This window comes from Pseudomonas spartinae (genome assembly GCF_965197125.1).
GTDB lineage: Bacteria > Pseudomonadota > Gammaproteobacteria > Pseudomonadales > Pseudomonadaceae > Aquipseudomonas > Aquipseudomonas composti_A.
Map to the genome: position 1 here is coordinate 1 of NZ_CBDAMB010000005.1, position 55,525 is coordinate 55,525.

Sequence of the window (55,525 nt, forward strand, 5' to 3'; positions counted from 1 at the left end):
AGGAACTGAGACTCGCTCATGCTGGATGTTGTCCACTGCACGTAGGAGGAAACGTTCTCCAGCACGATGGGACGTTCCAAAACATCCTGCACCAAGCGCACCCGGGCCGCGACATGCAGCAGGCTCTCCTGGGTAAACGGCAGCGGTAGCAGATCGTGAAGTTGATGGGCGTTGCCTCGACTCCAGCACAGGTGATCAGACACCCACTGAGGCTGCACCCGATCCGCCAGCTGCTTGAGCTGTCGTAGGTAGTCTATGTCCAAGGCATGTGAGCCGCCAATCGAAAGAGATACTCCGTGCATCACCAGGGGGTAGTGCTCGCCGATCGCATCAAGGAAGTAGAGAGCCTTGCCGCCCTCCACCAGGTAATTCTCGGAAATGATCTCGAACCAGTCGACCGCAGGCCGTTCCTCCAGGATCTGCCGGTAATACTCGTTACGAAGGCCAAGACCGAAACCCAGAGTTTTGCGCTTACTCATTCGAGACTCCAGCAGGGGAGTGGCATGCACTCCCCTGAACCGCCTTATTCGCTGGTTTTGCCACCGGCTTCGTCACATTTGGCCTGGGTCATCAACTTGAACCCCTGGCCTTTGCATTCGCCTTGGCCTTTGCAGTCGTTTTTCGCGGTCATGCAGTCGTTCTGCCCTTTGCAACCATTGACCCCGAAGCATTTCACTTCTGCTGCTTTGGTGTCCTGGGCCGCCTGGACGGGCAGGGTGGAGAACAGGCTGGCGGCTACCAGAGCCAGGGCGGCACCGGTAGCTACGTTGGATTTGTTCGACATAGTGGCTATTTCTCTTGATTGTTTGATGGTCGCGATCCGTCGGTGCGAATGAGCGAGTTAGCTCAGGCATTGCTGCCGAGCAGGCCCATGGAATCCGCAAGGCTTCTCGGGCAAGAAGACAGTACCGAGCCTTCAGGAGGGCCTACAAGAAAGAAATAGCAACCTGACAGAACTGTAATGTTCAGATCAGGTTGCTGACAGGGCTTCGTGGTTAACGTAACAGCGAGCTTAAGGCTCGCCCCCACTAGTTACGGGGGCTTCTAAACTTACGAGGATTCACGAAATGAAATCGATCAAAACCCTGTTTGTAGTTGCTGCCCTGAGTGCTTCCACTCTGACGATGGCCGAAGGCGGTGCCGATCGCACGTTTGCACGCATGGAGCAGGCCCGTCAGGTCTCGCTGGAAGCGTATCAGCTGGCCAAGCAGCAGAAGGATGGAGCTCCCGTCGCCGGCAGCCAAGCCAAACAGGCGGAACACGCCAACTGCTGAGCCCCTTCAACCTTACAGAAATGTAATCACCCGGATGGTTGAGATATGGCAGTTTTATACTGCTTGGTGTCGGGGGGACTTGCGCAGCACGCAAGGCTTGAAGATCAAATCTCCCAATACTGGAGCAGTCAATGAACCCGAGACCGGATGCACATCACCGGCTCATCTGACGGATTGGACATAACGGCATGCAAAGCAAAACCACAAGACGTACTTTCGTCAAAGGCCTCGCCGCCGCCGGTATTCTCGGCGGCATGGGCATGTGGCGCACGCCGGTCTGGGCGGTAACCAGCCCAGGTCAGCCGAACGTGCTGAGCGGTAACGATTTCGACCTGTTTATCGGAGAGACTCCGGTAAACATCACCGGCGCAGCGCGTACCGCCATGACGATCAATGGCTCGCTGCCAGGCCCAATCCTGCGCTGGCGGGAGGGCGAGACCGTGACGTTGCGCGTACGCAACCGCCTCAAGGAGGACACGTCCATTCACTGGCACGGCATTATCCTGCCGGCGAACATGGATGGCGTTCCGGGCCTGAGCTTCCATGGCATCGCCCCCGACGGCATGTATGAGTACAAGTTCAAGGTCAACCAGAACGGCACCTACTGGTATCACAGCCACTCGGGGCTCCAGGAGCAAGTCGGCGTATACGGCGCGCTGGTCATCGACGCCAAGGAACCCGAGCCCTTCAGTTACGACCGTGATTATGTCGTGCTGCTGAGCGACTGGACCGATGAAAATCCAGCGCGGGTACTGGCCAAGCTCAAAAAGCAGTCGGACTACTACAACTACCACAAGCGCACCGTTGGTGATTTCATCAATGACGTGAGCGAGATGGGGTGGTCCGCTGCGGTAGCCGATCGCAAGATGTGGGCCGAGATGAAGATGAGCCCGACGGATCTCGCTGACGTCAGTGGCTACACCTACACCTACCTGATGAATGGCCAGGCACCTGATGGCAACTGGACCGGCATATTCAAACCGGGCGAAAAGATCCGCCTGCGCTTCATCAACGCCTCGGCGATGACCTATTTCGATGTGCGCATCCCAGGCCTGAAGATGACTGTGGTTGCGGCCGATGGTCTGCACGTCAAACCGGTCAGCGTCGACGAGTTCCGTATCGCCGTGGCCGAGACCTACGACGTGATCATCGAACCAGACAGCGAACAGGCCTATACCGTGTTTGCCCAATCCATGGACCGCACTGGCTATGCGCGCGGCACCCTTGCGGTACAGGAAGGGTTGAGTGCACCGGTACCAAGCCCTGACCCGCGCCCACTGATTGCCATGGGTGACATGGGCATGGACCACGGCAGCATGGGCGGCATGGATCATGGGAGCATGGCCGGGATGGATCACGGCAGTATGTCGGGCATGGATCATGGGAGCATGCAGGGTGGCATGGCCGGCATGGATCACAGCCAGATGGCGGGAATGGATCATTCGGGCATGGCAGGCATGGCAGGTGCCATGCAGGCACACCCAGCCTCAGAGACCAACAACCCGCTGGTCGATATGCAAACCATGACACCAACGCATAAGTTGGACGACCCAGGTATTGGTTTGCGAGACAACGGCCGACGCGTCCTCACGTACTCTGACCTGCGCAGCACCTTCCCTGATCCGGACGGGCGTGAGCCAAGTCGCACCATCGAGCTGCACCTCACCGGGCATATGGAGAAATTCTCCTGGTCCTTCGATGGAATCAAGTTCTCTGACGCCGAGCCTCTGCGCCTCAAGTACGGCGAGCGTGTTCGCATCACGCTGGTCAACGACACCATGATGACTCACCCGATCCATCTTCATGGCATGTGGAGTGATCTGGAGGATGCGAACGGCAATTTCCTGGTGCGTAAACACACCATCGACATGCCGCCAGGTTCCAAGCGCAGCTATCGAGTGACTGCCGATGCGTTGGGTCGTTGGGCCTATCACTGCCACCTGTTGCTCCACATGGAAATGGGCATGTTCCGTGAAGTTCGTGTGGATGAGTAAAGGAGATTTCTGATGAGCACTTTTATGAAGCGAAATGCCCTGGCTGGCAGCGCAGTCATGTTCAGCCTATTGGCTGCCCTGCACGCACCGGTTTCGTTGGCAGGTGAGGGGCACAGTGAGCACGAACAACATGCTGCCGAGTCGGCTGCGCCCAAGACCGCCAGTGGCAAGCATGCAGATCAGTCGAAGGATAAGGCGGCTGGCCAGCAGATGGATCATGGCGCCATGGATCACGGAGACATGAAGCATGACAGCATGAATCACGAAAACATGATGGATAAGCATGGCGGCACCGAAGCCGAAGCAGGTTCGAACCATGACCACTAAGTTTTCACGTCCATCTCTCTTGGCGCTGGCTGTGTCGCTGAGTGCGTTCAGCGGCGGCGTTACCTTGGCTGCGGAAGAAATGGATCATTCGGCAATGGGGCACGGCGCCATGTCGATGGACCATAGCCAGATGGGCCACGGTTCCGCCAAAGCGCCGATGGAGGGCATGGATCACAGCAAGATGGACCATGGTGCCATGCAGGGTGCTTCGGGCAGCATGGATCATAGCCAGATGGGCCACGGCCAGAGCCAAGAGAAGGCCCAGGCTATGGATCACAGCAAGATGGGGCATGGCGCCATGCAAGGACAGATGGAGGGCATGGATCATTCAAAGATGAACCATGGCTCCGCTGAAGCCCCGAGAACCACCAGCCGTACGCCGATTCCCGTTCTGACGGATGCTGATCGCCAAGCGGCTTTCCCGCCATTACCTGGCCACAAGGTTCACGACAGCGCCATCAACAGTTTTTTCCTGCTCGATCAGCTCGAATACCAGGACGCAGATGAGGGCAGCACCCTGGCCTGGGATGCGTCGGGCTGGGTAGGCGGTGATATCAACCGGGTCTGGTTCCGCTCCGAAGGCGAGCGTACCAACGGCGTGACCGAGGATGCTGAATTACAGCTGCTGTACGGCCGCTCGATCGGCCCTTGGTGGGATGTCGTCGCGGGCGTTCGCCAGGACTTCAAACCGGAGTCGCCGCAGACTTGGGCCGCCTTCGGCGTTCAGGGCATGGCGCTTTACGCCTTCGAGGCCGAAGCCACCGCCTTCGTAGGTGAGAATGGCCAGACCGCTGCCCGACTGGAGGGCGAGTACGACATTCTGCTGACCAACCGACTGATACTCCAGCCAACTGCCGAAATGAACTTCTACGGCAAGAACGATCCTGAGCGTGGTGTCGGATCGGGGTTGGCCAATACTGAGCTCGGCTTGCGTCTGCGTTACGAGATTGTCAGGCAGTTTGCCCCCTATGTCGGGGTCTCCTGGAGCCGCTCCTATGGCAACACGGCAGACATGGTCCGCGACGAGGGCGGTGATGTAGACGAGGCGCGTTTTGTAGCCGGTATCCGGATGTGGTTTTGAGAACCTGACATGAAAAGAACAATTAAAACTTTGGTGGCGGCCGGCGTGGTCGGTAGCACAGCTGTCCTGGCCGGCGCCTATTTTGGCGTGGTCAATGTGGGGGCCGACGATCCCCATTTTCCTGCGGTGTATGCGTTTCTCACAATGGCCCGTGACCGCTCTATCGAGGTCCGTTCGCGGGACATCGAGGTTCCTAACCTGGATGATAAAGCTCTTATTCGCGCCGGTGCGGGCAACTACAACTCCATGTGCATCGGCTGCCACTTGGCGCCAGGTGTGGCGGAGACCGAGTTGAGCCAATCGCTTTATCCTGCTCCTCCCAACCTCGCCAAGATCGGTGTCGATGGCAATCCCGCTGCGACTTTCTGGGTAATCAAGCACGGTATCAAGGCAACGGGTATGCCTGCTTGGGGCAAGAGCATGGGCGATCAGTACATCTGGGGCATGGTCGCCTTCCTCAACCAGCTGCCGACGATGGATGCCAAGCAATACCAAACACTCGTCGCATCCAGTGGCGGCCATCAGCATGGTGGTGGGGAAACGCAGATGCACAACCATGAAGGGCAGCATGGCGACAACAAGCCTGGGCATCATGGTAATAGCGGCGGTGGCGAAGATCATCATGGCTCAAGTGATGCCGGAGAGCCTGGTCATCACGATGCCGCAGCTACGGGTAACGAAGGTGAAGCTGATCACCACTCGAATATGAATGGCGATGACCACCACGCTGGGGATGAGGCGTCCTCAAACGGAGGCGATCATCACTCCGAGCAGGCTCCGAATGCCTCACCCAAGACCCACACCCACTCCGATGGCAAAGAGCACGTTCATGAAAGCTAAATATCTGGCCCTGCTGGCCGCTCTATCCGCCACATCTGCGGTTCAAGCAGCTGATGCCCTGACGATCGATGTCCATCGTGATGCCAATTGTGGGTGTTGCAAGAAGTGGATCTCGCACCTCGAAGCGAATGGCTTCAAAGTCGTCGACCATGTCGAAAGCAACATGACAGCAGTGAAGCAACGACTGGGCGTCGCGCCACGGTTGGCGTCTTGCCACACGGCGGTGATTGACGGCAAGTTCGTCGAAGGTCATGTACCGGCTGCTCAGGTCCTCGAACTCAGCAAGCGCAATGATCTGGTTGGTATCGCGGTTCCCGGGATGCCGGCGGGCTCTCCGGGAATGGAGGTTGATGGCGTACAGCATGCCTACCAGGTCATTGGCTTGACCAAGACGGGTGCCGATCAGGTCGTTGCAGAATATCCCGCCGAGTAGCAGCCCATTCCACCGCGGCCGCTTGGGAACGAGTGGCCGATCTTCTTCACACTTCCCCTAAGTAAAAAAGGCGCCCGACGGGCGCCAAGGGCTGTCTCCAAACCAAAGGAGCACTAGAGGGGACAGCAGAGTCAAAATGCGAGCGGCATTCACACCGCTCGCGCACTGGCGTTAAAGCACTTCCAGTGGGTACTCGACGATGAAGCGGAACTCATCCAAATCCGACTCGAAGTCAGTGGCGCGAGTCGTGGCTTGTCGAATGCGGAAGGACATGTCCTTCAACGACCCAGACTGCACAACGTACTTGGCCTCGATGTCCCGCTCCCAGCGCTTCTGGTTGGTCAACGGATCGCCGTTGTCATCACGGCGCATATAGACTTCGTTGGCGTTGCTGTAGTCGGCATCCCAGCCCTGGGCATATCGAGTCATGAAGCTCAATCCAGGCACACCGAAAGGCTCCATATCCAGGTCATAGCGCACTTGCCATGACTTCTCCTTCGGCGAGTTGAAGTCGCTGTACTGGATGGAGTTGTCGAGGTAGATGGAGTCCGATTGGCGCAAGTAGTCGAAGTCATCATCGCCATTGTTGCGCTGGAGACCCACCAGCACTGTGTGAGCGCCGAATTGGATGCCGACCTTGCCGCTCCAGATGTTGTTATCGAAGCTCCCGAGGAGCTGCTTCCCTTCATCGACCGCCTTGTAGTAGTTCAGCCCGCCGATCAAGGCGACATCGTCCGCAAGCGGGTAGCTCAGCGTGGTGCCCGCGTAATATTGATTCCAGGCATCCTTGAGGCGGCTGGTGTAGAGACTAAAGCCGACGTTGTCATTAAGCGTGTAATCACCACCGAAATAGGCGATCCATGGCGAGTCCACTTCGCCCGCGTAGAAGGTAGCGAAGCCGTCGCGCATGCTGCTGGTATTGGGTTGGCTCATCGAGTGGAGGCGACCGCCCTGAAGCGACAGTCCTTCCACGCTGCTGTTGACCACGGTGACACCTCGGAAACTCTCCGGTAAAAGCCGTGCATCACCGTATTGGACGACCGGGCTGACGGGAAAGACGTCGCCTACCTTGATCTCGGTATCCATGAACCGAGTTTTCACCGCGCCCCCCAGTTTGGAGTAGTTGTCCTCAGCCTGCCCGAGGCTGTTGTAAGGCATCACGTCGACTGAGCCGCCTGCTCCAGAACGGCCGTCGCCGGTGTCAAGCTTGAGCCCTAGCATGGCAAAGGCATCGACACCAAAGCCTATGGTGCCCTCGGTGAAACCAGACTCGAATCTGCCTATCACGCCATGCGCCCACTCTTCCGAATAGCCATTACCCGAGCTGCTGGACTGGCCTTTACGGAAATCGCGGTTGAAGTAGAGATTTCGATTGAGAATGGTCAGGCTGCTGCCTTCGATAAATCCCTCGCCTTTCTCGCCGGCGGCCATTGCAGCTTGCCCGGTACTGATGCTCAGAGCGAGTAGAGAAAGTCCTAACAGGGTTCTGTTATTCATAAATGCTCCTGATGTTATTGGCAGTTGTCATTGTGTGGTCTCATATATGTGCCAAGCGCGCCGGGCATAACCAGGCGCGCCTTGGCCATATTTCCACATGCCAAATAACGTCAGGGTGACTTGAAAATTACTTTTCAGTCAGCGCGATGTCATTTATTAGTTTTGGTTCCGGCAACCTGTTCCGACTGCACGGTATTCAAGAATATTCAGATCGCCGTTGGAGTCCTCGTAGGTCATCTGGGCTGGCATCACATTGCAGCTAGAGTCCGTTGAGGTAATGGCCACGACCCTGGCGATATCGAGCTTCATGCCGTAGCGGTAATGAATAACTTCAGGCGGATTCTTTCCGTTAGCGGCAGCATACTCTTGCATGGCCTGCTCATTGGCCTGAATCATCCGACCATAAACACGATCAGCGCCGCCTTCTGCCAGAGCGGCAGAGGAAACAACCATAACGGCAAGGGCTGCAATAACTTTGAGGCTTTTCATATTTAATCACTCCTTCAAGGTGGTGATTAAAATATATCCGCTCAACCTGTCATAAAAATGAAGTCAAAGTTACATCGCCGTAATGCTTCCTGCCGCGTTACCCGGGCGAGTCAGCTTGGCGCGTGACTTGCCCGGGTTTGTAAAGCTATAGCTCCTGCGGTGCGCGAACCTTCTGTGTACGCTGCCTTCGCATCAGCCAGTACGCGGCCGGCAAAACCAACATGGACATCAGCGGCGCGGTAATCATGCCGCCGACCATGGGCGCGGCGATGCGCTTCATCACTTCGGAACCGGCACCGCCGCCCCAGAGGATCGGCAGCAGGCCGGCGATGATCACGGCCACCGTCATCACCTTAGGCCTCACGCGCAGCACCGCGCCCTCACGAATGGCCTCAAGCAGGGCCGGATCACCGCTGCGTCCGGAGTCCAGCCGAGCATTCCAGGCGTTCTTCAGATACAACAGCATGATCACCCCGAACTCGGCCGAGACGCCGGCCAGGGCAATGAAACCGACCCCAGTGGCCACCGACAGGTTGAAGCCGAACCAATAGAGCAGCCAGATGCCCCCCGACAGGGCGAAGGGCAGGGTGGCCATGATCAGAAGGGCCTCGCTGAAGCGGCTGAAGGTCAGGTAGAGCAGCACGAAGATAATCAACAAGGTCGCCGGCACCACCCAGGACAACCGCGCATTGGCGCGCTCCAGGTACTCGAACTGACCGGAGTAAGAAACGGTCATGCCAGCGTCGAGTTTTACCCGCTCAGCTACGCGTTGCTGCAGCTCATGCACGGTCGATGCCAGGTCGCGCCCACGGACATCGACATAGACCCAGCCGGACAGGCGCCCGTTCTCGCTGCGCAGCATCGGTGGCCCTTCGGTCAGGCTAACCTGGGCGACGGTGCCCAAGGTGATCTGCTGGCCGGCAGGGGTGAGGATCGGCATACGCCTTAGCGCCTGGGGACTGTCCCGCCACTCCTTGGGATAGCGCAGGTTGATCGGGAAGCGGGCCAGTCCTTCAACCGTCTCACCAATATTGCTGCCGCCGATGGCGCCCGATACCACCGCCTGCACATCGGCGATGCTCAGGCCATAGCGCGCCGCGGCCAGTCGATCGATCTGGATGTCCACGTAACGGCCGCCAGTAAGGCGTTCTGCCAAGGCCGAACTCACCCCAGGCACCTCTTTGGCCACGGCCTCGATATCGCGCGTTATGCGCTCGATGTCGACCAAGGAGGTTCCGGACACTTTCACCCCAATGGGGCTCTTGATCCCCGTCGCCAGCATGTCGATGCGGTTGCGGATGGGCGGCACCCAGATATTGGACAGCCCCGGAACTTTTACCGCGCGATCCAGTTCCTCGATCAGCTTTTCGGGTGTCATCCCCGCGCGCCATTGATCGCGTGGTTTGAACTGCACCGTGGTCTCGAACATTTCCAGCGGTGCTGGATCGGTGGCGGTCTCTGCTCGCCCGGCCTTGCCGAATACCCGTGCCACTTCGGGCACCGTGAGGATCATCCGGTTGGTTTGCTGCAGCAGCTGGGTGGCCTTGCTGGCCGGCAAGCCGGGCAGGGCCGAAGGCATGTACAACAGATCGCCTTCGTCCATGGGCGGCAGGAACTCTCCTCCGAGTCTGCTGAGGGGCCACAGACTGGACACAAAGACCAGCACGGCCAGCGCCAAGGTCACCTTGGGCCAGGCCAGCACCCACTCCAGCACCGGCCGGTATGCGCCGATCAGCCAGCGGTTCAAGGGGTTTTGCTGTTCGCTGGGGATATGCCCACGAATCCAGTAGCCCATCAGCACCGGTACCAGGGTGACCGAGAGGCCGGCGGCGGCGGCCATGGCATAGGTCTTGGTGAAGGCCAGAGGGCCGAACAGGCGCCCTTCCTGGGCCTCCAGGGTAAATACCGGGAGGAACGATAGGGTGATGATCAGCAGGCTGAAGAAGAGTGCCGGTCCGACTTCGGCCGCGGCTTCGCCGATCACTCGCCAGTGCGCCTCACCCTGAAGCGGCTCATTTGGGTGTCGCGCCTTCCAGGCCTCGATGTGCTTGTGCGCGTTCTCGATCATCACCACAGCGGCATCGACCATGGCGCCGATGGCGATGGCGATCCCGCCCAGCGACATGATGTTGGCATTGACGCCTTGGTAGCGCATGACGATGAATGCCATCAGGATGCCCAGGGGCAGGGTGATGATCGCGACCAGCGACGAGCGCAGGTGCCAGAGGAATATCAGGCAGACCAAGGCCACCACTACGAACTCCTCCAGCAGCTTGTAGCTGAGGTTATCGATGGCGCGGTCGATCAGTTGCGAACGGTCATAGGTAGTGACCACCTCGACGCCGGCGGGCAGGCTGGCTTTCAGGCTGTCCAGCTTGGTCTTCACGGCAGCGATGGTGTCCCGGGCATTCTTGCCGGAGCGCAGGATGACCACGCCACCGACCACTTCACCCTGGCCGTCCAATTCGGCGATACCGCGACGCATCTCTGGCCCCAGTTGAATGGTGGCCACCTGGCCTAGCAGCACCGGAATTCCGCTTGCCGAAGCCCGCAGCGGCACATTGCGAAAATCATCCAGGCTCTCCAAATAGCCCGAGGCCCGCACCATGTACTCGCGCTCCGCCAGCTCCAAGATGGCGCCGCCGGTTTCCTGATTGGCGCTCTTCAGCGCCGCTTCGACCTCCTGCTGAGTTACCCCATAAGCCACCAGCTTCTGCGGATCGAGCAGCACTTGGTATTGCTTGACCATGCCGCCGAGGGTGGCCACTTCGGCTACGTTGGGCAGGCTCTTGAGTTCGTACTTGAGGAACCAGTCCTGCAGTGCCCGCAGCTGGGCAAGATCATGCTGGCCGCTGCGGTCGACCAAGGCGTACTGGTAGATCCAGCCCACGCCGGTGGCATCCGGCCCAAGGGTGGTGGTAACACCCTCGGGCAGGCGTTCCTGCGCCTGGTTGAGGTACTCCAGCACCCGCGAGCGCGCCCAGTAGAGGTCGGTGTCGTCCTCGAACAGCACGTAGACGAAGGAGTCGCCGAAGAACGAGTAGCCGCGCACCGTCTTCGCCCCCGGTACCGAGAGCATGGTTGTGGCCAGTGGGTAGGTCACCTGGTTCTCGACGATCTGCGGTGCCTGTCCGGGAAAGCTGGTTCTGATGATGACCTGGGTGTCAGATAGGTCCGGCAGTGCATCCAACGGCGTGTTGCGCAGCGACCAGAGGCCCAGGGCGGTGATGAACAGGGTGGCCAGCAGTACCAGGAAGCGGTTGCCGATCGACCAATGGATCAGGCGCGCGATCATGGCTGGTCTCCTTCCTTGCGGAGCTGCTCGATCAGCAGGCCGGAGTTTGTCTGACGTGCGGCGATGCGTACGTGATCTCCTGGCTTAAGTCCCACAGCTACTTCGGAGCTGACCAGAGGAAAAGCCATGGTCATACCTGGCATATTCAGGCTCTCGAAGGGGCCATGCTCCAGGGTGACTTGTTTCCCGTCCAGTGCGCGAATAACGCCGTGAGACACATGCAGCCCCTCCGTGCTGTCCTGTTCTGCATTGCCGGCCAGGATGCCCTGCAGGCTGGCTTCCGAATCGATGAGGAACTGGCCGGAGGTAACGACCGCCTGACCTTCCTCAAGACCGGAAAACACCTCCAGACGCCCATCGGCCTCGCGGCCCAAGGTGATTTCCTGGGGACGGTAGCGTCCGTCGCCTTCGGCCAGCATCACCAATGCACGCTTCCCGGTGCGAATCACGGCTTCACTCGGCACAAGAAGCGTGGATTGTTCGACGGCACTGTTCAGGCGTACGGCGGCGAACATGCCGGGGCGCAACTTACCGGCAGGGTTGGGTAGCTCGCTGCGTACCGTGAGCGTGCGCGTTTGCGGATCGGCACTCGGCAGCAAGGCTATGACGCGGCCCAGCAGCGGTCGATCAGGAAAGGCCGTCAGGTTGGCGCGGATCTCGTCCCCGACCTGGATACTTCCGGCCATGGCCTCGGGTATCGCCGCATCGAGCCAGACACTGGACAGCCCGTTGATCAACGCCAGATCCTGCCCGGCTTCAACGGTCATCCCGGCGCGTACCTGCAAGGCTTGGAGCTCGCCGCTGATAGGTGTGGTGAGGGTTTGCACTGCCCGCGGTTTGCCGCTGCGGCGAACCTGCTCTATCAACGCTTGTGGCATGCCGAGCAGGCGGAGGCGCTCTTGGGCCGCAGTGATCAAGCGGGCGTCACCGGTACGCAGTACCGCGAGGAACTCCAACTGCGCGGCGGACCACTCGGGAATCAGCAGGTCGACCAAGGGTGTTCCAGCTGGCAGTACATCGCCAGGGGCACGCCCGTAAACCCGCTCGACGAATCCGCCAGCGCGGGCCTGGAGGTTCGCTACCTCTCGCTGGTTATAGGCCAGGGAGCCGACCACCTCGATATCCGAGGGCAGTACACCGCGGATCACCGTCGAGGTCCGCATTCCGAGGTTCTGCACGGCTTGAGCGGGGACGCTCAGGACAGACGGATCTTGCTCGGATCCTGCGTATTTAGGGACAAGCTCCATATCCATGAAAGGTGACTTGCCCGGTTTATCGAAGCGCTGCTCAGGCTGCATCGGGTCGTACCAATAGAGCACCTTGCGCTCGTCCGTCGGTGCGGAGCTAGGCAGTAGCTCGTGTTTGGCTTGCCGCTGGGCCAGCCAGTAGCCACCGCCCGCCGCGCCAATGCCCACGGTCAGCACGGCGACCGCAAAACCAAATGTCGATATCTTCATTTCAGGCCCTCCACATAGGCGTAGTACAGGCTTGCGGAGAGCTGGCTCAACTTGCGCTGTTGTTCAATCTGCCGCAGTTGCGCATCAATCAGGTCGCGCTGGGCAGTAATAACGGATGTGAGCTGGCTGTTACCGGCTTGGTAGGCGGCCAGTTCGAGATCGGCACGTTTGCTTGCAAGCGGGATCAAGGTTTTTTCGGTGCGTGACAAGGTCCTGCGCAGTTGCTCAAGCTCGGCAATACCGCCTTCCAGCTCAGCCTGATGGGCGCGCAGTAATGCTTCCTGCTCGGCTTCCATCTGCGACACGCTTTGTTGTCTGGCGTTGATCTTGGGCCCCTGACGTGTGCCTACGAACAACGGCAGGTCGAAGGTAAATTGCACCATCACCATATCGCCGAACTGGTTGTCGCGATTGTTGTAGGCAAACTCAACACCCCAGTCGGGGGTCTTCTCGGCGATGGCCTCGTTCAGCTCGGCGCTAGCCTCGCCGACTCGGGCGGAGGCAGCGCGCAACTCAGGGTGTGAGGCAATGCGTTGCTGCAGGTGCGGTGCCACCAGGTTCAGATTGGGAACACCTCCTTGCAAAGGCTGGTCAGCCTCGTTGCCTATCCAGCGGCGCAGCTTGGCACGAGCTACTGCCACATCGCGATTCAGTTCATCTCGCCGATCTTGTAACGCCAAAGCTTCCTGGTCGGCCTGCAACAGCTCGCCAGGCTGAGCACTACCGCCGGCAATTAGCGATTGCACGGTCGAGCGGAGCATCTCGATCTGACGGTCCAGTTGATCGAAGAGGCCAACACTGCGTTCGGCGTAGTACACGTCCAGCCAGCTCACTGCCGTCTGGCGCTTGATTTCCAACTGCATGGCACGCTGCTCGGCCTCGGCCCGCGTCATGGAGGCTTCGGCCAGTTGGCGACGGGCCAGACGCTTGTCGCCGTTTGGTACCTCCTGCATGAGTCCAATGCGGCGCATGGTCATGGAGTCACGATTAAGTGTGTAACGGTCAGGGCCTTCGATCGGCAGGTTGTCGATGCCTAGAATCAGCTTGGGATCGGGCAAGGCGTCTGCGGGCCCTACAGCCTGCTGTGCCGATGCCACCTGCGCCTGGCGCGCGAGGTTCTCAGGGGCACTCTGTTCGGCCAGAGCTTGGGCTCGTTCAAAGGTTAGGGGCTGTGCCTGCGCGGCAAGCCAGGGAGCTGCCCAGAATGCGGCAGCCAACACGCCGAGATAGCCACGGCGTGGAAAAAGGAAAGCGGACATGCTTTCGCCTCCAATGCGATTGATCGAGGTCGCAGCTACGAAACGTGGTCGCGACGATGCGCCTGACTGTAAGGCGCGGGATGATCACGGCATTAGACGAAACGAGGAGGGCGCCAGAGTCCTGCGGGCTCTCGCTTAATCACCGACTGGGTCAGCAATATTTCGGGGCGTGAGGGGAGAGGGGATATGCTCTTGATCACGGTGGTCTGGAGAAGTCCTCCGGTCTTGCATTCCTGGCCGGATTTGCAGGGGGACTTATTGGCCACCCCATCAGACGTGTCCATTTGCTCGCAGCACGGAGCATCGACCATTGCATGGCCCTGATGATCGGCGCTCTGCATCGGGCAAGGTTGTGCCGGCATGCTGAAAGCCACACCGCCGAAGGTCGGCAGCACGAGGCTAGCAATCATTAGCAGGATCAATCCAATCCGACGCACAGCAATTCACCAGGCGGGGCAATAGGCCGACGATAGCAGATTGCCCCGAGGCATGAACGCTCCTTTTGGCAATAGTGTTGATTTGGATCAAATAGAGTGTCATGCAGGGTATCAATCGGGCTCAACTGGTAGCTCCGTTTAACCGGATTTCTCAAGCTCGTAGGGTTCGCACCACCCGCTAGGCGCGCTAGCACGAGACCGGCCTCGCTAGCCGTTCAGTCGAGCCCCAAGTAGGAATTGGGGGCCTGGTCAAACATACTGTTGCTTAGGCGAGATGCAGGGGCTGCCTGCTTCGAGCAGGCCCAATCAGGCACCAAAAGCGAATTCTATAATCGCTCTATAATCACTTTATAATCGACTATAAACCAGATTCTAGAGCGCCCGGCGCTGCCTAAAAAGCCGATCAGTTGCTGTATGCATGTGTCACTTAGATACTGCATACAAGGAGCCCGAAGGAGGGGTGTTTGATCGGGGAGAATGCGCTACCTAGCAAGCGCAACCCTGTACGATACGGACGTCGACTCAGGCTTCTCTACTTCAAGCCGTTACTATTCATAGAAGAGACCAGGAGCAAAGGTAAGCGTTCAGCCAAGTCACCTTCCGAACTCCCGCATTAAGGCCGATGGTGTCCGCGTATTTTTAAGCGGACGCGATAGCCCTTATCGCTGGGATTTCCATGCGCCAACGAAGCTCTTTGTAGTGGTCTACTGATCCCGGACACCCATTTAGGGCGAGAATGCTCGCCATAGAGAGGTGTCTGATGACCAAGCAACGTCGTTCCTTTACGCCCGAGTTCAAACGAGAGGCCGCTGGCCTGGTGCTCGATCAGGGCTACAGCCATATCGAAGCAGCCCGCTCGCTGGGGCTGGTTGAATCGGCGCTTCGTCGCTGGGTGAAACAGCTCCAAGAGGAGCGCCAGGGCGTTACCCCGAAGAGCAAAGCGTTGACTCCCGAACAGCAGAAAATCCAAGAGCTGGAAGCCAGGATCGACCGACTGGAACGGGAGAAAGCGATCCTAAAAAAGGCTACCGCTCTCTTGATGTCGGACGAGTTCAATCGTACGCGCTGATAGACCAGTTGAGTGAGCGGGAGTCGGTGGAAGTGGTCTGTTCAGCCTTCGATGTGGTGCGGTCTTGCTACTACGCCCATCGTCTACGGCGCTGCCGTGTTGATGCACGCCGGGTTGCCCTGCGCAGTCAGGTCAATCAGCTGTTCAACCAGAGTCGAGGATCGGCTGGTAGCCGAAGCATTCTGGGCATGCTGCGTGAGGATGGCGTAAGCATTGGCCGCTTTCGCGTGCGTCGGTTAATGCGTGAGTTGGGCCTGGTCAGCAAACAACCAGGCTCGCACGCGTACAAGCAGGCTACGGTTGCACGCCCAGACATCCCGAACCGCCTGAACCGCGCGTTCACCACCGAACGACCTAACCAGGTCTGGTGCGGCGACATCACTTACATCTGGGCGCAAGGTCGTTGGCATTACCTGGCGGCGGTGCTGGATCTGCATACAAGGCGAGTGATCGGCTGGGCACTTTCTACCAAGCCAGATGCAGAGCTGGTGATCAAAGCGCTGGATATGGCCTACGAGCAACGAGGCAAACCGCAGCAGGTGCTGTTTCATTCCGATCAGGGCAGCCAGTACGCCAGCAGCAACGCTGCCGGCAGCAGTGCGCCGAAAACGCCGTACATCAGGCTCTCTTGCATCAACACCGCGACAGTCACGCCGGCCAAAGCCAGGATCAAACCGTCGCGACCACGGTGATGTGCTCCCCAGGTGATAAGCAGGCCCAACAGCAGCGAAGGCATAACGTTGAGCGTGCTGCTGTCGTTAGAAAGCAGGCGATAGGGCAACTCCGAGATCACTGCAAACGCAGTCATCCAGCCCATGTAGCGAACGTTGTTATCGGAATACAGCTCACCTGTTTGCGAGCGCGCGACATTGGCGGCGATCCCCAGGCAGAACATTGGAAAGGCTAAGCGCCCAACGATGAACAACCATCCGTTGTCAGGCCAGATGTAGCGCAGGTGATCCAGCAGCATGGTCAGCATCGCCAGCCACTTGATCAGATCTAGGTTGGTGTCGCGCTTCTGCAGGCTCACCCAAACCACCCACGCGTCATGGCAGCTAGTGCCAGATAGCGAGTGGTCTTAGCCAGCAGCACGATCAACAGAAAGCTCCAGAATGGTTCGCGCATAACACCGGCTACCACGGTAAGCGGATCACCAATGATCGGCACCCAGCTAAGCAGCAGTGACCAGCGACCGAAGCGGTGATAAGCCTGCTGGGCCTTTTTCAGTTTGCCTTCGCTGACGGGAAACCAGCGCTTGTGCCGGTAATGCTCGATGGAACGGCCCAGCAGCCAGTTCAGTGCCGAACCCAGCACATTGCCCGTGGTGGCCACTGCCAGCAGTGCCCAGGCCGCGTAGCGGTCGGTCAGCAGCAACCCGACCAGCACCGCCTCCGACTGCATGGGCAGCAGCGTGGCGGCACCGAAGGCGGCGAAGAACAGGCCGAAATAACCGGATAACTCCCACATCGGCTAGGCGTTCAGGCCGATCCAGCCGTGGAAGCCAACGTAAATCCCCACCCCAATGATCAGCAGGCTGGACAGGTAAGGGGCGCGACGCGCGACAGCACCGAGCCAGGGCCAGCGATTGGAGGCTTGCCGAGCGCCAATAGCGGCGGCGGCACCAACGGTGACCAGGGTGATGGCCAGACCAATGCTGAAACACAGCACCAGGACGGCACCCAGGGCGACTTCTTTCACTTGTAGGCAGAGCAACAGCACGGTGATCGCGGCCGGGCAGGGAATCAGCCCGCCTGTTAGGCCGAACAGGACGATCTGGCCGGTGGTGACATTGCGGTTGCTGAAGCGCTTGCGGATGTCGTTGGCATGCGCCCGCTCGTGGGCATCCTGATAGCCGTCCAGCGACAGCTCCAGCTCTTCCAGCTCGGAGTGCTCATGACCGTGGTCGTGCTCGCGGAACTCCAGGTCATAGTCGTGGGAATGTCCGGCATGGCCCAGACTCAGGCGCGCGGTGAATTCGTGGGGCTCGGGAATCACGTCGACTGACTCTAGGTAATCACCGCGGTCAACGAAGCAAAACTGCTGGGCCAGTCCATCGGGGCGAGTCGTCAGCAGGCTCACTTCGGCAGCCGGCCAGACATGGCCACTCAAGGTCTTCAGCCGCCAGCGCGGTGGAGTACTTTCCTCGAAGATCGACAGCTCGATACGCCCATGTCCGGTGTCGATGCGCTGCGTTTCATCGTGGTGGTGCTCGTGTTGATGCTCATCACCTTCCTCGAAGCGCCACATCTGCTCGCCACGCCAGGTGCGCCAGAGCATCCACAGGGCGATAGTGATAATGATGGCGGCGGACGCGAGCTGGAAATACGGCTCGGTAGTTTCGGCATCCAAATTCTGCCCTAGGTACATGCCGCCCATGGCCACCAGCCAGACTACAGCGGTGTGCGAAAGCGTTGCGGCAAGGCCTAGCAGAATGGCCTGCTTCACCGTGCCACGAATGGCCACGATAAACGCCGCCATCATGGTTTTCGAATGCCCAGGCTCAAGGCCATGCAAGGCACCCAGTAATATGGCACTAGGGAAGTACAGCCAGGCCTGCGAGGCCCCCTGTTGCAGCAGTTCGGCGAAACTCGACATGGGAGGGGCCTAGAGGTACTTGGTGATTTGCTTGAAGTCTTCGAGTGATGCGCGCTCGCCTATCGCAAGTGCTTCGACCGTATGTTCCAGGCAGTGGTCGATATGGTCTTGGATAAGCACACGCTTGGCCTGGCAGACGGCTTTTTCCACGGCATGCAGCTGCTGGGCGATGTCGACGCAGGCCCGGCTTTCTTCGATCATGGTGACGATGCTGCGCAGGTGGCCCTCCGCTCTTTTCAACCTTTTGATGATGTCGCCATGACTTTGGTGCTGGTGGCCGTGTTCGTGATCGCTCATGCCTTGAGTCTCGTGCGTCGATGAATTACGCTCGCATGCTATCCCCCAGGGGGGGATATGGTCAAACCGACCAACCCTCCAGAAAAGCCACCCGCTTAGGCATCGAAAGAACCACAACATGCTCAGCAATCCCATCAGCACCAAGGTGATTTTTGCGCTTGCTCTCGCCATCTTGATGGCCTGGGCCGGGCATACCTCTGCGCTGTTTATGGGGTCGAGCCAGCCTGCCTTGGGTGGCAATGACGGTGCTCATTCGCATGCGCATGGTGACGAGACGCTGGCCTGTGCGGCGTACGGGGATCACTGCCACTCGCCGCTGACCGCCGACCATCTGCATGAAACACCACACCTGACCGCACGGCTGAGCATCAGCACGCTGCCAGAACGTGCGCAGCCGATACCAGCCCCTCATTACTCCATTCCTCCAAGCCCGATCTTCCTGATCGAGCGGCCACCGCGCGCCACATTCGTGATCTGACACAGGCCGCTGTGCGGCCCAAGACCACTGCAATTTAGGACTCAACTATGCATTCGCTATCTATGGGCGCAATGAACGCAGCTGCTGTGCGTCCGAATCGTTCGCTACTACTGTTGCTGTTGTTCACGGCATTGCTGTTTCTCGGCATGCCTGACGCACTGGCCCACGCTGTTGCCGAGGGCGACAAGGGCTTTATCCAGGAAAGCTCCGGGGTGATGTTACTGCCGTTCATCTACATGGGCGCTAAGCACATGATGACCGGGTACGACCACCTGCTGTTCCTCTTCGGGGTGATCTTCTTTCTCTACCGCCTGAAGGACGTGGGGCTCTACGTCACCCTGTTCGCCGTGGGTCATTCGGTCACCCTGCTGCTGGGTGTGCTGACTGAAATCAGCATCAGCTCTTACGTGATCGACGCCATCATCGGCTTCTCGGTGGTGTACAAGGCGCTCGATAATCTCGGGGCATTCCAGCGCTGGTTCGGTTATCAGCCCAATACCAAGGCAGCTACGCTGATTTTTGGCTTACTGCACGGCTTTGGTCTGGCCACCAAGATTCAGGAATACGAGATCTCGGCAGATGGCCTGATCGCCAACCTGATTGCCTTCAACGTCGGCGTCGAAATCGGCCAGCTCCTGGCCTTGAGCGCCATCCTGATTGTCATGGGCTACTGGCGGCGCACCGCCAGCTTCTGGCGTCATGCCTACACCGCCAACGTCGCCATGATGAGCGCCGGTTTCCTCTTGATGGGTTACCAGCTCACCGGCCTGATCGTCTCTCAGTAAGGAATTCTCAGCATGTTCAATACCCAGCTTCCGACCCAAAGCGAATTGCCTACCAGCCACCAACTGCTGCGCTCCACTGTGATCGCCGTGGGTGTTGCCGCAGCCTTACTGGTCACCGTGGTGATGCCTTCGGAGTACGCCATCGACCCAACGGGCGTTGGTCGCGTACTCGGCCTGACCCAGATGGGCGAAATGAAGATAACCCTGGCCGAAGAAGCGGCAGCGGATGCAGCGGTTCAGCCAGCTGCGGCTCCAGTCGCTCAAGCTCCCGCGCCTGTTCAGCCGGTAGTGCAAGAGCCTGTTGCAGCAGCACCTGTGGCCGAACCCGTAGCTGAGCCTGAGCCAGCCCTGAAGTCAGATGAAGTGACCGTCACGCTGAAGCCGGGCGAGGCCAGTGAAATCAAACTGGAGATGCTGGACAAGGCCACGGTCAGCTACGAGTGGACGACCAATGGTGTTCCGGTCAACCACGACACCCATGGCGAACCCTACAACGGCCCAAAGGGCTACTACCACAGCTATAGCAAGGGTAAGCAGATCAAGGGCGACAAGGGTGAATTCACCGCCATCTTCGACGGTACACACGGCTGGTTCTGGCGCAACCGCAGCAACCGCGACGTGACCATCACGCTGAAGACCAAGGGCGATTACCTGAGCGTTAAACGCGTGATTTAAGACAGATAAGCCCCTTCGTCATATGGCGGAGGGGCTCACCTGAACATTCAGAGCTATAGCTCCTGTGGTTAGTAACTCTTTCGTTTACCCCGTCGACGCATCAACCAATAGAAACATACTGCACGCCGCGGTCGCTGTGATGGATGAGGCCACCTTGATCGACCGGGCGGCGGGCATACAAGGCCTGCTCCAGCGCATCGAGAACGAAGTCGGTACGGGCCGAACTGGAGACCCGCCAGCCAACGATCCGTCGGGCGAACACGTCGATGACGAAGGCCACATAGACGAAGCCCTGCCAGGTACTGACGTAGGTGAAGTCCGATACCCAGAGCGCGTTTGGCCGCTCGGCGCGGAACTGGCGATTGACCTTGTCCAGCGGGCACGGAGTCGCCTTGTCGCTGACGGTGGTCTTGACCGGTTTGCCGCGTACGACGCCTTTGAGCCCCAGCCGACGCATCAGTCGCTCCACCGTACAGCGCGCCGCTACCACGCCTTCACGCCTGAGTTGGCGCCAGACCTTGCGCGCACCGTAGACGTGGAAGTTTTCGTCCCAGACCCGCTGGATATGCGTGCTCAACACATCGTCACGTCGTGCTCGTCGAGAGCGCCGCTCGGGGTACGGGGACGAGGTCGTAGAGTGTGCCTTCGAATGCAAAGGAGGATTTTTCAGTAGCCTGGTTTACACCTACGTCTTGGGGACGATCGAGATCGATGGCGACGAAATTCGCATCAGCCCCAGTGGCGTTACCTCCAAAACTGGATCGGAAGCCACGCCTTGGCTAACCCGCAAAGGGGACAAGGTCGAGTTGACGATGGACGGCCCGCACGTATTTAAAGGCCGTCCGCTTGAGCGCAAAGGGAACAAGCATTACGTGTGATGGCGATAGCCCGGTGCCCAGGCGTTCGCCGTGCACCGGGCTCGTGCCACTTGACCCTCCAAGGGGACTGGTCGGTAGGGAGATCGCCGGGATCGTTGACGACAATGCCCCCATGCGCGGGCAACTGATCGTAAGGCAGCGATTCCGCTATTTCACACCTTCAACCTTCAACACCGTGCTCATCCATTTCGGTAGTTTGCAGGTCATCAATGTGGCTAGGTCTTCCGGTCTGAGCCTTTTCTTGATCGCTGTAATGCATTCCGGAGTTGAGCCGCCTTTACCGAGATAAAACAGTGCACTGATAGCCACCCCTACCTCGGTCCCGGCATGCTGCATGACCATTGGTGCCGCATGTACCAGCCGGATCTCAGCTTTCCCTATAAATACTGATCGGCTGGCCCCACTGGTGTAATAGATCGGAATGAGCGGCATCTGGGTACTGAGGCCAAATTTCCTGACTGCATTGGCCCCATGGATCTGCAGAGACAAACGCTTCTGCCTGGTAATCAGGCTAAGCAATGTCCACGGATTGGGGCGAGCCCTGGCAATGTAACGTCCGGGTTTCGGGCGCATATAAATCCCGCGATACACCCGTTCGAGCTCGCCGCGGTTGACCAGTCGAGCTATTGCTTTGGATACGGCGTTTTTCGTTCCAAACCCTGTGAAACGGCTGATGCTGAACGGCTGCCCTTTAGGTAGGCGCTTGACCCGTTGCGCAACCTGGACAGATACCGACTGGGCTTTATCAGTGCTGAGCATCGTGGCGTTCCCGCCTATAGCGTGAAGTCTAGCGACGAACTGAAAAGCGGCTGATGGAACGCAATTACCCTTCGCCGATATTCATCATCTTGAGGGCCGTTTACCAGGCATTCTTCGAGGCGCCCCAGCGAGAAAACTTGGTCAGCGGACGGGTAGTGCCTGAGCAGGCTTTTCGCATAGCTGCGAATGTCATCAGGTAGTTCGGTGTTACGAGAGAGGTCGCGGAGAAAAGCTTCGGTCTTGACAACACCCCGGGTTCTTTCATGTGGAAGGGTCAAAGTGGCTACCTCCTTATTCAGTTATTCCAACCTACGAGACCAGAACGGGCAAGTCGCGCGCTTACCCCTCATTTGCCCGCGATTCGACGTGGTGCGGCTGATGGATTTTCAATCCTACAATCAGCTCTTTCCCCAGTAGTTGTCTTTGCTGACCAGACCAAAATCTTCGGAAGCCAATGGCTGATCATCACCGAACATACCATTGACCATGCGCTCCCGACGCAACCCACTCAGCACCCTGAAAAAGCAGGGCTCACAGAGATGCACCCGGTAGTGCTCCCCATCATGCTGGGAGCCATATCCCCATTGGGCTTCAAGCTTGCCGTATTGGGGACCATAGCCGGGAATACGCGTGCCAGAGCGGCACACGTCGCAGATCACACCCTCAACGACATCGACCAATGCCTGCGACTTAATCTCCATGCACACCTCACGATTACGTTCCACACGACGCCGGCCGGTTATGGATTCATGAACACCAACATCATTGGATCAGCCTCGACTGGCTGAGCATCAAAAACAAGCCAGTAGCTGCTGCCGATAATGCTGGGAAAAGCTGACTTGGTAAGCGGGCTCAATTGCAAAGCCACCCAGCGAAATGATGTTCGTAGCCTGCGACCCAATGCCCGGCTCCGCGTTACCTAACCCAGCACCGTCGATATCTTCGACATGCCCCAAAGTACCCATTGGTTCAGGTCTAGAGCCTGGAGTTAAACCAAGTATCTGCACATCCTTCAAAACAGCCAAGTCATCCGGCAGGTCATCCGCAATTCGCTCCGCAAAGCCCTGAAGCGTCGGCTCCGCCAGCATAAATAGCCATGCCTGGTCGTCGGACTTACCTGTGCGCCGCAGCACTCGCCCCAGCACTTGCCGGTAATGCAGTTCGGTGCGGATACGGCTGAGATAGCAGCACACTTGCAGGCGGGGAATGTCGGTGCCTTCGCTGATCATTCCGACGGCCACAATCCAGCGGCAGGCGCTGCTCCGGAATGCATTGATCACCTGCTGCGCATCCGGGGTTTTGTTGGTCACGATGCGGCACTCTTCACCCATTGCTTCTAGAGCCAGTGCAACTTGCTGGGCGTGTTCGATGTCGGTGGCCACCACCAAACCAGCGGCATCAGGTTTGATCTGGCGTAGCTCGTTCAGCTTGCTGCAACCAAGATCAAGGATTGGATTGATCACCTCGTCATGACGTAGAAGTTCCTCATAGGTGACAGGTGACTCCCCTAAAAGCTTGGCGATGCTAGGAAACAGCCTCACGGAGCTATCCGCACCAAGCTCTTCCGTAAGTTTTACCTTCTGATTGTCGAGCAACACAATGCGAGGTGATCGGCACACGCCGTCGGAAATGGCATCTTTCAAGCCATAACGGTAATCACAGATCAAATGCCCGTCGGGCGAAGAGTAGCGAGCCAATGCGATGGCCTTGTCGTCCGAACGCCAGGGCGTGCCAGACAGGGCCAAAGTGAAGGCAGCCCGATCCTGTATCCGATACAGTATCTGCTGCCCCCAGGCATTGCTGAGCAGCGGATCGTGGCCGGCGCAATGGTGGATCTCATCGAAGACCACAAGCACCCGGTAATCATCAAGCAGCTTCCAGAATCCCTCATCACGGTATTCCATGGCCTGATAGGTATAAGCCGCGCCCACGGCACCTATCTGGCCGTCGAGACGCCTGCCTAGCACAGCCGCAAAGGTCGAACGAAAACCCTCCACGACCTGGCAGGACGGCGCAAAGCACAGCACCAAATCGATTCTGCCCTGCTCAAGCAGTCGGCTGGCCAGTTCTGCAGCCATGCGTGTCTTTCCGGCTCCCGGCGTTGCCTGGCAGAAGAAGTGCAGCGTGACGGTGAAGTGCTCTAACGCCCTTGTGATGCAACTGTTCTGCCAGCTCCGTAGCGAGCTGCTCATCGTGTTGCAGCGAGCGTTTTGAGGGTCTTTTCGATGGCGCGCAGATGCCCCAAGAGGCGAGAACTGCGATCCCTTGCTTCCAGGTAATCACCTTCAACCTTGTCCCGTAAATGCGGCATCTCGTCCAGAAGCAGCTTGAATCGCTCCGCTTCGCCCATTGAAGAAAGAAAGTCCAAGCGGATTTCCTTGTGGAGCGCCTCCAACTGCAAGTCCGTATTGGCTGACGACTTAAGCGGCAAAGCTTCCACGTCGAGTACTGCCGTGTCTGGTTCGGGCACTCCGGCAGCCATAAGGCTGTTCTCAAAACCGTTGTCGATCAGTTCCAGTTGGAGATGTACTGGAATCGGCTGCAGGTGGTAGACCTGTCCTCGAACACGACGATCCTTATCCAGCACAACCCAGCCTGCGCGCACTAATCGGCGGATCTGCTCATACACATAGCGGCGCACATCGGCGATACGGAAATGTGTGCCACTCAAGCGAGCGGCATAAGCATCGCGAAGTTCACGGGTCGTAAACGTTGTACGCCCTGGCTCCTGAAGCAGCTCATACAGACGCCTGTCGAAGATAAACGAGGCCGATTTCATTGAGGCACCAGAAGAATTAGCGCAAAAATGCGGATTATAATCCGTGGCCTCTGCGTCCGCAAACGCACGATAGTGCCGCCTCAAGCTGAGTTGAGACGGTCATGGATAAGTTGGCGAAAGCGTTAGGGGAACGCATCCGAATGCAGAGGAAGGCCTGCCGGATTTCCCAAGACGCATTGGCGCTGGCGTGCAATCTCGATCGCAGCTATGTAGGTCGCATCGAGCGTGGCGAGGTCAACATCACCGTCGAGAAGCTCTACCGCATCGCAGGCGAACTCGCCTGCGACCCTTCAAGCCTTCTGCCAAAACTGTCTGAAATCTAACCAGAGCAAGTAATACCAGCGCTCAAGAAGGTCAGACAGCAGCGCCGCTGTTACCTTGCCCCAAACTTCCAGCCGCCGTCAGCATCTTCAACATCAACCACGCAAACGCCCGGCTCTTGGTCTCGTCATCCAGCACTTCCAGCGACATCTCTTCGTTGTCGGTCATGGTGTCCAGCACGCGTTTGGGAAACAGGCCGTGCATCACCTATTCGAGCGAGTGGCTGTCGACCACAGAAACCGCTCTTGAATCCATGTGTCGCCCAAACCAAAAGGGCCGCTTAGGCGATTCAGCGGCGGCGGCTGCCTGGTTGATGTCGTATTTCCGCCCAAATAAAGAGGGCGACACCGAGGAAGATCCATACGTCCGCTAGGTTGAACGATGGCCAGTGCCACTGGGCATAGTGAAAATCGAGAAAATCCTCTACGTAGCCTAACCGCAAGCGATCTGCGACATTGCCCAACGCGCCGCCGAGGATCGCACTGAGGGCGAGCCGATAACTCAGTACGCGTGGTGAACGCCAAAGCCAGTACACCAGTAATATCGAGATAACCAGGGCCAGTCCGATGAAAAGCGGCTGCTGCCAACCGCCGACATCCGCGAGAAAGCTGAAGGCCGCCCCCGTATTGTGGCGGTGGACCCAATTGAAGAAGGGTGCGGCAGGCACGCTTTCACCATGCGCTAGCATGGTGCTGGCAAGGTACTTGCTCGCCTGATCGACAAACAGTAACAGGAGCGAGAGCCACAGCCAGCGCATCGCCTTTCCCGGCTCGTGGGCTTTCTCTGCGAGCCGACTGCCATAAGTAGACATATCCCCTTCCTCCTGACCCAATCTAGAATTTGCTCGCTGCTAAATAACAAGCGTCATGTACCCAACCGATGATGCCGACGAATTCGACGGAGCAGGAGCAGGCCGAGTCCGAGTGCGGTCAGGCCAAGGACAGGCCAATCCCGCCAGCGCACATAAGGGGGCGCGCCAGTTCGCGGTGTCACTTCGGCGCTGAGGGTGGCCACTTCGAACTGCGGAGCACGCTTGAGCACTTTGCCCTCATGATTGATGGCTGCTGTGATACCGGTGTTCGTGGCTCGAAGAAGGTCACGTCCGGTTTCGATGGCACGCATGCGTGCCATCTGGAAATGCTGGAGGGGGCCGAGCGAGCTGCCGAACCAGGCATCGTTGCTGACATTCACCAGTAACTGCGCTTCGGGCAGAAGCTCAGTGACTTCGGCACCAAAGACCGCCTCGTAGCAGATGAGTGCCCCTACGGGCACCCCTGCTGCATTCAGGACGTGCGCTTCCCGTCCCGGTGTGAAGTCGGACATGGGCGCCCCGAGCACGTCGAGGGCCGACCCCAAAAGATCCCGAAACGGAACATATTCACCGAAGGGCACCAGGTGGCGTTTGTAGTAGAAGCCTGAGGGATCGGAGAGGCTTACCACGGCGTTGTAGGTACGGCCCTCCGCCTCGCGTACCGGGACGCCAATCATTAACGATGTGCCTGCCTGATCGGCTAACGCCTCAAGCTCAGCAAGATATGCTTTGGCCTGGTCATGCCACATCGGGATTGCCGCTTCTGGCCAGATCACGATATCGGCTCCGAGATGCTGCGCGGTAAGCGCCTGATAGCGCTCAAGTGTGATGTCCCGGTATCTCGGGTCCCATTTCTTGTCTTGCGCGATGTTTCCTTGCAAGAGGACGACATCGATCGGGTCAGCGGCTGGCTGCGTCCATTCACGATCCAGCAGTTGCAAGCCGGCGAGGGTAGCGACTAACACGGCACCGACTACCGCAGCACGGCGCAGGCTTGGCCCCTGGACAACCCAGGCAAGCCCGCCAGCGAGAAGTGCCACCAGTAAACTCACGCCAAGCACGCCAAAGACGGGAGCGATAGTGGCAAGTGTGGTGTCGGTCTGGCTGTAGCCAATGAAGAGCCAGGGAAAGCCGGTCAAGAACCAGGTGCGCATCCATTCACTCAACACCCATGCCGCAGGTAGCCCTAGCCAGAGTGCCATTGCATCCATCTCAGGGCGCAGGCAGCGCACGAGGTACGCGACGCCCCATGGAAAGAGGGCGAGCAGCGAGACAAAGGCCGCCGTGACTAACACCGCCACCACGGGGCCATTGCCGTACTGGCTAATGCTGATAAAGACCCAGGAGACACCCACGCCGAAGTAGCCAAGGCCAAAGAGGTAGGCCGACCACAGCGCCTGACGCCTTGAAGACTGCGCGGTCAGGACAAAAAATGTTGCCAGAGCGATCACCGCAAGCCATGCCCAGCCCACAGGGGCAAAGGCAAGCGGCATGGCGCCTCCAGCAAGTAGAGCCATCCCCCCTGTCAGAAGCGGCTTATAGCGCACGCCCGTGTATAGGCTAGAGGGTAGCGCGCACTTATCACCCAATGCTCTCTCGCCTCCGAATCCAGGATCAACCCTGTGGCTCATGCTTTCTTGCTCCGCTTAATCAAGCTGCGTCAATTCATTCGGCCGGCTGGCCAGGGTGGCAAAGTGAATGTTTCTGGACTCGACTAGGTGCGCCGTAAGCTGGGAGCTGCTTCGTATTCGGCCAGCACGACAGTGGCTGTGTTGGGGAGCAGTACGTTAGCTTTGCGATACCACCCCTTCCAAGCCCGCTGATACCAGAACGAACAGGACGAAGCCGCCTATGAAAGCCAGCGGTGAGATGTGCGTATCGTCACCGCTCTCGTGAGCCTCGGAGACCATATCTTCGATGGCAGCGACCGTGAGAAGGCCTGCCGTGAACGTCAGTGCCGCTAGCTTAAATGCCTCCGGCTGGTTCCTGAGTACGAAGTAAGCAAAGACGGCTGCCGAGAGCACAGGAATCGCGAAGGAAGCAGAGAGCAGTATCCGCTTGCTACGAGGGATTCCTTTATCTTTCATGGTGGCGATCGTCGCAAAGCCCTCAGGAACATCGGCGAGAACCTGACCCGCCGCCAGGATTATCGCGACCGACGGTGAGACCGCCGACCCCGCCCCGATCAGGAGGCCATCGCTGAACAGGTCGATGGATACGGCGATATAGATCATCCAGACACTCGTCTGACCGCCTTCTCCCTGCTGGCCTTGTCGCTTCTGGAGACTCTCAACGAGCTTCTCGATACCTACGTAAGCAATGCCGCCCAGCGCGAAAGCGAGGGCGATTACCCAGGCTGAGAGGTTCTCTAGCACGCGCGGCATGATTTCAACCGCCACCACCGCAATGACGAGGCCGGCAGCGCCGTGAAGGGCGTAATTGAGACGGCGCCCGGTAGTTCGGGAGGCCTCCGCAGCGAGCCCACCACTAAAATTGCCTAAGGCGGGCAACAGCGCCAGGCCGAGTACCAGCCAGATACTATCCATCATCTTCCTTCCTTGGTTGATTCCTAGATACGCTACCTTGCTGGCTCCGAGCCTTCGCGCTATATGCTGTCGTTCAGGCCTAGCGCGCTTGTACAGCCACTTCGATCAAGTGTCCCAGGCATCGATAGCTGCGTACCGTGCAGCCTCACCCCTTGAGCGCCAGGATGCGCCGAGCGCCGTTGAGGACGATCAGGCCCACGATGGTACCGATAATCAGGTCGGGGTAGCTGGACCCCGTCCAGGCGACCAAGGCACCGGCGGCGATGACGCCCATGTTGATCACCACATCATTGGCCGAGAATATCCAGCTTGCCTTCATATGCGCGCCGCCTTCGCGGTGCTTGGATATCAACAGCAGGCAACCGGTATTGGCGATCAACGCGACGAAGGCGATCGCCATCATCATCAGCGATTCAGGCTCACTACCGAAAACAAAGCGTCGCACCACCTCGACGAGTACGCCGATAGCCAAAATCAGTTGCAGTACCCCTGCCAGATGCGCGGCACGTACCTGCATTTTCGCACTGCGCCCTACGGCATAGAGAGCCAGGCCATAGACGGCTGCATCGGCAAACATATCCAGGGAATCAGCGATCAGGCCGGTAGACTGGGCGATCAGGCCAGCAGTCATTTCCACCACGAACATGATCGCATTGATACCGAGCAACACGCGCAGAGTGCCTGACTCCTGCGTAGCAGAGACTGCCGAGCTCTCAGCGGCCTTGATCGTCTCTGGGTCGGCAATGACGGTTTCCTGAAGAGAGGCGCCTAGCCCCAAGGTCGCCAGTTTCGCGGTAATGGGCTCAGCCTCGCCGTCATGCACGACCTCCAATCGGCGGTTCGACAAGTCGAAGGACAGCGTTCGAATCTCATCAAAGCCGTTCAGCGCCAAGCGGATCATCCGTTCTTCTGAGGGACAATCCATCTTCGGCACAGCATACACGCTGACCCATTCCCCTGACGCTTCGGAGGAGACCGGCATATCGGTATCCGCTGCAGGCGTTGCATCGCAGCTACATGGGCCACCACAGGCTTTACTCACGATACGGCTCCAGTTAACCAACATAGATTGCTAGTATTAAAAACTATATAGCTACTATAAGGTCAATGGGACAGATGATCCGTTGAGGAGTAAGCCTGATGCGCATTGGTCAGTTAGCCCAGATAGCGGGTATCGACACGCAGACGATCCGCTTCTATGAGCAGCAGGGCCTGTTGCCGCCGCCAGAACGGCAGGAGAATGGTTACCGTGTCTATACCGAGAAGCATGGCGAGTGGCTTGCCTTTATCCGCCGCTGCCGAATTCTGGACCTGTCACTGACAGAGATTCGCGAGCTACAGAGCTATCAGGACGACCCTCGCCAGCCCTGTACCGCCGTCAACGCCATGCTCGATGACCACATCTCTCATGTGCGGTCGCAGATAACTGCTCTGCAAGCGCTTGAGCAACAACTCGTTTCACTGAGGGCGAGTTGCAACGAGGGTCGGGAGATCAATGCCTGCGGCATCCTGACGGGGATCAGCGAGGAGAGCAAACAACAGCTGTATAGGGCTAGCTCAGGCCGTAAGGACTGAGCAGAGACATGCCGGACCTTGCAGTGACATTGTGAATGCATGGTGTGTTGATCGCGAAGCCTCACTGCGTATCTCGGCATGCGAACCTGGGCGTTGCTGCAAACTTGCAGGGGCCGTGAAGAAGAGTCGTCATCAACCAGGTAATCCGCTGAGCTGATGGTTGGTTCCGTCATCATGATATGAGCCAATCAACCAAAAAATCCGGATACCCTAATAGACATAGTTATTCTTACTTTTAGAGATCAGTTTTTACTGTATTCGCAGGCGCCAAGCAATGCAGATCTCAGGGAGACTTGGCGTTGATCAATACCATTATTCCGGCCAGCTTCTCTTCGGATGATCTACCGTCGTCTGTCTTCAAAAGGTTTTCTATTGCCGTGAGGGTCGCAGAAGCGTTAGATTCTGCTTTAAGAATCTCCTGGATTTCTGGATCTTGTGTAAGGTGAATGTAGGTCGAAAGGGTGTCCTTAGAAGCATGGTGTGAATCCTTACGCACAATTGCCATTGCCACATCCAAGATGTTCACCTTGGACTTTTTCGAAAGTTTGCTTATATTTTTCGCAACCAGGATTGTGAAATAGCGGTGGCGGAAATTGTGGTAGGAAACCTCTTGAAGTAAATCCTTGTGCTTGGATGAATTTGCAACAACTCGATAATACGAGTTGAAGGTCGTGCGTGACATTGGGAGGCCGCTGTCTTCGCTAACAAATATTCTGTCATGAAGCAGGCTGTGTGGATGCAGGCTATGGGTAAGCGATACGAATTTGTATAATTCTTGTAGCTCAGGTCGAGGAATCAAAATTTGCCGCAAGCATCCCTTGTACTTGCCTTTGAGAACTGGAATGTTTCTGACGAGATCGTTGTTCTTGAAGGCGTGAATGATTGAACTCGCGGGGATATTTATCGCTTCTTCGATCCGGCATCCTGTAAATTCCAGAAGGGTGGAAAGCGCGTACCATCTATCAATTATGTACTGATTAGATGTGTATTCATGAATGGCATCGTGCCACGCGCTTAGCTCGTTGTTACGAATAAAGCTTATTGGTTTTATTGGTGTGTCTTTTAGGTTTTCTATACATGGGTGTGTTAGGAATCGTACTTTTCGCCTCTGGAAATTGTAATAATCTTCTGTGGCGTTAATCTGAAACTCATGAGCGCCAGGGTCGGTTGTGAGGAGCTTTGCAAATTTGTTTTCCTGTTGGGTGTGTTCCAGTAGGAGTAGTATGTATCTAACAATTCTTTTTAAAGTGGTGGAGTTGGGATTTTCAAATTTTTGTTTGTGCCTGACAAAGTCGTACAATGTTTCGTCGGTGGCGTCGAAGATGGTTAGCTTGTTAGATTCAAGATAGCCTTGAAAGACATTTAATGTTTCTGCTCGACTAAATACGGTCTTGGGTGACGGGCGCGCTCCGTAGCTGTTGGGCCCACCACTATACTGTGTTAGGTAGTTGTTGATCTCCCAGCAGAAATTGCCCTTTGAGTCAAATATAAGGGGTAGTGGTGGGGGGGTGGTATGACCATGGTTGAAAAGAAAATCAAGACGGGGAGATTTCGCTGTATGTATCATAGTTTCACCAGCGTTAAGTGCGCTCTATCAAGGGCTTGGGTATGGCTCTTTAGAACTTGCTGGTATCTAAGATCTTGACGCGTTTGCTCGTCTACTCTTGAGGTTAATTGAATATATGCGCGGTACATTTCAGCAACTGTGTTGGTAAGGTAGTCGATTTGGTTTTTTAAAATGGTGATTTCCTCTTGCTGTGAGCGCTTTGTTGTTCGTTTTTGAGGTGGGGGCGCCTCGGCGGCGGTGGTCAATTCGTTATATGCTTTTAGGGCTACAGAAAGTTGTTCTGCATATTCTTTGTTGTAGGGTTCTTGTGAGGTGTTGTATGAGCAGGATGATACTTCTAGAGTGCCGTCCTCCCACGCTAACGTAGCTTTGAAGGGGATTCCCCTCTTGCTTTTGAATACGTCTAATGTCGGAATTCTTTGGTTGTCTCGAACTGCTTTCCTAAGCAGTATGATTTTGTTAAGCAAGCTTTGTGTTTTGGCCTGTTTTTCCTTTAGCTTGGCTTTTGATGTTTCGCCTTTCGAATAACGGCTCATGTTATCTGCTCGCATATATAAAGATTTTTTGGTTGTTCATAATCTTTAGTTTGATGTCGTGATGGTTTGCCAGTTCTTGGAGGTGTTCGGACAACAAAGTGTGATCCCCTAGTTTTATTTCTCGTTCACATTTGGAAAAAACGTCCAGTAATTCTTCGTCGACCAAGACATCCTTGCCTACGTGGCCCTCCAAGAAGTCAATTAGAAATTCGAGAGTGTCTCGCTCCCATTCAGGTTGGTTCGAGATGTCAGCGTAGTAGAGTGTTACATTCGGTTCGATGTGTCCCATCATCCATCGCAACGGTTCAATTTCAGTGCTTCCGCTCAAGTAGAAGAAGAAGGCTGCGAAGAAACGTCTGAATTGATGAGGGCGTGCATACCATCGTGTTTCGTCTGTGGTTGGTGTTTGAATCCAATCAGAGTATTGATCAAGTATTTTACGAAAAGTTGTCTCATTTCGGTCTTTCCCTTTCTGTGCGCCAGAGGGCCAGATTGAAGTCATCCCTGGATGGCGATCCTCCATGAATTCGATATATTCGTAAATAAAGTCCCAAATGACTTTAGGGATTGGGCGCTTAATAATTTCAAGCTCATAGCTGTTGCTGGCTTTCGGGATCTTAAGTTTCAAGTCCCATAAGCCATCCAGTTTTGATATTGTTAGGCAATTGGCGTCGAGCAAGGAGGCGCTCAACACACGGCAAGCTGAAAAAGTATGTATCAGGATGCGGGTTGTAATGGCGTAGAAGCCAATCAACTCGTCAGTAGAAATGTGCTCTCGCAAAATAGAATTGCAGTTGATTCCACCTCTGGTTCTGCCGCATTTCCCATACGTTTTGATATTGAGGTGCTGCAATGCCTTCGGGATTGGCACCACCTCTAAGGTCTGTTTCTTGAAGGTGTGTACGTTTGATTTGATTGTGCTGGCCGCGTACCGTCCAATAATTTCCTTGTTGTAGTGGTCGTCAAGCTTTTTAATATATTCTCGGATATGTGGCGCATAGTCGCGGTGAAAGATAATCGCGTTGCTGATGTAGTGGAATGCTACGTTTGTAGGCATCAATGGTGTTTGGTTTTTCTCGATAAACCTCCCGGGCATGTTGTTTAGAATGTCTGAAATTTCATGTGCTCCAACCTCAAAAGGATGAGATTGCTGTTCCTTTGTGGAGTGCAGGTAAGCTAGGTTGGTGCATTTGTTTTGTAGTGTGCAAATGCTGAGGCTATCTTTATCATCCTCTTCTTTTTCAGCGTAGGTGCAGGCGAATTCTCGGCAGATATCAAGCTTGTTGTTTTTGAGCTTCTGAATAATGATCTTTTTAGTAATAGGGGGGATCCCCATATTGGAGATCAAGGGAGCAATAGTTGTCAGTCCTCTGGATGCTGATCCTAATTCTGAATTAAGCTTGGCGATATTTATTCCCATGAATGTTAAATCATGAGCTTCTAGGAAGGTTTTCACATCGTCCAGAGTGATGTCGGCCAAGGTTACGATCTTAGGAGCATTGCTTGAGCGAGCCCGTGCCTCGTACACATGATCGGCAATTTCAAAGGCTGTCCTCACAAATGAAACAAGCGCATTCGGTCGTTTCGATTTTGAGCTTTCAATCAAGGCAATGGCTGATGACTTTAAGTCCCTGATAAATAAGTTCCACACTAGATCTGCTGTGGATGACTCGTCGAATAGCTTATAATCGAAGCTAATCTTTACATAGTGTCTAGTGTTTGGATCAACTGAGGCAGACACGCTTGTTCCGGTTTTTGGCACATACCATTCTCTATTTGTGGAGGCAGGGTGAATCCAATTAGGAAGAACGGCTTGGGATGACGGTGGCGATGGTGTGATTTTTTGAGATTTCTCGTTATTCACTAACGGATACCTCAAGGAGATCAAAGTCCATGCGTTTAGGTTTGGCATCGGCTAGCAGTTTAATCATTTTGCGACTGCCTTCTTCTTGGATCTTTGTGATAATCGTCTTGCATGTTGAAGTGAGATTGTCGTCTTTCCCGAATGTTGCATATGAGACGACAAGCTCAATCGTTTGAGGCGAGCAGAGAAAGTAAATCATATGGCTTGGATTGCTTTCTGCTGCTTGGGGGGAGGTAGCTCTGATTTGCTTCACGGCGTAAATGAGCTGGGCTTGGGCTATCTCATAACTTTCACCACTGTGGTGACTTGTATAGGGTGTAATTTCTTCGGCTATTAGGAGCTGAATATTTTGATGGTCACGGAGTTTCTTTCGGTATACAAACTCTTGGATTGACGGTGGTACGTAGTTTCGCAAGGCGGTCAGTAACGAGTTGCCAAGGTATAGGCTTGTTTCCAGAGTGTCGCCACCGCTCTCGATCCACTTAAGCAGGCCACGTGAAACTCTGATTTTGGGCATGGTAGGCTCAGCTTCAGCTACCCATGGGGGAAGCGAATCAATGATTGCCTTGAAAGTGCTTTTTCGTCTCGTGTTTAAGATACGGTAGAGATGCTCATCCCATTGACGAGTGGGGCTAGACCCATCCATGACGAAAAGATAGTTGGAGTTCAAAGCCTTGGAGTGCTGAGTTCTCATTTGTAACAGCATCCATAGCGTAGTATTAGCGTCTATACTTTCTGCATCGACTTTAATCTCGTTCGAAGCTTTTGGTGCATGACGCTCAATTAATTTGTTAGCCCGGGGTTTAAGGGTAGTGACGGTGATCCCACCATCCTCGCGGATGGTGACGAATTGCCCATCTTTCGTTTTCTTTACTTGGGCGTTTGCCAAGTCGATGACGTTAATTCCAAGCTCATCAATAATGATGCACATCGCCGCAACAGCAAATTCGTCAGTGATTCCCAAGTATGATTTAATTTCCATTAAAGACCAGGAGTAAATGTGATGTGATCCAGGAAATGATTTGCGAGTAAAAAGGCCGTCTTGTTCTGTGGCTAGGTACGCAACAGAGTTAATGAAGCCATTTGGGTGGGAGGGTGAGAAAAAACTAATATGTTGGCCGGTGCCAAAGCCTCTCAGGTTAGGATCTAAGTTGTCCTTTGTTGGTCGAATGGCAATTACATCGCTTCTGCGAATAATGTCTGGGGTTTTCAAGTAACGCGCAAAACCTTCTGCAACAACATGTTTGCATTTGGAGAGAATGACAGCTCTATGTTTTTCGATTTGTTGCGCAATTTCGCTCAAAGCGATTTCCATGGAGGCTGCTTGAACAGCATGTTCCAAAGTCAGATAACCAAGGATATTGCATTCTTTTTCCGAGAATACGTCTGACGATTTGGTGATTGGGGGGGGCAGCGCATTACTAGGCAGTTTCTTGGCTTTTTGAAGCCTGTTTAAGTAATGACGAACTGCTGTGTAGTCAGAGATTACGGTAACTTCTTTGACCGGCTTGCCTGTGGTTTTTGATATTGCACTACGGCGATGAAAGAGAAATGTCCGACATGCATTGGTAATCACCCCAGAGTTCCGATGCCATTCCGGATCAAGGTCGTGAGCGATCATGAAAAATTCGCGGATGAAGGGCGCCCGACGCTTTGGAGGATGCTTTTCCACCCAGGTCAGGATGTCCTTAGGACAGCAGGTTTTGATACCATTCAAGAAATTTTCCAGTTTCCCGCTCATCACGTTCCTACCTGAAGTTGGTTCAGATAGGAAGCGTAGATGGAGATTTGGCTTCCGCAAGGGTGAAAGGCATGAACAGTATGGCTTTGCAGCGCGTTGGCCTCGTAGGAGCGACCCTACCTGAACCCATCCAAATACTGCTTCCCCTGCAGGCTCGCCTGATGAGCCAGGCACTGCGCAAGATCACCGGTAACATCAAGAACGCCAATTGCCTGGTGATCTTCATCAACCAGATTCGCATGAAGATCGGCGTGATGTTCGGTAGCCCGGAAACCACTACTGGCGGTAACGCGCTGAAGTTCTATGCCTCGGTTCGCCTGGACATCCGCCGTACTGGCGCGGTGAAAGAAGGCGAGGAGGTGGTGGGTAGCGAAACCCGCGTGAAGATCGTCAAGAACAAGGTCGCGCCACCGTTCCGTCAGGCAGAGTTCCAGATTCTGTATGGCAAGGGCATCTACCGTAATGGCGAGATCATCGACCTTGGTGTGCAACAGGGCCTGGTCGAAAAATCGGGTGCCTGGTACAGCTATCAGGGCAACAAGATCGGCCAGGGCAAGGCCAATGCCGCCAAGTTCCTTGAAGACAACAAGGAAGTGGCGCGTGAGATCGAAGGTCAGATTCGCCAGAAGTTGCTGGTTCCCAGCACGCCGGCCAAAGCCTCCGCTGACGATCTGGCCGACGCAGAAGTCGACTTCTAAGCTGACCGAACATGGCGGTTGTGCTGGATAACCCGCTCGCCGTCAGGCGAGCGGCAATGGACTTGCTGGCTCGACGCGAGCACGGCCGCGTCGAGCTGACGCGCAAGCTGCGCAAGCGTGGCGCTCCCGAAGACATGATTGAGACCGCTTTGCAGCGGTTGTCAGAGGAGGGTCTGTTATCCGAGGCCCGCTATCTGGAAAGCTTCGTCGCTTATCGGGCACGTGCCGGTTACGGGCCGCTGCGTATTCGTGAAGAGCTTGGCCAGCGTGGACTGGCTCGTGGTGACGTCGACCAGGCACTGCGTGAAAGTGGTATCGACTGGTTCGAGCAGTTGCGTGAAACCTGGCAGCGCAAGTTCGCCGGTCAGCTACCGGCTGACGCCCGCGAACGTGCTCAGCAAGGTCGTTTTCTGGCCTATCGCGGTTATTCGCTGGATATGATCGGGCGTTTGCTGCGAGGTTGCGACGAATAGAGCGCCGCTCTGTTCAGGTTGGCTGGATCGCCAATTGGCGCAAATGGCCCGGTACGTCAGGTGCTCCGGCCAGGCGCAAACCCTCACCCAATGCCGTGGCCTCCTGATGCTCTTTGGGTAGCAGGAGGAACTCTGGCGTGCCGGCTTTTTTCAGTAGTGACAGGCGCGCATAGGGGATGCCGTTGTCCAGCAGCAACCCCATGAAGCCAGGGTCGCTCCAGGCCGCTTCTGGCATGGCGAGTACGTGATAGCGACTCTGCAGGTTGTCCAGGCCTGTCTCATTCAATCGATAACGCAGCAGGTTGGCTGGTAGAAACACTTCCAGCCCGCGTCTGCGCGCATAGGCGATCGCCCCGGCGAAGGCTTCGCCCTGTATTTCCCCCGACCAGAAGGTCCGAGCGCCACGCCAGTTGGCCTGACGCAGCTCGATCGGTTCGCCAGCCAGAAAGCGTGGCAGCGCCACGCTGATGGTTTTGACGAAGTCCTTGTAACTGATGATGCGCACCTGTTTGCAGTGCTCGCTTGCGGCGTAGTCTTCGAAACTTGCGTAGCCAGACGCGGGCGAGCAGGCAAAGCCGTCAATCAGACGCAGGTCGAAGGACTGTAGCTGTTCGATTTGAGCTTCCACTACCTGAGACAACGCCGCGTGCGCTTGGGCCTTGTCTTCCTGTACGGGGCCTGAAAGCGCGCCGAGCGGCAGGTTGAACAACAGCTGTAATTGCGGACCTTCATGCCAGCAGATGCTCTCTACCGCCGCCGGCAGCGGTTTGAAGGGCAGGCGCAGGCCGCTGGCTTTGGCGAAGATCTGTCGTGAGCTGCGACCGAGCAGGCCCATGCGCTGAGCCAGGGCTGCCAGGCGGCTACTGAGAGTTGAGGATTCGGACAGGCTCATGGCCGGCAGATCGCTCCTGAAGCGTCTACCGCAGTGTGGCAGACGTGGACGGCTATTGCTCGTATAGCGTAGCGCGGCGCTTGCGTGCCTGTCGCGCTGTGGGTCTGTGGCAAAATAGCCGCATTCATTTGCGAGGGTGCCTCCATGCCCAGCTTGGTGCTGGATATCGCGTTATCGGCCGAACGATTGCAGGCCATCTACCGGGGTCATGCCAGCCGGATTATGGCGCAAAGCCGCGACGGGCGTCGCGTCAGTTTACCGGCCCATCACTTGCGGCCGTATCTGACTCATGCCGGGATCTATGGTTCCTTCGTGCTGGAATTCAGCAGCAGCGGCGAGTTGCTGAGCTTACGCCCTTTGGATTGATCTGGCGCGCTTGCCTCGCGCCGTCGGTGCCTGCGCGGCTATAATCGCCGGCCTGCCCACCTTCAACCTGTCGAGCTAAGCCTGCCCATGTACTCACTGGCCCGCGAGCTGCTGTTCAAACTGTCCCCGGAAACCTCTCATGAGCTGTCCATCGACCTGATCGGTGCCGGTGGCCGCTTGGGGCTCAATGGCCTGCTGACCAAGGCACCGACCAGCCTGCCGGTAAACGTGATGGGCCTGCAGTTCGCTAATCCGGTCGGGCTGGCAGCAGGGCTGGACAAGAATGGCGATGCCATTGACGGCTTCGCCCAGCTCGGTTTCGGTTTCGTCGAGATCGGCACCGTTACCCCGCGTCCTCAGCCGGGCAATCCCAAGCCGCGCCTGTTCCGTTTGCCGGAGGCCGAGGCGGTGATCAACCGCATGGGCTTCAACAACCACGGCGTCGATCATCTGCTGCAGCGCGTCAGGGCGGCTAAGTTCAAGGGCGTACTGGGCATCAATATCGGCAAGAACTTCGATACACCGGTCGAGCGAGCGGTGGACGATTATCTGATCTGCCTGGACAAGGTCTACGCCCACGCCAGCTACGTCACGGTCAACGTCAGTTCGCCCAATACTCCGGGGTTGCGCAGCCTGCAGTTCGGCGATTCGCTCAAAGAGCTGCTCGAGGCGCTGCGTCGTCGTCAGGAAGACCTGACTCAGGAGCACGGCAAGCGTGTGCCGCTGGCGATCAAGATTGCCCCGGACATGAGCGATGAAGAGACCGCATTGGTGGCTTCAGCACTGCTGGGCGCCGATATGGATGCGGTGATCGCCACCAACACCACGCTCAGCCGTGAAGGTGTCGAAGGGCTGGCCCATGGCGATGAGGCCGGCGGTCTGTCGGGGGCGCCGGTACGTGACAAGAGCACGCATATCGTCAAGGTGCTGGCGGGCGAGTTGTCGGGTCGCCTGCCGATTATCGCGGTCGGGGGTATTACCGAAGGCAAGCATGCTGCAGAGAAGATTGCGGCGGGTGCGAGTCTGGTGCAGATCTATTCGGGGTTCATCTACAAGGGGCCTGCGCTGATCCGTGAGGCCGTGGATGCGATTGCCGCGCTGCGTAAATAAGCTGCGCAAATAAATAGGGCTCCCGAAGGAGCCCTTGGGCTTGCGCCCGCCGCCCGGATGGGGTCGGCATGGTGAAGTCGGGTGTGATCCTGATCAGCCGACAGCGTGAAGTTCGTTGAGTCGATGAATACCGGCGGTGCCGGTCAGCCCATCCCAGTTGTCACCACGGCCCTCACGCCAGCCATTGAGCCAGGCCTGACGAACCGAGGGTAGGGTAAAGGGGCAAAGTTCGCGGGATTTACCATTGATGCCGTACTGATAGCCGCGCAAAAAAGCTCTTTCTAACGGATCACGCTTAAGTCTTCTCATAGGGTGTTGCCCTCACTGTTGACTGTTATGTCCCGTTGGCCTTGTAGCAAGGCCAGGCAGAAATTTTCTGCCTACGAAAGTCCGCTGCCGGCGTGGCGAACCTTCTGTGCCTGCGCTGTTGCAGCGAAAGCCTTAGGTAGTGTTCTAACGAATGCACCGGGGCCTGTGAATGATCGTTTTGTCATAAGGGCGTAACCTAAATGCGGGGGAAGCCATAAGGAGGCTGGGAATATATCCAGCCTCTTTTAGCCAGACGCCGTCATATCTGGCTATGCACGGCGATGACTTCATTTTGCTAGTGCAAATGAGAGTGCTTGCTTATTCCGACGAAGGGTCGCGCTGTGACCTTTTGTCACTTATTTTGAGTCGAGGTGCGCCGCTGCACCTCCCTGATTGCCATAGGCAGTGGAACATCCATGTCTGACCGTTATGAAATCGTGCTGACCTGCCCCAAGGGGCTCGAAGGCCTGTTGCTGGAAGAGGCCAAGGCGCTGGGCCTGGAGGAAGCGCGCGAGCAGACTGCCGCGGTCCGGGGGCATGCCGAGATCGAGGTGGCCTATCGCCTGTGTCTGTGGTCGCGCCTGGCCAACCGCGTGCTACTGGTGCTGTCGCGCTTTGCCATGAACAACGCCGACGAGCTTTACGATGGCGTCCAGGCGGTCGACTGGCGCGACCATCTCGAGCCTTCGGGTAGCCTGGCGGTAGAGTTCAGCGGTAATGGTTCGGGCATCGACAACACCCATTTCGGTGCGCTCAAGGTCAAGGATGCGATCGTCGATCGGCTGCGTACGGCCGGTGGTGAACGTCCCAGCATCGACAAACTCAACCCTGACTTGCGTGTGCATCTGCGTCTGGATCGTGGCGAAGCGGTGCTGTCTCTGGACCTTTCCGGGCATAGCTTGCACCAGCGCGGTTATCGCCTGCAGCAGGGCGCCGCACCACTGAAGGAGAACCTGGCTGCCGCGGTACTGATCCGGGCCGGGTGGCCGCGTATCGCCGCCGAAGGGGGCGCCCTGGCTGACCCGATGTGCGGTGTGGGCACCTTCCTGGTGGAGGCGGCGTTGATGGCCGCTGACATCGCGCCCAATCTCAAGCGTGAGCGCTGGGGCTTCTCCAACTGGCTTGGCCATGTGCCGGCAATCTGGAAGAAGCTGCATGCCGAGGCCGAGCAGCGTGCTGCAGCGGGCCTGGCCAAGCCGCCACTGTGGATTCGTGGCTATGAAGCTGACCCGCGTTTGATTCAGCCGGGGCGCAACAACGTCGAGCGCGCCGGTCTGTCCGACTGGGTGAAGATCTATCAGGGTGAGTTGGGCAGCTTCGAACCACGTCCGGATCAGAACCAGAAGGGTCTGGTGATCAGCAACCCCCCTTACGGCGAGCGCCTGGGCGATGAAGCCAGCCTGCTCTACCTCTATCAGAATCTCGGTGATCGCTTGCGTCAGGCCTGTCTGGGCTGGGAGGCGGCGGTGTTCACCGGCGCTCCCGAGCTGGGCAAGCGCATGGGGCTGCGTAGCCACAAGCAGTACGCCTTCTGGAACGGTGCATTGCCCTGCAAGTTGCTGTTGATCAAGGTGCAGACCGAGCAGTTCGTCACCGGTGAACGGCGCGCCAAGGCCGCCGATGAGCCGGTTGCGGAGGCGCCCCAGCAAGCGCGTTTGTCCGAAGGCGGGCAGATGTTCGCCAATCGCCTGCAGAAGAATCTCAAGCAGCTGGGTAAGTGGGCACGCCGCGAAGGCGTCGAGTGCTACCGGCTGTACGATGCCGATATGCCTGAGTACGCCCTGGCGGTCGACCTGTATCGCGACTGGGTGCACGTGCAGGAGTATGCGGCGCCGCGTTCGATCGACCCGGACAAGGCGCAGGCGCGTCTGCTCGATGCCCTGGCAGCGATCCCGCAGGCGCTGGGCGTGGCGCAGGAGCGGGTGGTGATCAAGCGACGTGAGCGCCAGGCCGGCACCAAGCAGTATCAGCGTCAGGCTGCTCAGGGCCAGTTCATGGAGGTGAACGAAGGCGGGGTCAAGCTGCTGGTCAATCTCACCGACTACCTGGATACCGGGTTGTTTCTCGATCATCGTCCGCTGCGCCTGCGTATTCAGCGCGAGGCGGCCGGCAAGCGTTTCCTCAACCTGTTCTGCTACACCGCCACGGCGACTGTGCATGCGGCCAAGGGCGGGGCGCGCAGCACCACCAGCGTCGACCTGTCGAAAACCTACCTGGACTGGGCGCGGCGCAATTTGTCGCTCAACGGCTTTTCCGACAAGCATCGCCTGGAGCAGGGCGATGTGATGGCCTGGCTGGGCGAAGACCGCGGCGAGTACGAGCTGATCTTCATCGATCCGCCGACCTTCTCCAATTCCAAGCGCATGGAAGGCGTGTTCGATGTACAGCGCGACCATGTCGAACTGCTCGACCTGGCGATGGCACGTCTGGCCCGTGGCGGTGTGTTGTATTTCTCCAACAACTTCCGCAAGTTTCAGCTGGATGAAAGCCTGGTGGCGCGTTACCAGGTCGAGGAGATCAGTGCGCAGACGCTGGATCCTGATTTCGCGCGCAATCCCAAGATCCACCGCGCCTGGCGTTTTACCGCACGCTGATTGCATAGCCCGGACACAATCCGGGGGCTGGTTCATAAAAGCCCCCGGATTGCATCCGGGCCACGTGGTCGTCAGCGTTTGGGCTGTTTGTAGGTTTCCAGCAGCACCTGATCGAGAATCGAGGTGGCGCCCCAGGGTTTCGGGTCGTTGAGGATGGCGACCACAGCCCAGTCCTGGCCGTTGCTGTCGCGGCTGTAGCCGGCGATGGCGCGCACGTTGTTCAGGGTGCCGGTCTTGATATGTGCCTCGCCCACCAGCGGCGTACGCTGCAGGCGGCGGCGCATGGTGCCATCCATCGCTACCAGCGGCATCGAGCTGCGGAATTCGGCAGCGTACGGGCTGCGCCAGGCAGCCTGGAGGATCAGTGCCATTTCCCTTGCGCTGATGCGCTCAGCACGTGACAGGCCAGAGCCGTTTTCCATCACCAGATGTGGTGCGGTGATGCCCTTGCGTGCCAGCCAGTTGCGGATCACGCGCTGTGCGGCCAGGGCATCGTCCTTGTCGGCGTCGGTACGGAACTGCGCACCGATGCTGAGAAAAAGCTGCCGGGCCATGGTGTTGTTGCTGTACTTGTTGATGTCGCGGACGATTTCCACCACGTCCGGGGACAGGGCGCGCACCAGCATGCGGGCGTCTTCCGGCACCGGGCCCAGGCGGTCCTTGCCGAGAATCTTGCCGCCCAGCTCCTGCCAGATGCCGCGCACTGCGCCGGCCGCGTAGCTGGGGTGGTCGAGCAGGGACAGGTAGGTCTGCGCGGTGCAGCCCTCGGCCAGTTGGCCGCTGACGATCAGCGTGGTGCCATCGTACTGGTCTACCGCGTTGTAGCGGATGTCTGGCCAGGCCGGGCATTTGGCAGCCTTGAGCACACGAACCTGATTATCGATGCGGATGGCCGCGATGGGCGGGTCCATGGCGATCTTCACCTTGCCGTCTTCGGCACGGGTGATGAAGCGTTGTGCCTTGAGGTTGACCAGCAGTGAGTCGGGTTTGACCAGGAAGGGTTTGTTGGAATCGCCGCCGTCGTCATTGAAGGCCGGCAGCTGCGGAGCGAGGAAGAAGCTGCGGTCGAGCACCAGGTCCCCTTGAACCTGACGCACGCCATTGATGCGCAAGTCGCGCAGCAGCAGCCAGAGTTTTTCCATGTTGAGTTTTGGGTCGCCGCCACCCTTGAGGTAGAGGTTGCCATGCAGCACGCCGTCCTTGAGCGGGCCGTCGGCGTAGAACTCGGTCTTCCATTGATGGTTGGGCCCCAGCAGCTCAAGCGCCGCGTAAGTGGTCACCAGTTTCATGGTGGAGGCCGGGTTGACCGAGACATCGGCGTTGAATTGCAGGCCGCCAGCTTGCCCGCTCAGTGGCACGGTCACCACTGACAGCGAATGGTCGGGAATCTTGTTGGCTTTCAGCGCTTGTTCGACCTTTGCAGGGAGCGCGGCGCTGGCAGCGTGGCAGGACAGGGCGAGGGGGAGAAGCACGACGCTCAGCGCCAGTTGGCGAAACCGTTGAATCATGGACGAGGACCTTCCGCAGTCAGGCGGGAGTAACGAGGGAGACAGACAAACGACAGTCCGAATCGGGGAAAAGTTGCCGGCATTATGCCGCAAGATTCTGCCCGCAGTCGGCCGCGTCCGCTTAAAAACAATGGTTGCAAACAGCTGGCGTTCAACATCTGAGAAGGGCTGTTGGTGCGACACAAGGCGGGCGCTCGGCCGGCGAAACTGCTAGAGTGCCGCGCGTTATCACCTTTGAGGATTGTTTCATGGCGACCAACCGTTCCCGCCGTCTGCGCAAGAAGCTCTGTGTCGATGAATTCCAGGAGCTGGGCTTCGAGCTGACCCTGAACTTCAAGGCCGACTTGAGCGACCAGACCCTCGACGATTTCGTCGATCAGTTCCTCGATCAGGCTATCGCTGGCAATGGCCTGGATTATGTCGGTGGCGAAGACTTCGGTCTGGTCTGTCTGGCCAAGCGTGGTTCGGTCAACGAGGAGCAGCGCGCTGCCGTCGAGGCCTGGCTGAAGGGCCGTGACGAACTGGAGAAGTTCGAGCTCAGCCCGCTGCAGGATGTCTGGTATCCGGAAAACCCGATCAACCAGGCGTAAGCGATATTTGGCGCCGGGTTCTCCGGCGCCTTATGGCCCCTGCCAGGGTGTTGCTGCGCAGCGGGGAACTGACCTGGTGCCGGCGCTCAATGCGCCCGGCGCACCCTAGATGACCCCCGCCTTTTCCAGCAGCACCTGCTCGTCTACCTGATCGATCTGCTCGGCCTGCATGAAGCGTTCGGCATAGCGCCGATAGATGCCGGAGCGGATGAACAGGGCGAACAGCTGCGGATCGATGTGCGCGCCTTTGCACATGCCAACCATGATGTTCAGCGCCTCCGACAGCGTCTTGCCCTTCTTGTAGGGGCGATCCACCGCCGTCAGGGCTTCGAAGATATCGGCGATCGCCATCATGCGTGCCGGCAGGCTCATTTGCTCACGCGTCAGGCGTTTGGGATAGCCGCTGCCGTCCATTTTCTCGTGGTGTCCGCCGGCGATCTCTGCGACGTTCTGCAGGTGTTTGGGGAAGGGCAGGCGGTCGAGCATCAGAATGGTCTGCACGATATGGTGGTTGATGATGTAGCGCTCTTCGGCCGTCAGCGTGCCACGGGCGATGCTCAGGTTGTGCAGCTCGCCGCGGTTGAACTTGTACTGCGGCACTTCGAGCTTGAAGCCCCAGCGATTGTCCGGCGTGATTACTTCCTGGTTGGTGTGCTCGATCAGGTGATCCGGGCGGTCGGCGAGTAGTGGCTCTTCCACCGGCAGACTGCTTGGCGCCGAGCGCTCCAGGCGTTTGGCTTCCTCCCAGGAAACCCCCAGACGGTTGTCCAGCGTGCGTAGCCAGCGTCGCTCGGCGATCTGCTGCAGGCGTGTCTGATCGGCATCGGCCATGGCCTCGCCGCCCAGGTTGATGCGTGCGACGAAGGCGAACTCGTCATCCAGATCACTCAGCAACCGGTCACGCAGTGTGGCCAGTGCAGTCTCCTCGCCGCCTTCGGCGCGTGCACGCCAGTAGGCGACCCAGGCGTCACGCTTGAGCACCTCGAAGCGCATGCGCACTTCGTGGATGCGGTCGTACAGGGTCTCCAGCTTGGTCGCCTTGTCGACCACGTATTCGGGGGTGGTGACCTTGCCGCAATCGTGCAGCCAGGCAGCAATATGCAGGGCTTCCCATTCTTCGTCAGTGGGGTTGTAGTCGCGAAACTCCGGCGCGTCGCTCTCGGCGGCGGCGCGTGCCAGCATCAGGGTGATTTCCGGTACCCGCTGGCAGTGGCCGCCGGTATAGGGACTCTTGGCATCGATGGCGCCTGCGATCAGTTGGATGAAGGCGTCCAGCAACTGCTTCTGCCGAGCCAGCAGGCGCTGGCTTTCGATGCACAGAGCAGCGCTGCCCGAGACGGCGTCGACGAAGGCGATACGGTCCGGGCTGAGCATGCTCTCGCTGTTCTCCCCGGTATCGCGCTGCAGCAACACCAGTACTCCGACGGTATCACCCTGACGGTTGTGCAGGCCCGCCGCGATCAGGTGTAGACGCGGACTGTCCATGGCCGAGAGCAGCCCCTGGAATTTGCCAGCCTGATCGAAGCCGATGGAAGTGGCGACGCTGTCGCCGCCACTGGCCGGTCGTTGCAACCAGGCGGGCAGGGTCGGATCGTCATGGGCCAGACCCTGGATGCCCAGATCGGCGAGGTTACGGCCCTGGCCGTCGATGATCAGCCCCTGGGGTTCCAGTCGGCCGCTGTCGTTATCCAGCAGATAGAGCAGGCCGCCCTGGGCTTCGCTGATGGAGACGGTGGCGTCCATTACCCGTTTGATCAGCGCTTCGAAATGGGTTTCTGCAGACAGGCTGGCGGCGATGTCGAGGAAGCTGGACAGGGTGTCCTTCATGCTGCTCATCGATACCGCCAACTGGTCGACCTCGAGAATGGGCGAGCGTCCAGTGGCCGGAAAGGCGAAATCGAAGCGGCGGATAGCCTGCGCTTCCTGCACCAGGCTGCGCAGCGGTTTGACCACCAGGCGTGAAGTCAGCCAGCCCAGTGGCAGGCACAGCAGCAAGGTGGTGAGGGTGATCAGGGCGCCCTGCCAGCGGATACGGTAGGCCTGTGCCAGCAATTCGTGTTCGGGAACCAGCAGCACCAGATCCAAGCCCTGCGGGCCGCCTTCCTGAATGTGCCGGTGCGCCATGACCCAGCGCTGTTTGGACAGTTCGACGACGCCCTCGTCCTGATCGCTCAACTGACCGGCCAGCAGTTCACCCAGGGCGGGGTTGAGTTCGCTGACCTTCACCAGCGAAAACTTGCCATCGACCTCCTTGAGCAGGCGGCTGCTATCAGGGTAGGCCACGGCGTTGCCTTGGCTGTCGGCCAGTACCACCTGGCTGTTGGGGGTGACTTTGTGGTTGGCCAGGGTGGCGGATAGGTCATCGAGGGTGAGGTCTGCGCCGATCACCGTGGTCAGGCCGGCGCGCCTGGCCAGGGTGGTGCCGATTTCCTGGGTGGAGAAGAACAGGTAGGGCGCAGTGGTGATCTGTCCGCCGTCGCCACGTGCACGCCTGAACCACTCACGCTGCCTCGGATCGTAGGGTTCGCTGAGCTTCTGCCGGCGGCTGATCTGGTTCAGCGAGCCGTCATAGAACAGGTAGTCGCTCTCGATTCCGGCGCTGCTCCGGTCGATGGCCCAGACCTGGTAGGCGGCTTTGTCCGGCGCGTCGAAGCGCTGCTTGAGCATGTCGCTGCGCAGCGGTCTGACCATGAAGAAGTCGCCATCTTCATAGCCGAGATAGATCGAGGCCAGCTTGGGATTGTCGCGCAGAGCCTGGACGAACAGTGGCAGCATCTGCAAGCGTTCGTCGAGCGTGCCGGCCTGCGAGGCCGGGTGCAGTGCCAGCAGGCTCAGTACGTGGCGTATGGGGCGGTAGGTGCTGTCGAGGTCCTTCTGTACGTCGTACTGAATGCGTTCGAAAAGCGTCGAGCTGCTGGAAAAGATCAGTCGGCTGGTCTGCTGGTAGTTGAACAACCCGAGTATCACGCCGGTGAACAGCAGCAGAAAGGTGAACAGGATGCTGATGTGAACGTGCAGGGGAAAGCGGCGTTCACGGGGAACGGCAGAGTTGGGCATCGCACTTCACTCCTTGCGGGCGCTGCGGGCTTCAACAGCATAGTGAAGAGTGAGCGAATCTGCCGAAACGCTATAAAGGCCGCTGCGAACTGTCCTCGGCTTTGCCGGGTTTGTTCAGTTGCAGGCGCAGGGCATGCACTGCGAGTGCGATCGTCAGGCTCAGGGCGACACCGATCAGCACGTTGAGCAGGCGAACTTCGGCCAGGTGCCAGTCCTGCGCCAGGCTTTCGGCCAGGAGCACGAAGCACAGGCTGGTCTGCAGTACGAACAGGCCGTAGTGGTTGGCCTGCAGTGCCCGGCTAAGAAATACCAGCGCCAGCAGGATCATCACCATCATTGGCGGGCTTTGCAGGCTGTGGCCGAGGATGATCAGCAGGCCGGCGGCGGCGAGACTGGCCAGGCTCGCCTGCAGGGCGCGCACCAGGCTGCCCTGAAATTCCAGCTGCAGGGTGCTGATGACGGTCAGGGTCAACCAGTAGCCGCGCGACAGGCCGGCCAGGTTGACGATCAGTCCCGATGCGGCGAAAGCCAGCATGCAGGCCAGGGCGTGCAGGCGCCACTGCTGCCGTGGCAGGCGCTGCGCGTGACGCTTGAGTACCTTGAGGATGCTGATGAAGCGTGGCATGTACGGCCACATGCGCAGGCCATGCAGGCCGCGCAGGCCGAAGGCCAGCAGCATCACCCAGAGCCCGCCGAGGATGAACAGCATGGCCACCGCATAAGGGTTGTGCAGGTTGCCGATACCGAACTGTCCCTGACCGAGGCACAGGCAGATGCACAGGCCGATGCCGAGCTTGCCGGCCTCGCTACCAAAGCGTTGCAGCCAGGCCAGCAGCAGGCCGAACGCGGCGAACGTGCACAGGCTGACAAGCGGGTAATTGCCGGCCCAGAAACCCAGGCCGGCACTGCAAGCGCCCAGGCCGGTGAGCAGCAGCATGCGCAGCATGCCGAAGCGGTGCAGGGGGGTGGCCTGAGCCGCCTGAAAGGCTCCTGCAGACGCCCAGAGAAAGCCGCTGTGCGCGGTGAACAGGCCCAGCACCAGCGGCAAGGCGCAGCCCAGCACGGCGACCACGGCCGAACCCCAGGCCGGCGGGCCGGCGTGCCAGGTAAAACTGTTGCGAAGCAGTTTTTTCATGCGCTATTTTCGTCAGACCGGGCTCGAACGGCCCGTCATCTCCCTCGCCATTTCAGTAGCGTAGCTGTCCGTCATGCCGGCGATGAAGTCGATCACGCGCATAAATGAGCGATACAGTGGCCAGCCCGGTTCCGGGGCGTAGTAACTGAGCAGGTCGAGAATGCGCCGGTGCTTGAACGACAGTGCACGGCCGCTGTGCTGTTCCAGCGCCGCGCCGCAGAAGGCATTGAGGAGAATCTCCAGCGTCGTGTAGGCGCCGATCTCGTGCAGGGTCTTGCGCTTGTCGTGGAAGATTTTCTCGCGCGCGAGGGACTTTGCGCTCTGCACGCAATGCTTGGCGGCGCCGTGCATGTGTTCCACCAGATCACCCTGCAGACCGCCGCCCAGCAGGGCCTGTTGTTGCTCGACGAAGGCGCTGGCCGCGGCGTTGGTCAGGTGTTCGATGGCCTTGCCGCGCAGGATCGCCAGTTTGCGTCGGCGCGAGTCCTTCGGGCCGAGCTGGCGATAGGTCTCCGGCAGGTCATCGCCCACCAGGTCGAGCAGCAGCGCCTCGACTTCGGTGTAGTCGAGCAGCTCCATTTCCACGCCATCTTCCAGGTCGATCAGGCCGTAGCAGATGTCGTCCGCGGCCTCCATCAGATAGACCAGAGGGTGGCGTGCCCAGCGCTGCGTTTCCAGTTGCGGCAGTTCGAGTTTGGCGGCGATCTGTTCGAGCAGCGGCAGCTCGCTCTGGTAGCAGCCGAACTTGTGCTTCTTGTAGCCCTGAGCGTCTGCGTGGCGGGCGGTCCAGGGGTATTTGAGGTAGGTGCCAAGGGTCGCGTAGGTGAGCCGCGTGCCGCCGTCGAACTGGTGGTATTCCAGTTGGGTAAGCACGCGAAAACCCTGGGCGTTGCCTTCGAAATTGAGAAAGTCGGCGCGCTCGGCATCGCTCATCGCATCCAGCCAGCCGCGCCCGGCGGCCTGCTGAAACCAGTGGCGAATCGCATCTTCGCCGGAGTGACCGAACGGCGGGTTACCGATGTCGTGGGCCAGACAGGCCGACTGCACCACCATTCCCAGGTCGCTCGGCGTGCACCAGTGGGGCAGTTCGTCACGCAGCATCTCGCCGACACGCATGGCCAGCGAACGGCCGACGCAGCTGACTTCCAGCGAGTGGGTCAGGCGTGTGTGGATATGGTCGTTGCTCGAAACCGGATGCACCTGGGTCTTGCGTCCCAGACGACGGAACGCACCGGAGAAGATGATGCGGTCATGATCCTTGTGGAAGGGGCTACGGCCTAGCTCTGCCGAGCTGGGTGCAGGTTTGCCGAGACGTTCGCGGTTGAGCAGGGTGTGCCAATCCAAGGCCTATCCTCGCTAGGTTGATCCAGGCGCCTAGCTTGGGTGTTCGTGCTGTCGGCTGCAACCCCGCTTTGCTTACAGACCGGCGGCGTCGATGTCCACCAGCAGCAGCCTACGGCCGTTGTCGATGAACTGGCCTGCCGTCAGGCAGTACTGGTTGGTGGTGGCGTCGCGGTACGTGGTGGAGAGGGTCAGGCGGCGTTCTTCCCAGCCTTCGGCCAGCAGTTGATAGAAGTAGGGGCGCCATGACCAGTTGTGGCCGAGGTAGCGATCATCGGTCTGCCATGCGCCATGGCGCCACTCCAGATTCGGCGTGAGCTGGGTGCCGTGGCGATCGCACTGATAGATGCGCAGCAACCAGGGGTAATTGTCCGGCGCCATCAGGTGTGCTGCCGGGGCGCCGCTTTCGGCCCAGAGCCGGAGTTCGGACATCAGCTCGGCCAGTTGTTGGCGCAGGTTGACCAGGCGCGCGCGCTCGGCGAGTTTCTGTTGCACGTAGTTGTCCCGCAGACTGGCGAAACGGCCGACGAAGGCATCGCTGGCAAACAGCTCTTCTTCCGGCTTGGCGAACAGGAACCCCTGCACGTAGCGGGCGCCGCACTCCAGGGCGAAGTTCAGCTCGGCTTCGGTTTCCACCCCTTCGGCGATGATCCAGCAGCCGGTTTTTTCGGCCATCTGCGCCAGTGCCTTGACCACTTCGCCGCTGGGGCCTCCGCGGGCGGCTTCCTGGAACAGGCGCATGTCCAGTTTGAGGATGTCCGGTTGCAGCGCTAGCACCCGATCTAGTTGTGAGTAGCCGGCGCCAAAATCGTCGATGGCGATGCGGGCACCGGCATCGCGGTAGCGCGATACCACGTCAGGCAGTCGCTGGCTGGCGCCGCCGAGTTCGGTGATTTCGAAGACGATGCGTGTCGGGTCGATGCCGCTGCGTTGCAGCTGGATCAGGCTAGGCAGGGGTTGCGCCGGGCGCAAGCGGCTGATCCAGCGCGGCGAAATGTTCAGGCTCAGAAACCAGTCCGCCGGAGCCTGGTGAAAGCGACGCAAGGCATCCTCGCGCACTTGGCGGTCGAGGCGGCGCAGGGCGGCGGGCGGTGTCTTCGGGTCGGCAAAAAGAGGTCCGGCTGAGCGCGCCTGGCCATCGGCGGTGCGCAGCCGTGCCAGCGCCTCGACGCCAGCGATACGGCCGGTAGCGGTGTCGATAAAGGGTTGGAAGACGGCAAAAGGAAGTCCGTCGATCACCTGGGGTGTCCTTAGCGCTCAGCGGTTGAGCCGCCTAATGGCGGCCGGGTTGCTCAACCTAGCAAGATCGCGGCCAGTCCAGGTTCAGGCCAATGACTGTTTCAGTCGACGCCGTTTTGCCGGCGCCGGAGCAGCGGCGCAATGATCAATGCCAGGCGCAGCCAGCGTCGCCAGCCGCGCTTACCGCCGAGCAGGCCGGCCAGCGCCAGTGCGCCGCCAGTGAGCAAAAATGGTGCATTGCCTTGGCGCAGGCGTTGCCCGTACTCCCGTACCTGCTTCAACGGTTGGCTGATCTGCAGCATTTCATGACGCAGTTCCTGGCGGTGCATTTCCAGGCGCATGCGCAGGACGGCTTTACGCAACTGGCGGCGCGAAGCGCCCGGGGGCAGGGTCGAGGTCATGGCAGCAGTTGCTCGCGGTCACGTTGCAGTTCTTCCAGGCTGGCGCTGAATGGCGTTTCAGTGTTGCGCAGGCTGATCAGCAGCCAGGCGCCGCAGCCGAGCAGGCCGCAACCGTAGAACAGGCACAGGCCGGTGGCTACCGCCAGGCGATGGCTGTCCCAATAGATGATCAGCAGCAGGGCGGATAGGCCGATCAGCAGCAGCAGGGCGAAGGCCAGGCACAGACCGCCGAGAAGCAGCGCTCGCAGTGCCTGGTTACGTTGGTCTTCGAGTTCGTGGGCCAGCAGCGCCACATGGCCCTGGAGCAGCCCCAGAAGGGCCGCTCCCAAGCGTCGTGGCGACGGTCCGTTGGGCATGGGCGCTGTCAACGGCGGCTGATCAGCAGGCCCAGTACCAGGCCGATGGCGGCCGACAGGCCGAGCGCCTGCCACGGGTGTTTGTGTACGTAGTCCTCGGTGGCGTCGACGGCGATCTTGCCTTGCTCGCGCAAGCCGGACTCGGCTTTGTGCAGGGTGTCGCGGGCGCGGCCAAGGCTGTCGCGAATGTCATCGCGCAGGGCTTCGGCCTGTTCGCCGGCGAGGCTGGCGGAATGCTGCAGGAGCTTCTCGGTGTCGCTGACCAGAGCCTGGAATTCATCCAGCAGGGCGTCCTTGGTGCTTGGCGTAGCGGCTTTGCGTGGCATGGTGAGCAGTCCTCTGCGTTGGGTGTGTACTGTATTACGAGTGTTCTGTAGCGCAAGGGTTCCGCAATCATAGTCGGGAAGTGACCGGTTTGGCGTTTGGTATAGCGATTGCATTTTGCTGGTGCGCGAAGGTTGGGTAATGCCCCTTGATGGGGCTTTATCGGCAAGGCTCAGGATGGTCGATTTCGCGCATAACCATTTGATTAACAAGAAATAAGCATCGATCAGTCAAATTTCGGTGGCGCCATTTCAGGGCCACTGGACGGCACTTTTCGAGGGCGCGCTTCATTGTGTGGCTGCATTGTGGTGCGCATTTTCGGCTCTGTGCCTTTGTTTGGTGCCTTTTCTTCTGCCTCTGGAGTTTTCTTTCTCGATGGAAAACATCAACAGTGCCGTGGCCACACTGATCCACGGTTCCAATACCCTGTTCATCCTGCTGGGTGCCATCATGGTTCTGGCCATGCATGCCGGCTTTGCCTTCCTCGAAGTGGGCACCGTGCGGCAGAAGAACCAAGTCAACGCGTTATCGAAAATTCTCTCGGATTTCGCTATCTCCGCCCTGGCGTACTTCTTCATCGGTTACTGGATCGCCTACGGCATCAATTTCCTCGAGCCTGCTGCGGTGCTGACGCAGAACCATGGCTATGGCCTGGTGAAGTTCTTTTTTCTGCTCACCTTCGCGGCTGCGATTCCAGCGATCATCTCCGGCGGTATTGCCGAGCGCGCCAAGTTCGGCCCGCAGTTGTGCGCCACGGTGTTGATCGTGGCGTTCGTATATCCCTTCTTCGAAGGCATGATCTGGAATGGCAACTATGGCCTCCAGGCCTGGCTCGAGGCGCGTTACGGTGCAGGCTTCCATGATTTCGCCGGCTCCGTGGTGGTGCATGCCATGGGTGGCTGGCTGGCATTCGGCGCGGTGGTATTGCTGGGGCGGCGCAATGGCCGCTATCGCGATGGCAAGCTGGTGGCCATGGCACCGTCGAACATCCCGTTCCTAGCGCTGGGTTCCTGGATCCTGATCATCGGCTGGTTCGGCTTCAACGTGATGAGCGCGCAGACGCTCGAAGGCGTCAGTGGCTTGGTGGCGGTCAACTCGCTGATGGCCATGGTCGGCGGTACGGTCGCCGCGCTGCTGGTGGGGCGCAATGACCCGGGCTTCCTGCACAACGGCCCGTTGGCCGGTCTGGTCGCGGTCTGCGCTGGCTCGGACCTGATGCATCCGATAGGTGCTCTGGTGACGGGGGCGATTGCCGGTGCCTTGTTCGTCTGGGCGTTCACCGCCACGCAGGTGAAGTGGAAGATCGATGACGTCCTCGGTGTCTGGCCGCTGCACGGCCTGTGCGGCGTCTGGGGGGGCATTGCCTGCGGCATCTTCGGGCTGGAAGCGTTCGGTGGCCTGGGCGGTGTGAGTCTCACCAGTCAGGTGATCGGCACTGCACTGGGCGTGGCGGTTGCGCTGGTCGGCGGCTTTGCGGTGTACGGTCTGCTCAAGGCGTCGTTGGGCATTCGCCTGAGCCAGGAAGACGAATACAACGGCGCCGACCTGTCGATTCACAAGATCGGTGCGGTCAGCCAGGATTGAGGCGCTTGGCGGGCGCTGTCTGACAGCGCCCGAGCGGGCAATAAAAAACCGGGCATTTGCCCGGTTTTTTATTCGATTGCGGATCAGTCGCGGCGGCCTTCGACCGGTTTGCCGTCGACCGTGCCTTCCTTGAGCATGATCTGGTATTCCTTGCCGTCGGTTTCCACCTGATGCAAGCGCACCAGCAGGTGGCCCCAGTCCTTGGCGAACCACAGCACGGTCTTGCGGGTGCTTTGCGTGGGGTCACGCACGCGCTCGACCTTGATCGCATCGATCAGACCGGCCTTGGTGCGCACCACTTCCTCACCCAGCACGCGGAAGTCGTAGGTTTCGATCTCGTCACCGTCGACCACCTGGTAGCTCACGCTCTTCTTGCCGGCCGCAACGTCCTGTTGCAGGGCGATCTGGTAGGTCGACTTGTCCAGCAGGCCGCGATTGAGCGGGAAGCGCACGGCGTCACCACGGTCGCTGCCGATCACCTGTTTCTGTTCCCAGTCGAAGTCCTGTTCGACTTTCTTGCCTTTGCCCAGGCCGCTGCGGTTGAGGCGGTAGGTGAGCGGCATCAAGGTTCCGTTATCGACGCGGAAGGTGCTCTCTTCGGTGAGGCCGGCGACCAGCATCGAGGCTTCGAAGTTGAGGGTCCAGCGACCGTCGTCCTCGTGTTTGAGGCTGCGCTCGGCGCTGCCGCTGACGGGCAACTGCTTCCAGTCCGCGGTATAGCTGGCGGAGAAAGGCAGCAGGTCCTCGGCAAGGGCTGGCAGGCTGAACAGTGTCAGGGCGAACAGCAGGGCACGACGCATAGAGTCTCCTAGGTTCGAATCAGGTGGCCGCTGGCGGGCAGCGGCTGGCCATCCAGCATTGCGCCTTGAGCGCCAAGACGCAAGCGGCCCTCGGCAAACCAGCGTACTGCCAGAGGATAGATCTGGTGTTCCTGCTGGTGTACGCGGCGAGCAAGGCTTTCGGCCGTGTCGTCTGCCTTAATCGGCAACACAGCTTGTACGACCAGAGGGCCACCATCGAGTTCCTCGGTCACGAAGTGCACGCTGCAGCCGTGCTCGGTATCGCCTGCTTCCAAGGCTCGCTGATGGGTATGCAGCCCCTTGTGCCTGGGCAGCAGCGAGGGGTGAATATTCAGCAGGCGGCCAGCGAAGTGCTGAACGAAACCCGGTGTGAGGATGCGCATGAAGCCAGCCAGCACCACCAGGTCGGGTTGGTGGGCGTCGATGGTCTGGATCAGGGCCGCGTCGAAGGCTTCGCGACCGTCGAACTGCTTGTGGTCGAGCAGGCCGGTGGCGATGCCGGCCTGTTGCGCTCGCTCCAGGCCATAGGCATCGGCGCGGTTGCAGATAACCGCGGCGATGCGGGCCGGATTGCCGTCGTGGGCGACGCTGTCGATCAGCGCTTGCAGATTGCTGCCTGATCCGGAGATCAGGACGACGACATTGCAGGGCATCAGTGGGCTTTCAGGTTGTTCAGCTGAACCTGGGCTGCACCTTCTGCCGCTGCGGTGATCTGGCCGATGACCCAGGGTTGCTCGCCACTGGCGCGCAGGCTGGCGAGGGCCACTTCGACCTGCTCCTGAGCGACGCAGATGACCATGCCGACGCCGCAGTTCAGCACACGGTGCATTTCATGCTCGTCGACATTGCCTTGCTCCTGCAGCCAGTCGAACACGGCCGGGCGATCCCAGCTGGCCACGTCGATAACGGCCTGGGCGCCTTGCGGCAATACGCGCGGAATGTTGTCCAGCAGACCGCCGCCGGTGATGTGAGCCATGGCCTTGACCGCACCGGTGTCCTTGATCAGCTTGAGCAGCGGCTTGACGTAGATACGGGTCGGCGCCATCAGCAGATCGGCCAGGGCCTTGCCGTTCAGTTGCACCTGCTCGA

General features: G+C 58.5%; 53 protein-coding genes and 5 pseudogenes (1 of these 58 cut by a window edge). 19 read left to right on the forward strand and 39 right to left on the reverse strand.

Annotated elements, in window-relative coordinates; translation table 11 throughout:
* Together ACN8M7_RS12795 and bufA2 are read right to left on the reverse strand one after the other, a co-directional pair.
* Positions 1–479, reverse strand: a 479-nt coding sequence (locus ACN8M7_RS12795; RefSeq protein ID WP_490261024.1) for a multinuclear nonheme iron-dependent oxidase, incomplete at its 3' end; no start/stop codon positions are given.
* Positions 480–523: 44 nt separating this feature from the next.
* Positions 524–784: a BufA2 family periplasmic bufferin-type metallophore gene (gene bufA2, locus ACN8M7_RS12800; RefSeq protein WP_003246752.1), complete on the reverse strand. Its 261-nt coding sequence runs from the start codon at positions 782–784 to the stop codon at positions 524–526.
* 283 nt (positions 785–1,067) lie between these two features.
* On the opposite strand from bufA2, the gene ACN8M7_RS12805 reads away from it, so the two are divergent.
* The 6 genes from ACN8M7_RS12805 (at position 1,068) to ACN8M7_RS12830 (ending at position 5,949) form a co-directional block, all read left to right on the forward strand.
* The gene (locus ACN8M7_RS12805) at positions 1,068–1,274 is read left to right on the forward strand and encodes a co-regulatory protein PtrA N-terminal domain-containing protein (RefSeq protein ID WP_366997138.1); all 207 of its coding nucleotides are present in this window, start codon (positions 1,068–1,070) and stop codon (positions 1,272–1,274) included.
* A gap of 188 nt (positions 1,275–1,462) precedes the next feature.
* A complete protein-coding gene (locus ACN8M7_RS12810) occupies positions 1,463–3,268 on the forward strand; it encodes a copper resistance system multicopper oxidase (RefSeq protein WP_366997137.1) in 1,806 nt (601 codons plus the stop codon).
* Positions 3,269–3,280: 12 nt separating this feature from the next.
* A complete protein-coding gene (locus tag ACN8M7_RS12815; RefSeq protein WP_074918656.1) occupies positions 3,281–3,595 on the forward strand; it encodes a hypothetical protein in 315 nt (104 codons plus the stop codon).
* A complete protein-coding gene (locus ACN8M7_RS12820) occupies positions 3,585–4,676 on the forward strand; it encodes a copper resistance protein B (RefSeq protein ID WP_366997136.1) in 1,092 nt (363 codons plus the stop codon). Before ACN8M7_RS12815 ends, ACN8M7_RS12820 begins: the two co-directional genes overlap by 11 nt.
* A 9-nt stretch (positions 4,677–4,685) precedes the next feature.
* Positions 4,686–5,516 carry a c-type cytochrome gene (locus ACN8M7_RS12825; RefSeq protein ID WP_013715613.1) on the forward strand — a complete coding sequence of 277 codons (831 nt, stop codon included), beginning with the start codon at positions 4,686–4,688 and terminating at the stop codon, positions 5,514–5,516.
* A complete protein-coding gene (locus ACN8M7_RS12830; protein WP_013715614.1) occupies positions 5,506–5,949 on the forward strand; it encodes a DUF411 domain-containing protein in 444 nt (147 codons plus the stop codon). Before ACN8M7_RS12825 ends, ACN8M7_RS12830 begins: the two co-directional genes overlap by 11 nt.
* Before the next feature lie 171 nt (positions 5,950–6,120).
* Here ACN8M7_RS12830 and ACN8M7_RS12835 read toward each other — a convergent pair whose 3' ends face one another.
* The 5 genes from ACN8M7_RS12835 to ACN8M7_RS12855 form a co-directional block, all read right to left on the reverse strand.
* Entirely contained in the window at positions 6,121–7,446 is a 1,326-nt protein-coding gene (locus ACN8M7_RS12835; RefSeq protein ID WP_366997135.1) for an OprD family porin, read from the reverse strand.
* Between the two features lie 156 nt (positions 7,447–7,602).
* Complete coding sequence (locus tag ACN8M7_RS12840) at positions 7,603–7,935, reverse strand: DUF2790 domain-containing protein (protein WP_037051470.1); 333 nt, start codon at positions 7,933–7,935, stop codon at positions 7,603–7,605.
* Positions 7,936–8,080: 145 nt separating this feature from the next.
* A complete protein-coding gene (locus ACN8M7_RS12845; RefSeq protein WP_366997134.1) occupies positions 8,081–11,230 on the reverse strand; it encodes an efflux RND transporter permease subunit in 3,150 nt (1,049 codons plus the stop codon).
* Positions 11,227–12,687 (reverse strand): efflux RND transporter periplasmic adaptor subunit, encoded by a 1,461-nt coding sequence (locus ACN8M7_RS12850; protein ID WP_003452298.1) that lies wholly within the window; start codon positions 12,685–12,687, stop codon positions 11,227–11,229. The genes ACN8M7_RS12845 and ACN8M7_RS12850 overlap by 4 nt, the downstream gene beginning before the upstream one ends.
* Positions 12,684–13,946: a TolC family protein gene (locus tag ACN8M7_RS12855; RefSeq protein WP_366997133.1), complete on the reverse strand. Its 1,263-nt coding sequence runs from the start codon at positions 13,944–13,946 to the stop codon at positions 12,684–12,686. The genes ACN8M7_RS12850 and ACN8M7_RS12855 overlap by 4 nt, the downstream gene beginning before the upstream one ends.
* A gap of 1,197 nt (positions 13,947–15,143) precedes the next feature.
* Here ACN8M7_RS12855 and ACN8M7_RS12860 point away from each other — a divergent pair.
* Positions 15,144–16,030 (forward strand): annotated as a pseudogene (locus tag ACN8M7_RS12860) (IS3 family transposase); the annotation flags it as partial.
* Here ACN8M7_RS12860 and ACN8M7_RS12865 read toward each other — a convergent pair.
* The 4 genes and pseudogenes from ACN8M7_RS12865 to mreA form a co-directional block, all read right to left on the reverse strand.
* Positions 16,012–16,431: pseudogene (locus tag ACN8M7_RS12865) on the reverse strand (TraX family protein); the annotation flags it as partial. The pseudogenes ACN8M7_RS12860 and ACN8M7_RS12865 overlap by 19 nt on opposite strands.
* Positions 16,432–16,478: 47 nt before the next feature.
* Positions 16,479–16,919 (reverse strand): YqaA family protein, encoded by a 441-nt coding sequence (locus ACN8M7_RS12870; RefSeq protein WP_366997132.1) that lies wholly within the window; start codon positions 16,917–16,919, stop codon positions 16,479–16,481.
* Between the two features lie 3 nt (positions 16,920–16,922).
* The gene (locus tag ACN8M7_RS12875; protein WP_017675698.1) at positions 16,923–18,047 is read right to left on the reverse strand and encodes a nickel/cobalt efflux transporter; all 1,125 of its coding nucleotides are present in this window, start codon (positions 18,045–18,047) and stop codon (positions 16,923–16,925) included.
* 9 nt (positions 18,048–18,056) lie between these two features.
* Positions 18,057–18,344 (reverse strand): metal-sensing transcriptional repressor MreA, encoded by a 288-nt coding sequence (gene mreA, locus ACN8M7_RS12880; RefSeq protein ID WP_017675697.1) that lies wholly within the window; start codon positions 18,342–18,344, stop codon positions 18,057–18,059.
* 118 nt (positions 18,345–18,462) lie between these two features.
* On the opposite strand from mreA, the gene ACN8M7_RS12885 reads away from it, so the two are divergent.
* Genes ACN8M7_RS12885 through ACN8M7_RS12895 form a run of 3 tightly spaced genes read left to right on the forward strand, consistent with a single transcriptional unit; the run spans position 18,463 to position 20,282 of the window.
* Complete coding sequence (locus ACN8M7_RS12885) at positions 18,463–18,822, forward strand: hypothetical protein (RefSeq protein WP_017675696.1); 360 nt, start codon at positions 18,463–18,465, stop codon at positions 18,820–18,822.
* Positions 18,823–18,869: 47 nt separating this feature from the next.
* Positions 18,870–19,607 (forward strand): HupE/UreJ family protein, encoded by a 738-nt coding sequence (locus ACN8M7_RS12890; RefSeq protein ID WP_366997131.1) that lies wholly within the window; start codon positions 18,870–18,872, stop codon positions 19,605–19,607.
* Between the two features lie 12 nt (positions 19,608–19,619).
* Positions 19,620–20,282 carry a hypothetical protein gene (locus ACN8M7_RS12895; protein WP_017675694.1) on the forward strand — a complete coding sequence of 221 codons (663 nt, stop codon included), beginning with the start codon at positions 19,620–19,622 and terminating at the stop codon, positions 20,280–20,282.
* 106 nt (positions 20,283–20,388) lie between these two features.
* On the opposite strand, the pseudogene ACN8M7_RS12900 reads toward ACN8M7_RS12895, so the two are convergent.
* From ACN8M7_RS12900 to ACN8M7_RS12925, 6 genes and pseudogenes are all read right to left on the reverse strand, one after another.
* Positions 20,389–20,898, reverse strand: a pseudogene (locus tag ACN8M7_RS12900) (IS3 family transposase); the annotation flags it as partial.
* Positions 20,899–21,307: 409 nt separating this feature from the next.
* Positions 21,308–21,919, reverse strand: coding sequence for a DUF6088 family protein (locus ACN8M7_RS12905; protein ID WP_087920915.1), 612 nt, complete (start codon positions 21,917–21,919; stop codon positions 21,308–21,310).
* 14 nt (positions 21,920–21,933) lie between these two features.
* Positions 21,934–22,197, reverse strand: coding sequence for a BPSL0761 family protein (locus ACN8M7_RS12910; protein WP_366997130.1), 264 nt, complete (start codon positions 22,195–22,197; stop codon positions 21,934–21,936).
* 120 nt (positions 22,198–22,317) lie between these two features.
* Entirely contained in the window at positions 22,318–22,620 is a 303-nt protein-coding gene (locus ACN8M7_RS12915; RefSeq protein WP_064495864.1) for a hypothetical protein, read from the reverse strand.
* 90 nt (positions 22,621–22,710) lie between these two features.
* A complete protein-coding gene (locus ACN8M7_RS12920) occupies positions 22,711–24,111 on the reverse strand; it encodes a DEAD/DEAH box helicase (RefSeq protein ID WP_064495865.1) in 1,401 nt (466 codons plus the stop codon).
* The gene (locus tag ACN8M7_RS12925) at positions 24,108–24,698 is read right to left on the reverse strand and encodes a hypothetical protein (RefSeq protein WP_064495866.1); all 591 of its coding nucleotides are present in this window, start codon (positions 24,696–24,698) and stop codon (positions 24,108–24,110) included. The genes ACN8M7_RS12920 and ACN8M7_RS12925 overlap by 4 nt, the downstream gene beginning before the upstream one ends.
* A 101-nt stretch (positions 24,699–24,799) precedes the next feature.
* Here ACN8M7_RS12925 and ACN8M7_RS12930 point away from each other — a divergent pair, with 101 nt between their 5' ends.
* Complete coding sequence (locus tag ACN8M7_RS12930; RefSeq protein WP_064495867.1) at positions 24,800–25,021, forward strand: helix-turn-helix domain-containing protein; 222 nt, start codon at positions 24,800–24,802, stop codon at positions 25,019–25,021.
* Between the two features lie 31 nt (positions 25,022–25,052).
* Here the strand turns inward: ACN8M7_RS12930 and ACN8M7_RS12935 are convergent.
* From ACN8M7_RS12935 to ACN8M7_RS12955, 5 genes and pseudogenes are all read right to left on the reverse strand, one after another.
* Positions 25,053–25,250, reverse strand: a pseudogene (locus ACN8M7_RS12935) (hypothetical protein); the annotation flags it as partial.
* A gap of 58 nt (positions 25,251–25,308) precedes the next feature.
* Entirely contained in the window at positions 25,309–25,830 is a 522-nt protein-coding gene (gene lspA / locus ACN8M7_RS12940; RefSeq protein ID WP_008930575.1) for a signal peptidase II, read from the reverse strand.
* Between the two features lie 53 nt (positions 25,831–25,883).
* Entirely contained in the window at positions 25,884–27,323 is a 1,440-nt protein-coding gene (lnt, locus tag ACN8M7_RS12945) for an apolipoprotein N-acyltransferase (protein WP_009686176.1), read from the reverse strand.
* 294 nt (positions 27,324–27,617) lie between these two features.
* Positions 27,618–28,379, reverse strand: a complete 762-nt coding sequence (locus tag ACN8M7_RS12950; protein WP_009686175.1) for a ZIP family metal transporter — start codon at positions 28,377–28,379, stop codon at positions 27,618–27,620.
* Positions 28,380–28,521: 142 nt separating this feature from the next.
* Positions 28,522–29,418: a cation efflux transmembrane domain-containing protein gene (locus ACN8M7_RS12955; RefSeq protein ID WP_008928737.1), complete on the reverse strand. Its 897-nt coding sequence runs from the start codon at positions 29,416–29,418 to the stop codon at positions 28,522–28,524.
* 98 nt (positions 29,419–29,516) lie between these two features.
* Between ACN8M7_RS12955 and cadR the strand changes: the two genes are divergently transcribed.
* Positions 29,517–29,951: a Cd(II)/Pb(II)-responsive transcriptional regulator gene (gene cadR / locus ACN8M7_RS12960; RefSeq protein ID WP_008175821.1), complete on the forward strand. Its 435-nt coding sequence runs from the start codon at positions 29,517–29,519 to the stop codon at positions 29,949–29,951.
* Positions 29,952–30,234: 283 nt separating this feature from the next.
* Here the strand turns inward: cadR and ACN8M7_RS12965 are convergent, their stop codons facing one another.
* Genes ACN8M7_RS12965 through ACN8M7_RS12980 form a run of 4 tightly spaced genes read right to left on the reverse strand, consistent with a single transcriptional unit; the run spans position 30,235 to position 35,659 of the window.
* Positions 30,235–31,518, reverse strand: a complete 1,284-nt coding sequence (locus ACN8M7_RS12965) for a site-specific integrase (RefSeq protein WP_112211769.1) — start codon at positions 31,516–31,518, stop codon at positions 30,235–30,237.
* Positions 31,515–32,054, reverse strand: a complete 540-nt coding sequence (locus ACN8M7_RS12970; protein ID WP_146746873.1) for a hypothetical protein — start codon at positions 32,052–32,054, stop codon at positions 31,515–31,517. Before ACN8M7_RS12970 ends, ACN8M7_RS12965 begins: the two co-directional genes overlap by 4 nt.
* Position 32,055: 1 nt before the next feature.
* Complete coding sequence (locus ACN8M7_RS12975; protein ID WP_366997128.1) at positions 32,056–33,918, reverse strand: hypothetical protein; 1,863 nt, start codon at positions 33,916–33,918, stop codon at positions 32,056–32,058.
* Entirely contained in the window at positions 33,911–35,659 is a 1,749-nt protein-coding gene (locus tag ACN8M7_RS12980; protein WP_490261025.1) for a hypothetical protein, read from the reverse strand. Before ACN8M7_RS12980 ends, ACN8M7_RS12975 begins: the two co-directional genes overlap by 8 nt.
* Positions 35,660–35,805: 146 nt before the next feature.
* On the opposite strand from ACN8M7_RS12980, the pseudogene ACN8M7_RS12985 reads away from it, so the two are divergent.
* Positions 35,806–36,357 (forward strand): annotated as a pseudogene (locus ACN8M7_RS12985) (recombinase RecA family protein); the annotation flags it as partial.
* 11 nt (positions 36,358–36,368) lie between these two features.
* Positions 36,369–36,830, forward strand: coding sequence for a recombination regulator RecX (gene recX / locus ACN8M7_RS12990; RefSeq protein ID WP_061238119.1), 462 nt, complete (start codon positions 36,369–36,371; stop codon positions 36,828–36,830).
* 13 nt (positions 36,831–36,843) lie between these two features.
* Here recX and ACN8M7_RS12995 read toward each other — a convergent pair whose 3' ends face one another.
* Positions 36,844–37,722 (reverse strand): DUF6685 family protein, encoded by an 879-nt coding sequence (locus ACN8M7_RS12995; protein WP_061238118.1) that lies wholly within the window; start codon positions 37,720–37,722, stop codon positions 36,844–36,846.
* 144 nt (positions 37,723–37,866) lie between these two features.
* On the opposite strand from ACN8M7_RS12995, the gene ACN8M7_RS13000 reads away from it, so the two are divergent.
* Together ACN8M7_RS13000 and ACN8M7_RS13005 are read left to right on the forward strand one after the other, a co-directional pair.
* A complete protein-coding gene (locus ACN8M7_RS13000) occupies positions 37,867–38,088 on the forward strand; it encodes a DUF2835 domain-containing protein (protein WP_061238117.1) in 222 nt (73 codons plus the stop codon).
* An 87-nt stretch (positions 38,089–38,175) separates the two neighbouring features.
* Complete coding sequence (locus ACN8M7_RS13005; RefSeq protein WP_490261026.1) at positions 38,176–39,198, forward strand: quinone-dependent dihydroorotate dehydrogenase; 1,023 nt, start codon at positions 38,176–38,178, stop codon at positions 39,196–39,198.
* A gap of 93 nt (positions 39,199–39,291) precedes the next feature.
* Here ACN8M7_RS13005 and rmf read toward each other — a convergent pair whose 3' ends face one another.
* Positions 39,292–39,507, reverse strand: a complete 216-nt coding sequence (gene rmf / locus ACN8M7_RS13010; protein WP_003244273.1) for a ribosome modulation factor — start codon at positions 39,505–39,507, stop codon at positions 39,292–39,294.
* Between the two features lie 416 nt (positions 39,508–39,923).
* Here rmf and rlmKL point away from each other — a divergent pair, with 416 nt between their 5' ends.
* On the forward strand, positions 39,924–42,101 hold the full coding sequence (gene rlmKL / locus ACN8M7_RS13015) for a bifunctional 23S rRNA (guanine(2069)-N(7))-methyltransferase RlmK/23S rRNA (guanine(2445)-N(2))-methyltransferase RlmL (protein WP_490261027.1): 2,178 nt from the start codon (positions 39,924–39,926) through the stop codon (positions 42,099–42,101).
* 71 nt (positions 42,102–42,172) lie between these two features.
* Here rlmKL and dacB read toward each other — a convergent pair whose 3' ends face one another.
* Positions 42,173–43,609 carry a D-alanyl-D-alanine carboxypeptidase/D-alanyl-D-alanine endopeptidase gene (dacB, locus tag ACN8M7_RS13020; protein WP_061238114.1) on the reverse strand — a complete coding sequence of 479 codons (1,437 nt, stop codon included), beginning with the start codon at positions 43,607–43,609 and terminating at the stop codon, positions 42,173–42,175.
* Positions 43,610–43,857: 248 nt separating this feature from the next.
* Here dacB and ACN8M7_RS13025 point away from each other — a divergent pair, with 248 nt between their 5' ends.
* Positions 43,858–44,199 (forward strand): YggL family protein, encoded by a 342-nt coding sequence (locus ACN8M7_RS13025; RefSeq protein WP_045735171.1) that lies wholly within the window; start codon positions 43,858–43,860, stop codon positions 44,197–44,199.
* 105 nt (positions 44,200–44,304) lie between these two features.
* Here ACN8M7_RS13025 and ACN8M7_RS13030 read toward each other — a convergent pair whose 3' ends face one another.
* The 7 genes from ACN8M7_RS13030 to ACN8M7_RS13060 all read right to left on the reverse strand — a co-directional run bounded on the left by ACN8M7_RS13030 (position 44,305) and on the right by ACN8M7_RS13060 (position 52,054).
* A complete protein-coding gene (locus tag ACN8M7_RS13030) occupies positions 44,305–47,256 on the reverse strand; it encodes an HD domain-containing phosphohydrolase (RefSeq protein WP_490261028.1) in 2,952 nt (983 codons plus the stop codon).
* A 70-nt stretch (positions 47,257–47,326) separates the two neighbouring features.
* Positions 47,327–48,391: an FUSC family protein gene (locus ACN8M7_RS13035; protein WP_490261029.1), complete on the reverse strand. Its 1,065-nt coding sequence runs from the start codon at positions 48,389–48,391 to the stop codon at positions 47,327–47,329.
* Between the two features lie 12 nt (positions 48,392–48,403).
* Complete coding sequence (locus ACN8M7_RS13040; protein WP_061238111.1) at positions 48,404–49,735, reverse strand: deoxyguanosinetriphosphate triphosphohydrolase; 1,332 nt, start codon at positions 49,733–49,735, stop codon at positions 48,404–48,406.
* A 72-nt stretch (positions 49,736–49,807) separates the two neighbouring features.
* A complete protein-coding gene (locus tag ACN8M7_RS13045) occupies positions 49,808–50,971 on the reverse strand; it encodes an EAL domain-containing protein (RefSeq protein ID WP_490261030.1) in 1,164 nt (387 codons plus the stop codon).
* A 101-nt stretch (positions 50,972–51,072) separates the two neighbouring features.
* A complete protein-coding gene (locus ACN8M7_RS13050) occupies positions 51,073–51,372 on the reverse strand; it encodes a hypothetical protein (RefSeq protein ID WP_061238109.1) in 300 nt (99 codons plus the stop codon).
* On the reverse strand, positions 51,369–51,728 hold the full coding sequence (locus tag ACN8M7_RS13055) for a phage holin family protein (RefSeq protein WP_490261031.1): 360 nt from the start codon (positions 51,726–51,728) through the stop codon (positions 51,369–51,371). The genes ACN8M7_RS13050 and ACN8M7_RS13055 overlap by 4 nt, the downstream gene beginning before the upstream one ends.
* Positions 51,729–51,736: 8 nt before the next feature.
* Positions 51,737–52,054 carry an ElaB/YgaM/YqjD family protein gene (locus tag ACN8M7_RS13060; protein ID WP_490261032.1) on the reverse strand — a complete coding sequence of 106 codons (318 nt, stop codon included), beginning with the start codon at positions 52,052–52,054 and terminating at the stop codon, positions 51,737–51,739.
* A 373-nt stretch (positions 52,055–52,427) separates the two neighbouring features.
* Here ACN8M7_RS13060 and ACN8M7_RS13065 point away from each other — a divergent pair, with 373 nt between their 5' ends.
* Positions 52,428–53,636, forward strand: coding sequence for an ammonium transporter (locus ACN8M7_RS13065; protein ID WP_061238106.1), 1,209 nt, complete (start codon positions 52,428–52,430; stop codon positions 53,634–53,636).
* Between the two features lie 83 nt (positions 53,637–53,719).
* Here the strand turns inward: ACN8M7_RS13065 and ACN8M7_RS13070 are convergent, their stop codons facing one another.
* The 3 genes in view from ACN8M7_RS13070 to purM are tightly spaced (at most 8 nt apart) and all read right to left on the reverse strand, a layout consistent with a single transcriptional unit that may run on beyond the window.
* Positions 53,720–54,436: a DUF3108 domain-containing protein gene (locus ACN8M7_RS13070; RefSeq protein ID WP_490261033.1), complete on the reverse strand. Its 717-nt coding sequence runs from the start codon at positions 54,434–54,436 to the stop codon at positions 53,720–53,722.
* Between the two features lie 8 nt (positions 54,437–54,444).
* Positions 54,445–55,089: a phosphoribosylglycinamide formyltransferase gene (gene purN / locus ACN8M7_RS13075; protein ID WP_490261034.1), complete on the reverse strand. Its 645-nt coding sequence runs from the start codon at positions 55,087–55,089 to the stop codon at positions 54,445–54,447.
* Positions 55,089–55,525, reverse strand: partial view of a phosphoribosylformylglycinamidine cyclo-ligase gene (purM, locus tag ACN8M7_RS13080; protein ID WP_061238103.1) — the end only. The gene runs 622 nt beyond the window's last position; 437 of the gene's 1,059 nt are visible here — the last part of the coding sequence; its start codon lies beyond the right edge, outside the window — the gene reads right to left on this strand; the stop codon is at positions 55,089–55,091. Before purM ends, purN begins: the two co-directional genes overlap by 1 nt.

What these genes read in the sequence shown, in the direction of transcription:
- bufA2 (WP_003246752.1), bottom strand. Translation starts at nt 784, where the DNA reads ATGTCGAACAAATCCAACGTAGCTACCGGTGCCGCCCTGGCTCTGGTA.
- ACN8M7_RS12805 (WP_366997138.1), top strand. Translation starts at nt 1,068, where the DNA reads ATGAAATCGATCAAAACCCTGTTTGTAGTTGCTGCCCTGAGTGCTTCC.
- ACN8M7_RS12810 (WP_366997137.1), top strand. Translation starts at nt 1,463, where the DNA reads ATGCAAAGCAAAACCACAAGACGTACTTTCGTCAAAGGCCTCGCCGCC.
- ACN8M7_RS12815 (WP_074918656.1), top strand. Translation starts at nt 3,281, where the DNA reads ATGAGCACTTTTATGAAGCGAAATGCCCTGGCTGGCAGCGCAGTCATG.
- ACN8M7_RS12820 (WP_366997136.1), top strand. Translation starts at nt 3,585, where the DNA reads ATGACCACTAAGTTTTCACGTCCATCTCTCTTGGCGCTGGCTGTGTCG.
- ACN8M7_RS12825 (WP_013715613.1), top strand. Translation starts at nt 4,686, where the DNA reads ATGAAAAGAACAATTAAAACTTTGGTGGCGGCCGGCGTGGTCGGTAGC.
- ACN8M7_RS12830 (WP_013715614.1), top strand. Translation starts at nt 5,506, where the DNA reads ATGAAAGCTAAATATCTGGCCCTGCTGGCCGCTCTATCCGCCACATCT.
- ACN8M7_RS12835 (WP_366997135.1), bottom strand. Translation starts at nt 7,446, where the DNA reads ATGAATAACAGAACCCTGTTAGGACTTTCTCTACTCGCTCTGAGCATC.
- ACN8M7_RS12840 (WP_037051470.1), bottom strand. Translation starts at nt 7,935, where the DNA reads ATGAAAAGCCTCAAAGTTATTGCAGCCCTTGCCGTTATGGTTGTTTCC.
- ACN8M7_RS12845 (WP_366997134.1), bottom strand. Translation starts at nt 11,230, where the DNA reads ATGATCGCGCGCCTGATCCATTGGTCGATCGGCAACCGCTTCCTGGTA.
- ACN8M7_RS12850 (WP_003452298.1), bottom strand. Translation starts at nt 12,687, where the DNA reads ATGAAGATATCGACATTTGGTTTTGCGGTCGCCGTGCTGACCGTGGGC.
- ACN8M7_RS12855 (WP_366997133.1), bottom strand. Translation starts at nt 13,946, where the DNA reads ATGTCCGCTTTCCTTTTTCCACGCCGTGGCTATCTCGGCGTGTTGGCT.
- ACN8M7_RS12870 (WP_366997132.1), bottom strand. Translation starts at nt 16,919, where the DNA reads ATGTGGGAGTTATCCGGTTATTTCGGCCTGTTCTTCGCCGCCTTCGGT.
- ACN8M7_RS12875 (WP_017675698.1), bottom strand. Translation starts at nt 18,047, where the DNA reads ATGTCGAGTTTCGCCGAACTGCTGCAACAGGGGGCCTCGCAGGCCTGG.
- mreA (WP_017675697.1), bottom strand. Translation starts at nt 18,344, where the DNA reads ATGAGCGATCACGAACACGGCCACCAGCACCAAAGTCATGGCGACATC.
- ACN8M7_RS12885 (WP_017675696.1), top strand. Translation starts at nt 18,463, where the DNA reads ATGCTCAGCAATCCCATCAGCACCAAGGTGATTTTTGCGCTTGCTCTC.
- ACN8M7_RS12890 (WP_366997131.1), top strand. Translation starts at nt 18,870, where the DNA reads ATGCATTCGCTATCTATGGGCGCAATGAACGCAGCTGCTGTGCGTCCG.
- ACN8M7_RS12895 (WP_017675694.1), top strand. Translation starts at nt 19,620, where the DNA reads ATGTTCAATACCCAGCTTCCGACCCAAAGCGAATTGCCTACCAGCCAC.
- ACN8M7_RS12905 (WP_087920915.1), bottom strand. Translation starts at nt 21,919, where the DNA reads ATGCTCAGCACTGATAAAGCCCAGTCGGTATCTGTCCAGGTTGCGCAA.
- ACN8M7_RS12915 (WP_064495864.1), bottom strand. Translation starts at nt 22,620, where the DNA reads ATGGAGATTAAGTCGCAGGCATTGGTCGATGTCGTTGAGGGTGTGATC.
- ACN8M7_RS12920 (WP_064495865.1), bottom strand. Translation starts at nt 24,111, where the DNA reads ATGAGCAGCTCGCTACGGAGCTGGCAGAACAGTTGCATCACAAGGGCG.
- ACN8M7_RS12925 (WP_064495866.1), bottom strand. Translation starts at nt 24,698, where the DNA reads ATGAAATCGGCCTCGTTTATCTTCGACAGGCGTCTGTATGAGCTGCTT.
- ACN8M7_RS12930 (WP_064495867.1), top strand. Translation starts at nt 24,800, where the DNA reads ATGGATAAGTTGGCGAAAGCGTTAGGGGAACGCATCCGAATGCAGAGG.
- lspA (WP_008930575.1), bottom strand. Translation starts at nt 25,830, where the DNA reads ATGTCTACTTATGGCAGTCGGCTCGCAGAGAAAGCCCACGAGCCGGGA.
- lnt (WP_009686176.1), bottom strand. Translation starts at nt 27,323, where the DNA reads ATGCCGCTTGCCTTTGCCCCTGTGGGCTGGGCATGGCTTGCGGTGATC.
- ACN8M7_RS12950 (WP_009686175.1), bottom strand. Translation starts at nt 28,379, where the DNA reads ATGATGGATAGTATCTGGCTGGTACTCGGCCTGGCGCTGTTGCCCGCC.
- cadR (WP_008175821.1), top strand. Translation starts at nt 29,517, where the DNA reads ATGCGCATTGGTCAGTTAGCCCAGATAGCGGGTATCGACACGCAGACG.
- ACN8M7_RS12965 (WP_112211769.1), bottom strand. Translation starts at nt 31,518, where the DNA reads ATGATACATACAGCGAAATCTCCCCGTCTTGATTTTCTTTTCAACCAT.
- ACN8M7_RS12970 (WP_146746873.1), bottom strand. Translation starts at nt 32,054, where the DNA reads ATGAGCCGTTATTCGAAAGGCGAAACATCAAAAGCCAAGCTAAAGGAA.
- ACN8M7_RS12980 (WP_490261025.1), bottom strand. Translation starts at nt 35,659, where the DNA reads ATGAGCGGGAAACTGGAAAATTTCTTGAATGGTATCAAAACCTGCTGT.
- recX (WP_061238119.1), top strand. Translation starts at nt 36,369, where the DNA reads ATGGCGGTTGTGCTGGATAACCCGCTCGCCGTCAGGCGAGCGGCAATG.
- ACN8M7_RS12995 (WP_061238118.1), bottom strand. Translation starts at nt 37,722, where the DNA reads ATGAGCCTGTCCGAATCCTCAACTCTCAGTAGCCGCCTGGCAGCCCTG.
- ACN8M7_RS13000 (WP_061238117.1), top strand. Translation starts at nt 37,867, where the DNA reads ATGCCCAGCTTGGTGCTGGATATCGCGTTATCGGCCGAACGATTGCAG.
- ACN8M7_RS13005 (WP_490261026.1), top strand. Translation starts at nt 38,176, where the DNA reads ATGTACTCACTGGCCCGCGAGCTGCTGTTCAAACTGTCCCCGGAAACC.
- rmf (WP_003244273.1), bottom strand. Translation starts at nt 39,507, where the DNA reads ATGAGAAGACTTAAGCGTGATCCGTTAGAAAGAGCTTTTTTGCGCGGC.
- rlmKL (WP_490261027.1), top strand. Translation starts at nt 39,924, where the DNA reads ATGTCTGACCGTTATGAAATCGTGCTGACCTGCCCCAAGGGGCTCGAA.
- dacB (WP_061238114.1), bottom strand. Translation starts at nt 43,609, where the DNA reads ATGATTCAACGGTTTCGCCAACTGGCGCTGAGCGTCGTGCTTCTCCCC.
- ACN8M7_RS13025 (WP_045735171.1), top strand. Translation starts at nt 43,858, where the DNA reads ATGGCGACCAACCGTTCCCGCCGTCTGCGCAAGAAGCTCTGTGTCGAT.
- ACN8M7_RS13030 (WP_490261028.1), bottom strand. Translation starts at nt 47,256, where the DNA reads ATGCCCAACTCTGCCGTTCCCCGTGAACGCCGCTTTCCCCTGCACGTT.
- ACN8M7_RS13035 (WP_490261029.1), bottom strand. Translation starts at nt 48,391, where the DNA reads ATGAAAAAACTGCTTCGCAACAGTTTTACCTGGCACGCCGGCCCGCCG.
- ACN8M7_RS13050 (WP_061238109.1), bottom strand. Translation starts at nt 51,372, where the DNA reads ATGACCTCGACCCTGCCCCCGGGCGCTTCGCGCCGCCAGTTGCGTAAA.
- ACN8M7_RS13055 (WP_490261031.1), bottom strand. Translation starts at nt 51,728, where the DNA reads ATGCCCAACGGACCGTCGCCACGACGCTTGGGAGCGGCCCTTCTGGGG.
- ACN8M7_RS13060 (WP_490261032.1), bottom strand. Translation starts at nt 52,054, where the DNA reads ATGCCACGCAAAGCCGCTACGCCAAGCACCAAGGACGCCCTGCTGGAT.
- ACN8M7_RS13065 (WP_061238106.1), top strand. Translation starts at nt 52,428, where the DNA reads ATGGAAAACATCAACAGTGCCGTGGCCACACTGATCCACGGTTCCAAT.
- ACN8M7_RS13070 (WP_490261033.1), bottom strand. Translation starts at nt 54,436, where the DNA reads ATGCGTCGTGCCCTGCTGTTCGCCCTGACACTGTTCAGCCTGCCAGCC.
- purN (WP_490261034.1), bottom strand. Translation starts at nt 55,089, where the DNA reads ATGCCCTGCAATGTCGTCGTCCTGATCTCCGGATCAGGCAGCAATCTG.